We start from the raw sequence: 43,432 nt of genomic DNA on the forward strand, positions 1-43,432 counted from the left end.
ACTTTCATCCCTCAGGTTTGTCGGCCTCCCAATTGGGAACGAACCTAACGAATGTTGGTTGCCACGCATTGGCGCGACGAGGCGGCAATGTGCGAGAAATGCGTCGAGATAGATGAGAAGATCGAGCACTACCGCGCCCTTCTCTCCCGTGTCACTGATCAGTTGGCTAGCGAGGGAATAGCTCAACTCATCGCTGACCTACTTGCTGAAAAGGTCGCTCTTCATCCGGAGCAAGACGAGTAAGGCCGCCTCAGTTGGCGGCCCCTCCTGCTTATTCGGGCGCGGCCCTCGCCTATGCCGCCATGTCCGCAGCATCCCGCTTGGCATACTCGGCCATCAATTTGACGATAGCGCCGTCAACCAGCCTTATAGCCATGCGCTCGCCGCTCTTGGCACTGAGCCCCAGTTCCTCGCCGATCTCCTCCGCGGTGAGCGTTCCCAGTGCCAGCTCCAAGACGCGGCAAACCTCCCGGCCAAGTCGCCGCTTCATGGCAACATGGTCCATGCGCCGGGCTGCTTCGTCGTCGGCGTCGGGCAATTCATCGGGCATGCTGTAGCCGGAATCCATAGCAACGCTGGCCTTGTCCTCGGCTGGGCCGCGCGGCTCCGAGAACACCTCTTCGAGTGAGCGGTATCTACCGCGAACCTTCACGGCGATAATCTTGCCGTGGTCGCCATACAGAATGCGGTTCGCTTTCTCTGGCCTGCCGGCCTTCCGGTCTTCTTCATCGGCCTCCCATGCTGCCATGATATCGTCGCCGTCCGGTACCTCCTCGCCCAGCCGGCTGTCGACGCGGCTGATCTCGGTGCGGCCGGTATCGTCGACCGGGCTGTTGTCGTTGGCGGCATGCAGGCTGCCCTCGGGCAGTGACACGCCCTCGTCCTCTGCGTAGCGCTCCAATGCCTGAATCTCTCGCCAGGCATCAGCTCGCTTGAGCCGACCGAACGTCGGCCAGTCCCGGTTGCGAAAGCGTACCTCGCGGCTGTCGTCTTGCTTGGCGCGCTGCTGGGCTAGGATGCGGCGATGTTCTTCCGGGTTGCGCGGTTGGTTGTCGTTTGCTGGTTTATTCACGTGATGTGCACCCATGAAGGGTTTCGTTTTTGCCGCTTAGCGGTCTTGGTGTGGCCGGTTGCCGGCTGCACACAAACTGGAAAAATAATCTGAAAACCTGCGGGATGACGCGTTCGAGGGCGCCACTGGTGTGAGGATTGAGAGGTGCTAGAGTGTTGGGGCGGCCCCCGTGTAGTCGCACACGACCGTCACGCTGCGTCGTCCTCCTCATATTCGGCGCCCATCCATGCCGGCCAGTCGCCGGGCCGCGGTGGTAGGGGTGCCGGCAGCGTTACCGCTGGTGCGCGATGCTCTGGTTCCGATCCCGGTGCTGGCTCGGGCTCGTCAGGCGGCTCGTTTTCGTCGGGCAAATGCCAAAGCACCGACTCGCCTGCCTCTTCGCTGATGCCGATTATGCGGCCAATCCATTCCCCGATAGGATTCACAATGCCATGTTCTTCGCCAAACGCGTCCCGACAAAGCTCGCGATACTCGGCCGCGTCTGCACCTTCAGCGTACTCCGCGTCAGCCTGCACGACATGAAGTCGCCGCGTGAATTCATGCTCGCCATCCAAGGCCCGGAAGGTGAACGTCTCAAAGTAGCTTTTGAATGGGCTGCCTTCATCGACACGCTCAACGATTGTGTATCTTCGGATGTCGCTGCCGCGCTTGGCGACCTTCAGCTTGGCCTTGCCGCGCTCGACCTTCCGGAATCCGCGAGGCGCGTCCTCGTCAAACCTTTCGTCGCGCAACCACACGGCCAGGGTATACCGCGGTGCATTCGGCTTGCCTTGAGCGGCCCATGACGCCTGCCAAGCCGTAGCGGCTCGGATCACGGCGACAAGGTTGGTGCCGGCCGGGAGAGCGGCCCATGCCGCAAGCGCCTCCTTCTTCCCCTTGGCATAGGCATAGGCGCGCCACAGGGCTTCAAATGTTGGATCGGCTTGAGAGTGCTGTAACTCTTCTTGCGCCGCCCCCGCCGTGGCGGCCGACAGGCCAGCCAAAGGCGGCGCCGTAGGCGCGGCGCAATCACCATCTACCTTTCCTGAAGCCGGCTTGTAAGCCGGTTCAGGTAGGTAGGATTCAGTGGTCATTTCGCCACCACTAGCGCCCTTTAGTGGTGTCGTTTCGACCACCAGGGCGGTGGTCATTTCGCCACCACTAAGAGCATCATCCTTTGTGGTGGCCGTTTGCACACCGCTAGCGGTTGTCACCCACCTAGGCACGTACTCGGAGGGGCGCGTTCCGGCATACTTCACGCGCGTGACATGTCCCCAATTGGTCAGTTCGCGGCACGCTTTGACGACGGCTTTTCGGTCGAGGCCCGTGGCTTTTTGGATGTACGAGAGACTGGCGCGACAGTTGCCGTGCTTTTGCCAGTATGAATTGATGATTACCCAGCCAGCCTTCATGTGTCGTCCGGTGGTGCGCCGGTCGGCGGCAATCGCGCCAAGCGTCCACCACTGCGAAAGCAAATCGCCGGGTTTGGCGGTGCGCTGCTTAGCGTCGCTCATGCTGACACTCTCCGACCGCAACCGCGGCGCGCGCCAGGCTATCGGCAACACTGCGGTCGAAGGTCAGCGAGTGACCAAAAACACGCAGCGAGCCGTCAGTCTTGCGAATGACGGAAACATCCATTGCCCGAACTCCGGGCGCAATCTCAACGTCGATAGAGGCAAAGCGCCTTCCGCCCGAACATGGGCGCAGATTAAGTATCTTCACGATCAATCCTGTTTTAGGAAATCCCCGAAAGAGCCCCATCCACGGCTGCCTTCACTTCGGACAGCCACTCGCTCGGCATCTCGGAAAGATGCGCCGTGCGCCATTCGGCGTCGTCACGACCGATCAAGACCTTGACGGTCACTGAATCCCCGCCTGCATAGTAGAGGTCGTCGACGTAGCTTCCGTCCCGCATAACCATCCCGCTCTGCTCCTCGCTTAGGACTAATACCGATTAGTGCGCCTTTGCAGGCGAAGGCGCTAAAAGCTGACCTCAACAGATATGGTGGGCGGCGCGGGAAAACTGCGAGAAAAATTACGGGTTGCGGCTGTGCCGCGGTGCACTCGGCTAAGGGGCCGATCGTGCTTGGGATGGAGAGATAGGTCGCGTCAGCGAGAACGGTAAAGCGCCGACTGAGATATTTGGTGGTCAAGGGCGGTGAACAGTGCCCCCCCCGAACGCGCCGTGAACGCGCCAAACGATTCCGGGACTTTTTCCGGGACTCTGCGCTGCCAATCCGGGATTTTTTGCCCGGTTTTGAGCGGTTTTTGTTCACGGCGCCCATGATGGCCGCGCCAAAAACCTTCAACAATTCAACGGGTTTATGGGTCGAAACGCGGTCCACGCGACTGGCGCATTCCAGTTCTGGAAGCTTGGATGCACCAGCGCCTCCGGCGCGATCGCGAGCACGATCATGGCCGCGACCGCGAGCGTCCGGAACGTCACCGCGCGGCGGTCGACCATGACGGCGATCAGCACCACTGCGGTCATGAGGAACGAGCGCTGCGTCGCGACCTCCGCACCCGACAGCAGAAGATAGAAGGCGGCCGCCACGAGCGCCGCCGCGGCAGACCATTTCTTGATCGGAAAGCCCACGGTGAGCACCGGAAACAGCGCAAGCAGCGCGCGAACCGCGAAGAAGACCACGCCCGCGACCACGGCCATGTGGTAGCCCGAGATCGACAGCACGTGCCCGAGCCCCGAGATGAACATCGCATCATTCACCGGCTCGGAGATCGCATCGCGCCGGCCGGTCAGGAGTGCGGTCGCGATCGCGCGATTGTCGCCTTCGAGCACGTTGCGGATCCGCGCATCGATCGCATCGCGCATGCCCTGCATGAAGGCCGCATAGCGCAGCGTAAATCCGCGGCCTTCCGGCGGCGCGGTCGTCTTGATGGCGCCGAGTACGAAACCGGACGCGCCGATGCCCTGGAAATAGAGATCGCGGCCAAAATCGTAGCTCCCGGGCCGCAGAGGAGCGAGCGGCGGCTGCAGCCGCGCCTTCAATTCGACGAAGCTGCCGACTTCGGGGGCAGTGCCCTTCTTCACCGACAGCCGAACGCGCTCAAGTTTCGGCGTGCCGCGCTGGCTTTCGATGCTTGCGACGCGCAGCACGAAACGGTCGGTGCGCTCGCGGATGTCACGCGTCTCGACAAATCCGGTGAGTGACACCGAGAACATCGGCCGCGCCAGCACGCCATGCGCGACCCGCGCGGTTCGCCAGGTGGCAACCGCAAAACCCGCCGCAACGGCGGCAATCATGACGGCGACAGCGAACGCCTGCCGTCGCCTGAGCAGGAACGCGACAGCGCACAGCGCGATCGCGACGATGACCGCGACCGACAGCACCGGCTCATGGTCGGCGGCGAAGTAGAGCGCGATGCCGCTGCCGAACGCGACCGGCACCCAGGGCAGAAGCCGTCCGGCGCCCGCTTCGGCGCCGGCCCACTGGCGCAACGTCTCGACGATTGGCGGCCAGGCGCCGACGCCGATCGGGGCATACCCACCCGCCGGCGCCATCGCCTCGCGCGGCGGCCAGGTGCCGGCATAGCCGCGCCTGCCGCCCGGCGTCCTGCCCTCGTCCGACATCCTGCGCCCTGGACTGCCCCTGGTTTCCGCAAAGCTACCGGAAGCAGGTATCCACGGGATAGCGGAACAGATGCGAACGTCGTGCCGGTGGCGCTCCCAATCCTAGCGCTGGCTCTTTAGCCAGCTTCAAACCCGACTGCGCCGAAAGTCTCATAAGGCCGCAGTCTCATTGAGGATTAGACTGTGGCTGCGCCTCCGCCCGGACAGACGGGATGAGGCAGTGGTGGCTCGCGGTTCGAAGACCGCTGGAGCCCTTCTCAGGTGGTTCAAGGCTTCCCTGAGACCGGCGTTGCGGACGCAACTCGCAAATCAAGCCTGTAGCGTCGCGCATCACGCGTACTCCGCGAGCGAATAGAGCGCTGAAAAACGCGAGGAGAAGTCATTGAACTAATGGGAGCAGCACATGGCAATTCAGGTACCGAGCGATTTTCGCCGCGTGATTGTTGCCGCGTCGGTCGGAAACATCATCGAATGGTATGACTTCTATATCTTTGGCAGCCTGGCCGCCGTTCTGTCGGTCAAGTTCTTCGAACAATCCCACCCCGTCGCAGCCCTGCTGAGCACGATCGCCCTGTTCACTGCAGGATTCCTGATCCGTCCGCTCGGAGCATTCCTCTTTGGATGGATGGGCGACCGGGTCGGCCGCAAATATACGTTTCTCATCACGCTCACCGGAATGGGACTGGGAACGGGCGCGATCGGCCTGATCCCGACTTATCAGTCGATCGGTCTCACCGCCGCGTTCGTGCTGTTCGGGCTACGCATGATCCAGGGCCTGTGCCTGGGTGGCGAATATGGCGGCGCCATCACCTATGTTGCCGAGCATGTGCCCGACGATAGACGCGGCTACTACACCGGCTGGCTCCAGACCTCGCCGACGCTCGGGATCGTGGTGTCGCTGGCCGTGATCATTCTGACCCGGATCTATTTCGGCGATCAGGCCTTCAACGAATGGGGATGGCGCGTTCCGTTCCTGCTCTCATTCCTGCTGGTGGCCATCGCCATCTACATCCGCCTCCAGCTCCAGGAGACGCCGATCTTCCAGGAGATCAAGGCCCGTGGGCAGATGACCAGGAACCCCTGGAAGGAAGCGTTCCTTAGCTCGAACATCAAATACATCGGAATCGCCATCATCGTCCTGATCGGACAGGGCGTAGTCTGGTACAGCGGACAGTTCTGGGCGCTGTACTTCCTGCAGCAGGTCTCCAAGGTGGACGCTCTGACCTCGGCCTACATCGTCGGGGCCGCGCTGCTACTTGCGACGCCGAGCCTGATCTTCTTTGGCTGGCTGTCGGACCTGATCGGCCGCAAGCCGGTGATCCTGGGAGGCATGCTGCTTGCCGCGATCACCTACTATCCGCTGTATCTGTGGCTCGGAACGGTCACGCAGCCCGGAAACATCAACTATCCGATCGCAGTCTTCATCATCTTCATCCTCGTCTGTTACGTCGGGATGGTGTACGGGCCGGTCGGCGCGTTCCTGGCCGAATTCTTCCCCAGCAGGATCCGCTACACATCGGTATCGGTGCCGTATCACATCGGCAACGGCTGGGGCGGCGGCCTGGTGCCGTTCATTACCTCGGCGGCTTTCGCCGCCACCGGCAGCGTCGGCTACGCGCTGATCTATCCGATCGTAGTTCCCGCGGTCTGCTTCGTGCTCGCCGTTTTCCTGATGCCCGAGACACGCAAGATCAGCATCTGGCAACCGATAGAGCCTAAGACAGCGTCGTGATCGAATAGCCTTGGTGCGGGGCCGTGAAGCCCTACGCTCCGCACAATTCCCGCCCCCCGGCCGCCACCAGATGGCGGTCGGTGCAAGGCCCGTTCGACTCCGTTCTCAGCCGGCGCGGTGATGCCAGCGATCGTGCCACCAGGTGGTGAAATCACGATCGGTCACCAGCTCCCAGCCAGCGAACAAGATCACCAATATGCCCGATAGCATGCTGCTTACCGTCGCCGAGACGTGCTCGTAGCCGACCGTCCAAGGTGCCAGCAACAGAGCCAGTCCGAGGAGCATCTCGCCCCATTCCTCCAGATAGGATGGAATGACAAATGCCTCGATGGCAAACAGGATGACAGCCAACCCAAGCGCGATGGTTATCCAGACGGCCGCCCCGCCGAAGCCCAGGGCAAAGGGCGACACGACAAGCCATACACCCACCAACAAGCTGGCAACGTCCTGCCAGTGTTGAATGCGCATGACGCTCACCTCCCCTCTCCCATAGATATGGTGAAGCGCCGCCGGAAAGACATCCGCCCGACCTGCGTTGTGTTGCCGCTGCCCGTGTTCCGGAGCCGCTTCCCGGCCCCCCATCACGCGGAAAGCACTCTTGCAAGTGCGCCGCAGCAGGATGCACACTGCTGCGCTTAACCAGGTGTCAACGTCTACGGCTCTCGGCCCGACTGGAATTTCACGGTTGCGCCCGGAAGGAGAGGAGCATGACGCCATGCGAGAAATCGAAATCCACGATTATGCGCGGCAGCTCTTGGAAGCACATGGCGCCAAGGCCATTGCGGAGGCTGCCCAGAACGCCATCGAGCTCGAAGCAAAGGGCGACGTCGAACTCGCCAAGACCTGGCGGCATATCGAAGACGCCATGAAGCTGATGCGCGGGCCGCACCAAAGCTGAGGGTGCCGGTGCGGCGACCGAGAAGGTGGAGCAGAATTCGTCGCAAACCGTTCTTGGTCGCGGCGGAGCGACAGCGTGATCTCTAATGACCGGCTCTCCATGACAGGAGCGAAGCCATGTTTCCCAAATGTACGACAGCCGAAGATCTCGTAAAGGCGATCGCGGATGAGAAGGTGCAGATGATCGACCTGCGCTTCACTGACCTGCCGGGGGTGTGGCAGCATTTTTCCGTCCCGCCGAGCGCGGCAAGTATCGATGCTCTCAGCGAGGGCATCGGATTCGACGGCTCATCGATCCGCGGCTTTCAGGAGATCCAGGAAAGCGACATGCTGGTCGTCGCGGACCCGACCACGGCCTTCCTCGACCCGTATTCGCTGGCATCGACCCTGGTCCTGGTCTGCAACATCCGCGATCCCGTGACCGGTCAATCCTATAGCCGGGATGCCCGCTACATCGCGCAGAAGGCTGAGACCCATCTGAAGGGCACCGGGCGCGCCGAGACGAGCTACTTCGGTCCGGAGGCGGAGTTCTTCGTGTTCGACGACGTCCGCTACGGACAGGGCATCAATTACGCCTTCCACGAAATCGATTCTGGGGAAGGCAGTTGGAACACAGGCAAGGAAGAAGTGCCGAATCTGGGCCACAAGCCGCGCCCGAAAGAGGGATACTTTCCCGTTCCCCCAACCGACAGCATGCAGGATCTCCGCACCGAAATGGTGCTGACAATGGAAGAACTCGGCATCCAGATCGAAGCCCATCACCATGAAGTCGCGACCGGCGGCCAGAACGAGATCGACATGCGCTTCACCACGCTCACGCACATGGCGGACAATCTGATGATCTACAAATACGTGGTGAAGAACACCGCAAAGCAGCATGGCATGACCGCGACGTTCATGCCCAAACCGCTGTTCGAGGACAATGCTTCAGGGATGCACGTTCACCAGTCGCTGTGGAAGGGCGAGACCAATCTGTTCTACGACAGGGGCGACTATGCGGAGCTGAGCCAGCTTGCCCGCTATTATATCGGCGGTCTCCTGACCCACGCCTGGGCGCTGTGCGGGCTGTGCGCCCCGACCACGAATTCCTATCGGCGCCTGGTGCCGGGCTATGAGGCTCCGATCAATCTGGTCTACTCCCAGCGCAACCGCTCGGCCTGCTGCCGCATTCCGATGTATTCGCCGAACCCGAAGGCCAAGCGCGTCGAGTTCCGCTCGCCGGATCCTTCCTGCAATCCCTATTTGGCCTTCTCCGCGATGCTGATGGCCGGCCTTGACGGCATCAACAACCGGATCGACCCGGGCAGCCCGATCGACAAGAACCTCTATGACCTGCCGCCCGCCGAGGCCAAGGATGTGAAGTCCACACCCGGGTCGCTGGATCAGGCACTCGATGCGCTCGAGCGCGATCATGCCTTCCTGCTCCGTGGCGACGTCTTCACCGCCGACGTGATCGAAACCTGGCTCGACTACAAGCGGAAGAAAGAGATCGATCCGATCCGGCTACGCCCTCATCCTTACGAGTTCCACCTCTATTACGACATCTAGCGACGACCACCGCTGACGGAATGAGCGGCCTAGCGGTCAATCAGCGGCGCTTTCGACGAGACGTGATGGCTGACGATTTTCCAGTCGCCGTCTTCGCGGACGATCACCCAGGTAATCTTCACCGAGAGCGGCGGTTCGCCGTCGCCCAGGAAGAATGACGCCGTGCCGGCCATGTTGATCACGTTCGGGGTAACCTGCGCCGCGCGCACGTCGGAAAACTGAACGGTCGGAGAGCGCCATCGCGGCAGGCCGTTGAAGTAGGCCGAAACCCCTTCCCTGCCACGATAGAGTGTCGGATTGGAGCCGAAGAAGAACGCGCCCTCCGAATAGAGCGAAGCGAGTGCTGCGGCATCCAGCCTGCTGAAGCCGGTGGACCATTTTGCCATGATGGTGGAAACGATGTCGTCGGCTTCGCCGTGCATCTCGCCCACCTCTAGCTCTTGCCGCCGACTTCCTTGGCGAAGGTGTCGCGCAGGCCGATGGTGCGGTTGAACACCGGCTTGTCCGCCGTCGAGTCGGGGTCGCGAACGAAATAGCCCTGGCGCTCGAACTGCATCACCTCGTTCGAATTGCTCTCGGCGATCGCCGGCTCGATGCGCGCGTCCGTCAGCACTTCCAGGGACTGCGGATTGAGATCGGCGGCGAAATTGCCGGCGTCCGGACTGGGCGTCGCGAAGAGCTGGTTGTAGATGCGGATCTCGGCCGGCTTCGACTGCGCCGCCGGCAGCCAGTGCATGGTCGCCTTCACCTTGCGGCCGTCGGGCGCGTTCCCGCCCTTGGTCGCGGGATCATAGGTGCAGCGCAGCTCGACGATCTCGCCGGCGTCGTTCTTGATGACGCCGGTGCACTTGATGAAATAGGCGTAGCGCAGCCGCACTTCGGTGCCCGGCGAGAGGCGGAAGAATTTCTTCGGCGGGTTCTCCATGAAGTCGTCGCGCTCGATATAGAGCTCGCGGCCGAAGGCGATCTTGCGGGTGCCGGCTGCGGGATCGTCGGGGTGGTTGATCGCCTCGATCTCCTCGACCTGCCCTTCCGGATAGTTCTCGATCACGACCTTGAGCGGCCGCAGCACTGCCATGCGCCGGAGGGCGGTGCGGTTCAGCTCCTCGCGGATGCAGAACTCGAGCATGCCGACGTCGACGACGCTGTTGGACTTGGCCACGCCGATCCGCTTGATGAACTCGCGGATCGCCGCCGGCGGCACGCCGCGCCGCTTCAAGCCTGCAATGGTGGGCATGCGCGGATCATCCCAGGCGGCGACATGGCCCTCGCGCACGAGCTGGGTCAGCACGCGCTTGGAGAGCAGCGTGTAGGTCAGGTTCAGGCGCGCAAATTCGTACTGCCTGGGCTTGGACGGCACCGGCAGCTTGTCGAGCAGCCATTCATAGAGCGGCCGATGATCCTCGAACTCAAGGGTGCAGAGTGAGTGCGTGATGCCCTCGATCGCGTCCGACTGGCCGTGGGCATAGTCGTAGCTCGGATAGATCGACCATTTGTCGCCGGTGCGCGGATGGTGCGCGTGCAGGATCCGGTACAGCACCGGGTCGCGCATGTTGATGTTCCCCGAGGCCATGTCGATCTTGGCCCGCAGCACCCGCGCGCCGTTCGGGAACTCGCCGGCCTTCATGCGGCGGAACAGGTCGAGGTTCTCCTCCACCGGGCGGTCGCGATAGGGCGAGTTCTTGCCGGGCTCGGTCAGCGTGCCGCGCGAGAGGCGGATCTCCTCCTGGCTCTGGTCGTCGACATAGGCGTCACCCTGCTTGATGAGGCTTTCGGCCCATTCGTAGAGGCGCTCGAAATAGTCGGAGGCAAAATAGAGATTGTCGCCCCAGTCGTAGCCGAGCCAGCGCACGTCGGCCTGGATCGCGTCGATATATTCCTGCTCTTCCTTGGTCGGATTGGTGTCGTCGAAGCGCAGGTTGCAATGGCCGGGAAACTCCTGCGCGATGCCGAAGTTGAGTGCGATCGACTTGGCGTGGCCGATATGCAGGTAGCCGTTCGGCTCCGGCGGGAAGCGCGTCACGACGTGGCTGTGCTTCTGTGCAGCGAGGTCAGCCTGGACGATGTCGCGAATGAAATCGCGTCCGGTCTCCGCCGCCACCGTTTCTGCCGCCAATGGTTCTGTCGTCATCGAGGGTTCCTATGCATGGTCCGGAAAACCGGAAGCCGCCTTCCCGAAAGATCATGCTCAAAAAAGGGATCAGCCGCCCTTCTGCCAAATTCGCCCCGGCCCGCCAAGCCTGCTTTCGAGGCTGCTTTCACACAGCCCAAGCCTTTAGTAATGCCAAAGGCTTTAGTTATGCGTTGTTCCTGCTATACACCAGCGCCGTTCAAGCCCGAGCCCGCATCCGGTCATGTCTGATTCCGTCGTCACACGCTTCGCCCCCTCGCCGACCGGCTTCCTCCATATCGGGGGTGCCCGCACCGCGCTCTTCAACTGGCTCTATGCCAGGAAGCACGGCGGCAAGATGTTGCTCCGGATCGAGGACACCGACCGCGAGCGCTCCACCAAGGAGGCGATCGACGCCATCCTGGACGGCCTGACCTGGCTCGAGCTCAATTGGGACGGCGAGGTCATCTACCAGTTCAGCCGCGCCGCCCGCCACCGCGAGGTCGCCGAGCAGTTGCTCGCCGCCGGGCGGGCCTATCGCTGCTACGCGACTTCAGAGGAACTTGCCGCCATGCGCGAGAAAGCGCGCGCCGAGGGCCGCACCCGCCTCTACGACGGAATGTGGCGCGACCGTGATCCGGCCGGCGCGCCGCCCGGCATGAAACCCACGATCCGGCTCAAGGCGCCCCTGACCGGCGAGACCGTGATCGAGGATCAGGTCCAGGGCCGCGTGGTCTGGCAGAACGAGAACCTCGACGACCTCGTCCTGCTCCGCGGTGACGGCACGCCGACCTACATGCTCGCGGTGGTGGTCGACGATCACGACATGGGCGTCACCCATGTGATCCGCGGCGACGATCACCTGATCAACGCCGCGCGCCAGAAGCAGATCTACGATGCGCTGGAGTGGAACATCCCCAGCATGTCCCATATCCCGCTGATCCATGGCCCCGACGGCTCAAAGCTCTCCAAGCGCCACGGCGCGCTCGGCGTCGATGCCTACCGGGCGATGGGCTACCTGCCGGCGGCGCTGCGCAACTACCTGGTCCGGCTCGGCTGGAGCCACGGCGACCAGGAGATATTCTCCACGCAGGAGATGATCGAGGCGTTCGACCTGCCGGCGATCGGCCGTTCGGCGGCGCGGTTCGACTTCGCCAAGCTGGAGAATCTCAACGGCCACTATATCCGGCACAGCGACGATCAATCTCTCGTGACTCAGTTCGAGAGCGTGCTGGACTACGTTCCCGACGGCGCCGCCATCAAAGCCAAGCTCAACGACACGACGCGCGCGCAATTGCTGCGGGCGATGCCGAGTCTGAAGGAGCGCGCCAAGACGCTGATCGAATTGATCGCGGGCGCGTCTTTCATTTTCGCCGACCGGCCGATCGAGATCGAACCAAAAGCCGCCGCGCTGCTGACGCCAGAAACGCGCGCGCTGATCGGGAAGCTTCGCGCGGCACTGGAGACGGTCACTGACTGGCGGCTGGAGACCACGGAAGCCGCCATGCGGAATTTCGCGGAGCAGAACAATCTCAAGCTCGGCGCCATCGCCCAGCCGCTCCGGGTGGCATTGACGGGACGCACCACCTCACCGGGTATTTTCGATGTCCTGGCGGTATTGGGGCGGGAGGAAAGTCTTGCCCGCCTGCGCGATCAGTCGGCTGTGTAAGCCCTGCCATGCCCCTCCAAGGGTCCACCTTGCAGCGCACAGGGCAATAAGCTACGCATCTGGCGAGGCCTTCTAGACAATCCGGCTTGTCCCGACATCCGCCGTAAAATAGCAACTCGGGCAGGTTCGATTTTCGCAACAAATTCATCGGGGACAACACGATGGACGCACAATCCAGCAGCAAAACAGCTACCCTCACGATCGGCAACAAGACCTACGATTTCCCGATCCTGAGCGGCACCGTCGGCCCTGATGTCATCGACATCGGCAAGCTGTACAGCCAGGCCGGCGTGTTCACCTACGACCCGGGCTTCACCTCGACGGGAAGCTGCCAGTCCAAGATCACCTATATCGACGGCGACGCCGGTATCCTCGAATACCGCGGCTATCCGATCGAGCAGCTTGCCGAACACGGCGACTTCCTGGAGACCTGCTATCTCCTGCTCTACGGGGAGCTTCCGACGCCCGCGCAGAAGAAGGATTTCGACTATCGCGTCACCCATCATACGATGGTGCACGAACAGATGGCGCGCTTCTTCCAGGGTTTCCGCCGCGACGCCCATCCGATGGCGATCATGGTTGCAGCCGTCGGCGCACTCGCCGCGTTCTACCACGACTCCACCGACATCAATGATCCGCAGCAGCGCATGATCGCTTCCATGCGCATGATCGCGAAGATCCCGACGCTGGCGGCGATGGCCTACAAATACACCATCGGCCAGCCCTTCATGTATCCGAAGAACTCGCTGAAGTTCGCCGAGAACTTCCTCAATATGTGCTTCGGCGTGCCTTGCGAGGAATACAAGATCAACCCGGTGCTGGCGGACGCGCTGGAGAAGATCTTCATCCTGCATGCCGACCACGAACAGAATGCGTCGACCTCCACGGTGCGCATCGCCGGCTCCTCCGGCGCCAACCCGTTCGCCTGCATCGCGGCCGGCATCGCCTGCCTGTGGGGCCCAGCGCATGGCGGCGCCAACGAAGCCGCGCTGAACATGCTCTACAGCATCGGCAAGGTGGAGAACATTCCTGACTTCATCGCCAAGGTGAAGGACAAGAACAGCGAAGTCCGCCTGATGGGCTTTGGCCACCGCGTCTACAAGAACTACGATCCGCGCGCCAAGATCATGCAGAAGATGTGTCATGCCGTGCTGAAGGAGATCGGCCACGGCGACGATCCGATGCTGAAGGTGGCGATGGAGCTGGAGAAGATCGCGCTCAGCGACCAGTACTTCATCGAACGCAAGCTCTATCCGAACGTCGACTTCTATTCGGGCATCACGCTGAAGGCGATGGGCTTCCCGGTCTCGATGTTCACCGTGCTGTTCGCGGTCGCCCGCACGGTCGGCTGGATCAGCCAGTGGAGCGAGATGATCGAGGATCCGCAACAGAAGATCGGCCGCCCGCGCCAGCTCTACACTGGCGTCGCCAGCCGCGAATACGTCCCGATCGACAAGCGGAAGTAAGCTTCAAGATTCGCGAAGTTCGAGACGGCGCCATCATTTCTGGTGGCGCCGTTTTCGTTTGCCGCGGGCTGCGATCTCCGCCGACGACGGCTAGCTAATACGCGATCGTGCTGCGTACGCCGATCAGCGCCCCGCTCTTCACCGGCGAACTCGGCAAGATCGGGTCCGGAACGTGTCCACCGGGATGGACGACGTATTCAAAGACCGGCTGAAGCGTCCAGCCTGGCTTGATCTGGGCTTGGTAGGAGAGCTCGATCGTGAGCTCGAAATCCCTGAGCGGCTGATGGATTCCGGTCAGGTCGATCATGTCACGATCGAGCGCGCGCGCCCGATCGGATATGTGCGCGCAGATGAATGAAGCTCCGAACTCGTCCTCAGGCCTGCCGGGCAGCAGTCCTGAGAACACGATTCCGGCGTCGAGGAAGAAGTCGATCAGGTTGCGATCCGATGGAGTGCCCGAGATCCGGCCGAATACGGCGATGCCGCTTGTGGCGTCGCCGCCCTCGGGTCGATAGATCTGCTGATCGATGATACCGTAGATGCCGCTCGACCCGCGAAACAGACGCGCGTTCCCGCTGGCGAACGGGCTTGCCTGCGAAAGGCCGGCATCGTCGAACCTCATGTCTGCGAACATCCCGAAATGGTGCCATCCGCCGAACCGCAACGTGCCGGCCAGCCCGCGCGAATCCTTGTCCTGATTGTTGCGGTACTGCAGTTCTCCCATCAGCAAGGGCGGATCGTTCACGCGGAAATTGGTGCCGGTGCGATTGATGGTCGCTTGCCCGCCCGGGTCGCCGTTGAACAATCCGACCAGGGCTGTCCAGCTTGGGCTGGGATCGAACTTCAGCCGGATGCCCGGCGTCGCGAGAGGATAAGCGGGACCGCCACTTGGCAAATTGCCACCGGCGATTGTCGGCCAATCGCTGCTGATGAGCGTCTTGCTGTAGTCGCTGACGAAGAACTCGGTGTCCGCCGCAAGCTGGCCGAAGCGGATGCTGAAGCGGTCGTCGAACAGCTTCTGCTCCAGCCATAATTCAGACAGCCGTGTCGACGGCACGGCTTCGATGTTGCTGATCGTGATCAGGCTCTCGAAATGCTGGTCGCGCAGCCCCGCCGTATGATGGATCTGGAAGGCATTGGCGAAGAAACCCAGCCCCGGCCAACCCGCAAGCTTCTCCAGGTCGGCCGCGACGAAACCCTCGAGCTTGCCCTCATAGAGCCCTCCGCGCCGTACGCCTCCTGACAGGTTGCGCAACGCTTCGCCGGTATAGATCAGCCCAAAAGTGATCCCGCGTTCCGCGAGCCATCTTCGGAAGCCAGTGGGATCGCCGTCGGCCGAAAGGCTGGTCGCGATGGACGACGGGGGAATGCCGTTCAGCGAGGCGGCGTCGTCAGCGAGGGCGGGAGCGGAAACAAGAAACGCAGCCACCAAGCCCACCACCATTGAGGTCTGGGGTCGGCGACGGAACGCTCCAAGATGCAATTGCGATGCATTCGCAAATCTACTGTAGACCTCTCCGAAATCGTCGATCTGCCGCCTCACCCGCACAGCCGCCCACCCCAGTTGCGAATTACTCGCAAGATTGACACAGGCGGTTCCGCTAGACAAGCCTCCTGCAACTAAGTCGCAACAGCAACAAGCTGCAAGTGGCCTCCTTGGAGGCGAAGCGCGGCTCGAGGTACACCCATATTGCCAGCGCCAAGCTCAACGATCTCGATCCACAGGCTTGGCTCGCCGACTGGCTGGTGCGCATCAACGATCATGCTATCCGGAGGCAGGCTGAGCTGCTGCCCTGGAACTGGCGAAAGCTAACGCCGAGCCATGTCGAAGCGGCGTGAGCCAGGAGGACACATGAGAGCGAGCGGTCTGTCCGCGGCAGATAAATCGGCGGTGACGGCTGCCTGCCAGCAACTGATCGACGACTTCCTGAAGCGTCGCTTCCTGTCCACTATCCGGCCGACGCAATTCAACTATCCCGTCGATATCCTGGGAAAGTGGCACGGCACCAAATATCGCTTCATTCAACGCTACCGCTCCGGCTTCCCGGAGAATCCCGGCGAAGAGTTCGACGCGCCGTTCGCCCGCCTCGACTGGATCAGCCGCAATCGCTTCGACATCCAGTGGCACCGTCACACCGGAGAATGGTTCTGCCTCCATCGCGGCCTCACCCTCGTCGAAGCGATTGACACGCTAAGATCCGACGGATTGCTCCATCCACCTTGAACGCCGGAACTCTGCACGCTCACGTACCTCGCGGTCCTCGCCGAACGGATACGCTCGAAGGGCCGATAGAGATCCGATCGGCCAGTCGGGGGCTCAATGGATGAATGAATCCGGGCCCGATGCGCGCCGGCGCGCTGAAAGAGGGCCGTGAACGACGGCTAGCTAGCTCGTCCGCCGGCCGTTCCGCATCGTCGCCAGCACGATGTCGGCGGCGCGAACGCTCGGCGGCTGGTTGCCGGTCGACATGATCGCGTCCATCGTGGCGAAGGCCTCGACCTGGCTCCGGCGCAGCGCAGAATCCGCGAGCACCTCGCCAAGCGCCTGCGACAGCTTCTCGGGCGTTGCGTTCTCCTGCAGGAACTCGGGGATGACTTCCTTGCCGATCACGAGATTGGCCAGGATCACCGATGGCACGCGGATCGCACGGCGCAGGATGAAGGCCTCAATGGCGCCGACGCGATAGGCCGTCACCATGGGAACGCCTGACAGCGCAAGCTCCAGCGTCACGGTGCCGGATTTGGCGAACGCGGCATGTGCGATCCTGAACGCTGCGCGCTTCTCGCTCTCGCCGACCACGATTTGCGGCTTGACCTGCCAGCCCTGCACGCCCTCGCGGATCACAGCTTCCAGATGCGGCATGGTCGGCAGCACCGGCTCGAACGCAACGCCGCTTGCGCGCAATTGCGCCAGCGTTTCGCCGAACAGCGCGAGGTGATGCCCGATCTCGCTGCGCCGGCTCCCGGGCAGCACCAGCAGGACCGGCGGCTGCGCATCGCGCCGCTTCGCTTCCTCGGCATTCGGCCGCAGCGAGGCAAACTGCTCGGTCAGGGGATGGCCGACATAGCTGCAGGGCGGCCCGCGCAGCTTGCGATATTCTTCCGGCTCGAACGGCAACAGCGCCAGCACATGGTCGACATAGCCGAGCATCGCGCGCGCCCTGCCCGGCCGCCAGGCCCAGACCGATGGCGACACATAGTCGACGATCGGAATGCCGGGATTGCGCGCGCGCACGCGGCGGGCGACGCGATGGGTGAAATCGGGGCTGTCGATGATGACGAGCACGTCCGGTGCCGCATCGATCGCGGCATCCGTGGCGTGCCGGATCAATCGCAGGATTTTCGGCAACTGCTGCACCACCGCGGCAAGGCCGACGATCGAGAGTTCTTCGATCGGAAACAGCGACGTGAGGCCCTCGCCCGCCATCATGCGGCCGCCGACGCCGGTAAACTGCACGGCATCGCCGAGCCGCTGGCGCAGCACTTTCATCAGCGCAGCCCCGAGGCGATCGCCGGATTCCTCCGTCGCGATCAGGAAGATCTTGCGCGTGATGTCTGGGGCGCGGCCGTGCATCAGCTTGGCACACCGATGACGAACAGCCGTCTTGCGTCCGCAGCCTCGATTATGGCCTGCGGTTCGGCGGCAAGCGTGTTGCCGGCAATGACGGCAATACCGGCAAGTCCGGCTTTCGCGGCGCCCTCGACCGTGCGCGGCCCGACTGTCGGCAGATCGTAGCGCAGGTCCTGGCCGCTCTTGGGTGCCTTCACCAGCACGCCGCGGCCGCTCTGGGCACGGATGCGGCCGTCGGCACGCAGCCGCGCCACGCGCGCCAGAAGCCCGTCAGTTCCCTCGATGTCCTCAACCGCGACCACATGCCCGTCGATCACGACCGCGGCCTGGCCGATGTCGAACGGGCCGAGCGCGGCAAGCACCTCGCGCCCCCGCGCAATGTCGGCGCTGGCGTTGCCGGCCGGTGTCGTGCGCGTGATGCAGCCTTCGGGCATCAAGAGGTCCGGGGCGACATCCTTGATCCCGACCATGCGAAATCCATCCTGCTCGAGAATGCGGCCGACGCCGGATAGCAGATGATCGTCACCGCCTCGAAACGCGCGGATGACGTTTGCGAGAACACGGAGCGTCTTCAGATCCAGCCGGATTTCGGACAGCGCTGGCCGCATCAAGGTGCCGATGAAAATCAGGTCGCGGCAACCCTCCTCGCGAAACAGCCTTGTCGCCCGCCCGAGCTGGCCGACCGAAATCCAGCGGTGGCGGAAGCCCTCGACGCGGACCGGATCGCACGCGCCGCGCAGCGCGAACAGCACCGGCGCCATGCCGCGTTTGGCAAGCGACTCCGCGACCGCAAACGGCATGGCGCCGCCACCTGCGATGACGCCAACCGGAGAGGAAATCGCTGGAGCCGCTGACGTCATGGCTCGGGCGCCCCTCGCATCAGTGCTTGCCGTCGACAGCCGGAAGACAGAGCGGCCGCTTGCCCTTGCCGATGAAGGCGAGGATTTCGGCGATCGCCGGATCCTCGGCCGCCAGCGGCTGCACCGCGGCCAATCGCTCGGCGAAGACACCTTCGCCATGGAACAGCTTCTGGTAGAAGGCGCGGACGGTCACCAGCCGCTCCCTCGTGAACTTGCGGCGCTTCATGCCGATGATGTTGAGACCTTCGAGCACGGCATATTGGCCGTTGGCGAGGCCGAACGGGATGATGTCGTCGCGCACGCCGCAGACGCCGCCGACCATCACCTGCCGCCCGATCCGGGTGAACTGGTGCACGGCCGAGAGCCCGCCGATATAGACGAAATCCCCGATCTCGCAGTGACCGCCAAGCGTGGCTGATGTGGCGAAGATCACGTCATTGCCGACCATGCAGTCATGACCGACATGGCTGTTGTTCATGAAATAGCCGCGGTCGCCGACGCGCGTCAGCCCGCCGCCTTTCACCGTGCCGATGTTCATCGTCACGCCTTCGCGGATGGTGCAGCCCGTGCCGATCTCAAGCCGCGTAGGCTCTCCGCGGTAGCTCAGATCCTGCGGCGGCCCGCCCAGCACCGCATACGGCGAGATCACGCACTCCGCGCCGATCGACGTATGGCCGGAGACGGTCACATGCGCAACGAGCTTGCAGTTCGCGCCGATCGCGACATTGGGGCCGATGATGCAATAGGGACCGATCGAGGTGCCCTCGCCGATCACGGCGCCATCCGCAATCCGCGCGGTGGGATCGATCATGCTCATTACGACAGGCCCGCTACTGGTTGATGCGCAAGCGCGCTAAACAATCGAATTTTCGGGTGGTTAGCGCGACATTGCCCGGCATGTCCAGTGACGTATCATGACCGCATATTGCAGCGCGCGGTACACGGGACGAAGATTGAAGTCGCGCCGAGCCGATCAATCCGTCAGCATCGCGCCGACATCGGCTTCGGCGACGATCTGACCGTTGACCTTGGCGTCGCCGTGAAACCACCACATGGTCTTGCGGCGGCCGATCGAGCGCATGTGGTACTCGATGGTGTCGCCGGGCATCACGGGCTTACGGAATTTGCACTTGTCGATGGTGAGGAAGTAGACCGCGCGCGGCCTCTCGGTGCCCTCCACCGACTTGATGCCTATCACGCCGGCGGTCTGCGCCATGGCCTCGATCATCATCACGCCGGGATAGACGGGGCGTTCGGGAAAATGCCCGAGGAATGATGGCTCGTTGAACGTGACGTTCTTGACGCCGATGCCGCTATAGTCGGCGCGGATGTTGATGACCCGGTCGATCAACAGCATCGGATAGCGGTGCGGCAGCGTCTTGAGGATGTCGTTGATGTCCACAAGCTCGAACCTGACCGGTGACTCCTCCATCACTCCCTTTCCTCGCCTTTCGAAACCGGCGCACCGTCACGCACCAGGCGCTCCACCGCAAGGATCTCCCTAAACCACTGTTTGGTCGGTTTGGCAAAGTGACCGCCCCAGCGGCCGTTGGCTGGAATGTCGTCCTTCACGGCGCTCATCGCCGTGACCTGGGCGCCGTCGCCGATCTTCAGATGGTTGTTGATGCCCACCTTGGCGCCCAGCGCGACATTGTCGCCGATGGTCAGGCTGCCCGCGAGCCCGATCTGGGCCGCGAGCAGGCAGTGCCTGCCGATGGTCACATTGTGGCCGATCTGGACCTGGTTGTCGATTTTGGTGCCCTCGCCGATCACGGTGTCACGCAGGCTGCCGCGGTCGATGGTGGAAGCGGCGCCGATCTCGACATTGTTCTGGATCAGGACCCGCCCGGTCTGCGGCACCTTGAGGTGGCCGTCGGGCCCGAAGAAGATGAAGCCGTAGCCATCCTGGCCGATATTACAGCCGGGATGGATCAGTACGTTGTTGCCGATCAGGGCGTTCTGAATCGTCGTCTTGGCGCCGACATTGCAGTCGCGCCCGATCTTCACGTCGGCCCCGATCACGGCGCTCGCCCCCACGACGGTACCGGAACCGATCTCGACCCTGGCCCCGATCACAGCCAGCGGATCGACAATCACGCCGTCCTCCAGATGCGCCGTGGGGTCGATGATCGCCGACGGCGCGATGCCCTCGACACCGAACCACGAGCCGGGCCTGAGCGCGTCGCTGTGCCATTGCCGGGCCAGATGCACGAAGGCGTGGAACGGCTTTGCGGCCCGCAACACCGCCACATGGGCAGGCACGTCGGCCTCGAAGCGCGGGCTGACCAGACAGGCGCCAGCCTTGGTCGAGGTGAGCTGGTCGACATATTTGAGATTGTCGAAAAACGCCAGATGCATCGGGCCGGCCTCGTCGAGCGAGGCAAGCCCTCTGATCACGTGGCCACCCCTGGAGGGGTCGACCAAATGCGCCTTCGTCAACGCGGCGATGTCAGCCAGCGTCGACGAAGGGGGACTCTTGAAGAAGATCGGCTGCGCCATTCCATCCGTCGCAGTGCGGCCGACGATCGCGGTTAGAACGATGTTCCGCCGCCAAACTTGAATTGCTGCACGCGATCGAACTGACCCTTGGTAAGCGGGACAGCATAGTCGAAGCGCAGCGGACCGAACGGCGAGGCCCAGATCAGGCCGACACCGACCGAGGTGCGGACAACGTTACCATTATCATACTGCAGTCCGAGGCAGGTTCCGGGATTGGACGGGACCACCCCGTTGCCGACGGTTGGCGGAATGCAGCCCGGCACGTTGACTTCGCCGGTCTGCGCCCACGACGTCGGTCCCTTGTAGTCATATAGACCACCGGCGTCGGCATAGATCGAACCCTTGAGCCCAACTTCCTTCGGCAGGAACCAGAACGGCATCTGCAGTTCCGCCGACACGCCCCAGTACTTGGTGCCGCCGAGCGCGTCCATCGTACCGAACGGGTTGATGTCGCGCGGACCAATGCCGTTCGGAGCAAAACCGCGGACCAGGTTCGGACCCATCTGGAAGTGGTCGAGCATCCGGATCTGATCGTTGCCGACCTGGTTGAGAATACCGCCCTGGGCATGGATCAGGCCGACGATATCGGCGACCAGCGGAGTGTAGTACTTCACGTCGATCGCGGACTTGATGTAGCTGACGTCGCCACCGACGCCGGCGAAGTCCTGCTTGAAGTCGACCAGCAGGCCGTCGGTCGGGTTCTTGTTGTTGTCGAGCGTGTTGTAGTTGAGCGAGTAACCGAGCGCCGACGTGAGCGTCTTGCCGCCCTGCAACTCCTTGCGGACCGGCAGCGAGGCTTCGCCGTCGCTGTAGCACCACAGGCCGAGTCCGGAGCTGTCAGTGGCGCTCTGGCCCCCGGCCGTCGCAGTGCCTCCTGCAGGAATTCCGTTCAGTTGCGCGAAGGCCGGCGACGGGTTGAAGGCAAGCAGGCCGTTGTTGGGATTGTTGTTACAATTCGCCAACTGGAACGGCAGGCTGATCTTCTGCTGATAGATCGAGTAGCGGAGCTGCAACGCGAGGTCTTCACGCAGGCTGAAGCCTAGCCGCGGGCTGAAGCCGAGCGTTTCGGTACCGTACGAAATATAGCTGTTTGCGAGTTGCTGGCGCTGGTACATGTCGAGGCCGAGCGCCACGCGATAGTCGAGCAGGTACGGCTCGACGAACGACAGCGAGTAGCCGCGCGCATATTGTCCATAGGTCACGGACGCCTTCGCAAACAGGCCTCGTCCCAGGAAGTTGCGTTCCGAGATACTGACTTCGGCGAGCGCACCGTCCGTGGTCGAATAGCCGCCGGAGACCGAGAAGTCGCCGGTCGACTTTTCCTCGAGATCGACCACCAGAATCACGCGGTCGCTGGAGGAGCCCGGCTCGGTGGTGATCTTCACGCTCTTGAAGAAGTCGAGGTTCTTCAGCCGCCGCTCGGCGCGGTCGACCAGGGCGCGGTTGTAGGCGTCACCCTCGGAGATATCGAATTCGCGGCGGATCACGTAGTCGCGGGTGCGGGTATTGCCGCGAATATTGATACGCTCGATATAGGTTCGCGGGCCCTCGTCCACGGCGAACACGATCGAGACCGTGTGATTCTCGAAATTGCGATCACCGCGCGGCCGCACGATGGCGAAGGCGTAGCCGCGCCGCGAGGCTTCGATCTGCATTTCCTCGACCGATTTCTCCAGCGCCTCGGCGTTGTAGAGCGAGCCGACGGAAACACGCGAGAACGAGCTCAGCGAGTTCGGATCCAGCGTCGCGATCGAAGACTGGTAGCTGACGGACGCCACCCGATACTGCTGTCCCTCCTCGATCTTGAAGGTGACGAGGAAGCCCTTCTTTTCGGGATCGTATTCGGTCAGCGCGGCCACCACCTGCACGTCGGCGAAGCCGTGCTTGAGGTAGAAGCGGCGAATCAGGTCGCGGTCGGCCTCGACCCGATCGGGATCGTAGGTGTCTGCGCCGCCGAGGAAGCTCAGCAGGTTTGATTCGCGGGTCTTGATGACGTCGCGCAGACGATAAGAGGAATAGTAATTGTTGCCGATGAACTCGATCGACCGGACACCGGTCTTCTGGCCTTCGGTGATGGTGAAGATCAGGTCGACGCGGTTGTTCGGCTGCTCGATGATCTCCGGGTTGACGCGCACGTCATAGCGGCCCGAACGGCGGTAGATTTCGACGATACGCTGGGCATCGGACTGCACCATCGGACGCGAGAAGGTACCGCGCGGCTTCGACTGGATTTCAGCCGAAAGCTGGTCGTCCTTGACCTTCTTGTTGCCCTCGAAGGCGATTCGGCCGATCACGGGGTTTTCGACCACGGTCACGACGATCCGGCCGCCGGCGGGGGTGATTCGGACGTCCTGGAACAGGCCGGTCTCGATCAGCGCCTTCAGGCCATCGTCGATGTCAGCCTGGCTCAGGCGGCCGCCCGGACCCGGCTTGAAATAGGAGCGGATGGTCTCGACCTCGACACGGCGGTTCCCCTCCACCGTGATCGCATCCACCGTCTGCGCGACGGCAGGCTCAGACACAAGCATAGCCGCCAGCGAGGCGGCCACCGGCACAGCGAACATGATCAGGGCGGCAAGCAAGCCCCCCCGCACTCGCATTCCAACAATCATGCGCACCGCGCCCTTATCATTCCACGGCCGGCCCGTTCCCCAACGGACCGGCAGATTCCCAACCTTGCTGCACAGCTTGTAGCCAATTTTGTTACGTCGGCAACCGACTGACGGCTGTACAATTCCATTTTCATTCCAAGACGTTGCCGTTAGGCAACGCCACAAAAAAGCCGTTTCACGATGCCGCGAGATGGAGAATGTCGTTGTAGGTCGCGAACACCATCAGCATTAGCACCAGAGCGAGGCCGATTCGGAACCCCATTTCCTGTGCGCGTTCAGATAGCGGCCGGCCGCGGATCGCCTCGACCGCATAGAACAAAAGGTGACCGCCATCGAGCAGCGGTACTGGGAACAGGTTGAGGAGCCCGATCGAGATCGAGAGCACGGCGGCCAAGTGAATCAGCGCGGCAAGGCCGATGCTGGCGACCTGGCCCGAGATTCGCGCGATCCCGAGCGGCCCGCCGACCTGGTTTGCCGCCTCGCGCCCGGTGAAGACACCGCCGATATAGGACAGTGTCCGGTCGACCACGAACCAGGTCTCCTTCACCCCGAGCCAGAGCGCGGTGGCGGGATCGACCCGCTCGGTCACGGCCTCGCCCGGCGCGGTGGCGCGGGTGATTCCCAGAATGCCCTGCCGGTGGGCGTTCCCGAAGGGATCCTTGATGTCGCGAAGCTCGGGCGTCGCCTGCAACTGGATCGTGGAAGCGCTGCGCTTGATGGTGAAAGTGAGCTGATCGCCGCCGTGGATGCTGACGACGCGCTGCATGTCCGAGAAGCTGCCGATCGTGGTACCGTCGATCGCGGTGATGACGTCGCCGACTTGGAAACCGGCGACCGCGGCGGCACTTCCCGGCTCGACCTTGTCGACCTGCGCCGTGGTGCTCGGCTTGCCGAAGAAGGTGAACAGGCAGGTGAAGATCACGATCGCCAGGATGAAATTGGCGATCGGGCCGGCGGCGACGATGGCCGCGCGCGGCGCGACCTTTTTGTGATGGAAGCTGCCCTTGCGCTCCTCCGCGGTCATCGCCGAGAGGGTCTCGGTCGACGGCGTAGAAGCTTCACTATCGTCGCCGAAGAATTTGACATAGCCGCCGAGCGGAATCGCGGAGACCTTCCAGCGCGTGCCATGCCGGTCGTTGAAGCCGAACAGCTCCGGGCCGAAGCCGAGCGAGAAGGTCAGAACCCTGACACCGACCCAGCGAGCGACCAGGAAATGGCCGAGCTCGTGAAAAAAAACGACGATGGTCAGGACAAACAGGAAGGGAACCACATAACCGACGAGCCCGTGGCTCAACGTATTGAAACCATGTACGAAAAACTCGGTCATTCAGTTCCCCTCGACCAGGGCTACAAGCCTGGTTCCAACCCTCTATGATGCCTTTAAGGCAATTTGAGGCAATAGGGAGGCAGCCCTATTTCTCGCGTTATGGTCAACGGAAATCGCATCATCTGCCGATGTCAGAGGCGCCAGATTGTCGGACCTGATCCAATCGTTCAGGGTCGCCTCCACCAGCCGCGCGATCGCGCCGAACTTGATCTTGCCGGCGATGAAGGCGGCAACCGCCACCTCATTGGCAGCATTGTATACTGTGGTCGCGCCCCGACCGGTCCTTAACGATTCGTAAGCCAGCCGGAGCCCCGGGAACCGCTCGAAATCCGGCGCCTCGAAGGTCAACTGGCCGACCTTGGCCAAGTCGAGCTTGGCCGACGGCCCGACGATGCGATCGGGCCAGCCGAGGCAATGCGCGATCGGAATGCGCATGTCGGGCGTGCCGAGCTGCGCGACCACCGAACGGTCCGAGAATTCCACCATGCCATGGATGATCGACTGCGGATGCACGAGCACGTCGATCTGATCCGGCGTCAGCGCGAACAGATAGGAGGCCTCGATCACCTCGAGCCCCTTGTTCATCATCGAGGCTGAGTCGATCGTGATCTTCTGACCCATGCTCCAGTTCGGATGCTTTAACGCCTGCTCCAGAGTAGCCCGCTCGATGTCAGCGGGCGCCCAGGTGCAGAACGGCCCACCGGAAGCGGTGATGATCACCCGCACCAGTTCCTCGCGATTGCCGGAGCTCAGCGCCTGAAACAGCGCGTTATGCTCGGAATCGGCCGGCAGGATGCAGGCGCCAGCCTTCAGCGCGCGCTGCATGAAAAAGTCGCCGGCGCAGACCAGACACTCTTTGTTGGCGAGCGCGACCGTCGCGCCGCGATCGACCGCCGCGAGCGCCGGCTTCAGGCCCGCTGCGCCACTGACCGCCGCCATCACCCAATCCGCCGGCCGTGCGGCGGCCTCGATGATCGCGCTTTCGCCGGCGCCGCATTCGATCCGGGTGCCCGCCAGCGCATCCTTCAATTCGGACAGCTTGCTCGGATCGGCCACGGCCGCAAAGCGCACGTTGAATTCCCGAGCGAGCTTGGCCAGGGCCTGCGCATTGCCATTGGCGGTCAGCGCCTCGACGCGGAAGCGGTCGCGCGCACCGCGCAGCAAGTCCATGGTGCTGTCGCCGATCGAGCCGGTGGCGCCCAGCACGGTCACGGTGCGGACCGCGGATGCCGCGGCCTTGTTGTTTCGCAATGGGACAGCGCTCATTTCCTCACCAAACCATAAGACCGCGGCCGACGCCATCCGCGCCGCCCCGCAAGAAGCCGAAAATTGCGGCAACGGCAACCGCGGCGACGAAGCCGTCCAGCCGGTCCATCAGCCCGCCATGGCCGGGAATGAGATGGCTGGAATCCTTCACGCCGAACCGCCGCTTCACCGCAGACTCGAAGAGATCGCCGAACTGGGAGACCACCGACAGCACCGCGCCCAAGACCAGCACCGGCACAACCGCGCCGAGGCCGAACACCGCAAAGCCCGCCGCGACGACGAGGCTACCAACGAAGCTGCCGACCGCGCCCGCCCAGGTCTTCTTCGGGCTGACCCGTGGCCAGAGTTTTGGGCCACCAATGCTGCGTCCGGCGAAATAGCCGCCGATGTCGGTCGCCCAGACGACCAACAACACGAACATCAGCGCCACAAAGCCTTCTTCCGGATCCTGTCGCAGCACGACCGAGGCGACTTCCGCGACGGCGGCGTAGCAAAATCCTGCTATCGTCCACCGACGTTGCTCGGATGAAATCACGGCGACCACGATCAGCCCGACCGCCAGCACCGATAGCGAGGCGTCAAGCCGCCCTGCCCCGAGACAGAGCCCCGCTGCCGCCAGCGCAAGTGCACCGGCCACGGTCACGCGCAGCGTGTGTCCGACGCCGATGACCATCAGCCATTCGACATAGAGGCCAATCGCGGCGAGCGTGACCAGAAGCGTCCAGAGAACACCGCCGGCATAGGCGATCGCAATCGCAACCGGCGCCAAGACCAGCGCCGCGATGACGCGCATCAAGAGATTGCGCGAGGACGGCTCGCTCGTTGCCGCGGGTGCGGCTTTATCTTGGGTCACGATGCGGTTTTCGCAGCCAGACCGCCGAAGCGGCGCTCGCGTCTAGCGTATTCGGCGATCGCACTTTCCAGCGCCGCCTTGTCGAAGTCCGGCCAATGGATCGGCACAAACACGAGCTCGCTATAGGCCGCCTGCCACATCAGGAAATTCGACAGCCGCTGTTCGCCGCTGGTGCGGATGATCAGATCGGGATCGGGAATGTCGGGCGCGTTGAGATATTGCCCGAGCGCGTCGGCATCGATCGATGCGGGATCGCGCTTTCCTTCTGCGACCTCCTGCGCCAGCCGCCGCGCGGCGCCGGCGATCTCCTGGCGCGAGCCATAGTTGAAGGCGACGACGAGATTGAGCTTGGTGTTTGCCCTGGTCAACTCTTCGGCTTCGTTGAGCAGCGCGCAGATATCCGGCTCGAGTCCCTCACGCTCGCCGATGACGCGCACCCTCACCCCGTCCCGGTGCAACGTCGCCAGATCATTGCGGATAAAGCGGCGCAAGAGGCCGAAGAGATCCCCGATCTCGGTCGCCGGACGCGACCAGTTCTCTGACGAGAACGAGAAGATGGTGAGATAGAGTATGCCGAGTTCGTGGGAGGCGCGCACCACCCGGCGCAGCGCCTCCACGCCACGCCGATGTCCCTCCGCGCGCGGCAGGCCGCGTGCCGCCGCCCAGCGCCCGTTGCCGTCCATGATGATCGCCACATGCAACGGACTGCCGGTTCGATCCGGTCCGGCAGTTGCAGGTGCGGGGGCGTTCGACATCGGCGCTGTCCAAATCAAACGGTCAGGATTTCCTTTTCCTTGGCCGCCAGCAACTGATCGATCTCGGCGATCACGCCGTCGGTCGCCTTCTGCACCTCGGCGGCGAGTCGCTCCTGATCGTCCTCGGAGATCTCGTGATTCTTCTCGAGCTTCTTGACGACATCGAGCCCATCGCGGCGGACATGACGGACCGCCACCTTGGCCGCTTCCGCATATTTATGCGCGACCTTGACGAGTTCCTTGCGACGCTCGGCATTGAGTTCGGGAATGCGCAGCCGCAGCACTTGCCCTTCGGTCGCAGGGCTGAGGCCGAGATTGGAATCGACGATCGCCTTCTCCACCGCCTTGACCATCGTCTTGTCCCAGACCTGCACCGAGAGCAGCCGCGGCTCGGGCACGCTGACGGTGGCGAGCTGGTTGAGCGGCATGTGCGAGCCATAGGCCTCGACCTGGACCGGCTCCAGCATCGACGCCGCGGCACGGCCAGTACGCAGACCGCCCAATTCGTGCTTGAGGGACTGGGTCGCACCTTGCATACGGCGCTTCACTTCGTTGATGTCAAAACCAGGCGTGGGCATGACGCTCTCCCCTTCCTCTGGATGGTCCGATCAGGTGGGATCGGATCGTGATCTCATCTCTTCGCTTGGGCATGATCTCGTCGAAAAACCGGTTCCCGCTTTTCCGGATCATGCCCTATTCTTTGTTTGAGCATGATCTTTTCGGAAAACCGGTTTCCACTTTTCCGGATCATGCTCGAGAAACCAACCGCCATGCCGCAACGCCCAAGCGTCAGCCGGCGACGACCGTACCGTGGCCCGTGCCGCGCAGGATGGCGCCGATCGAGCCAGGCTCGGCGATCGAAAACACAATGATAGGCAGCGACGTCTCGCGGGCAAGTGCGAATGCGGTCGCGTCCATCACCTTGTAACCGCCCTCAATCGCCTGCGAATGCGTCAGGCGATCAAAACGTTTGGCCGACGGGTCCTTCTTGGGATCGGCGCTGTAGACGCCGTCGACATTGGTGGCCTTCAAGACCGCGTCCGCGCCGATCTCGGCCGCGCGCAGAACCGCGGTGGTATCGGTGGTGAAGAACGGATTGCCGGTTCCACCGCCGAGCAGAATGATCTTGCCCTTGGCGAGGTATTTGTGCGCCGCACTGCGGGTGAACAACTCGGAGATTTCCGGCATCACGAAGGCTGACAGGGTGCGCGCCGGCGTGCCCTTGCGCTCGATCGCCGATTCCAGCGCGAGGCAGTTCATTACGGTCGCCAGCATGCCCATGGTGTCGCCGGTGGTGCGGGACAGGCCATGGGACGACACCTGCACTCCGCGTACCATATTGCCGCCGCCGACCACGACGGCAATCTCAGTGCCGAGATGGCGCGCCGCGATCAGGTCGTCGGCGATGCGGTCGATGGTGGGCTGGTCGATGCCGAAGGATTGGCTGCCGGCGAGGTATTCGCCTGAAAGCTTGATCACCACGCGACGATAGACCGGCTCAGCCATGATGCTCCCTCATCCCGCGCAAGCAGGTTCCGGCGCGATGGCGCCGGAACCGTTCGATCCACGCGGTTACTTCTTGCCGCTGGCCGCCGCGACTTCGGCTGCGAAATCGGATTCCTGCTTCTCGATTCCCTCACCAAGAGCATAGCGCACAAAACCGGCAATCTTCACCGGCGCGCCGACCTTGCCCTCAGCTTCCTTAACCGCTTGCACCACGGACTTTCCGCTATCGTGGATGAAAGCCTGCTCCAGCAGGCAGACTTCCCTGTAGAAGGTCTTCAGGCCGGACTCGACAATCTTCTCGATCACGTTCTCCGGCTTGCCCTGCTGACGGTACTTGTCGGCGAGCACGTCCTTCTCGCGCCGGACGACGTCAGGATCGAGCCCGGCGGGATCGATCGCCTGCGGGTTGGCCGCGGCGACATGCATGGCGAGCTGGCGGCCGAGCACGGCAAGCTCATCGGTCTTTCCGGCCGATTCCAGCGCCACGATCACGCCCATCTTGCCGGCGCCCTCGATGACGGCGTTGTGGACGTAGCTCGACACCACGCCCTTGCCGACCTCTAGCGAAGCCGCGCGGCGCAGCGTCATGTTCTCGCCGATGGTCGCAATCGCATCGTTGATCGCAGCTTCGACCGTGACGGCGCCGACCTTGGCCGCCTTGATCTTCTCGACGTCGGCGCCGACCTCGAGCGCGACCTGGGCGATCATCTTGACCAGACCCTGGAATTGATCGTTGCGCGCGACGAAGTCGGTCTCGGAATTGACCTCGACGACGACGCCCTTGGTGTCCTTGGTCAGGGCGCCGATCAGGCCCTCGGCGGCAACGCGACCGGCCTTCTTGGCGGCCTTCGACAGGCCCTTCTTGCGCAGCCAGTCCTGTGCGGCCTGCATGTCGCCGGCGGCCTCGGTCAGCGCCGCCTTGCAATCCATCATTCCCGCGCCGGTCGACTCGCGCAGGTCCTTGACCATCGCTGCTGTGATCGTTGCCATCATTGAATTCCTTCTTGCCTGTGAAGCGCGGCGGCGCCCTTAGGGCGCCGCCGCGAGCGACAGGGAATGCCTTGATCTGGGAATTGAAGCGCTGGCCGGAAAGGTCCGGCCGCGCCGCCGTTCAGGTTATTCCGCTTCCGCGGTGAGCGCCTTGGCCTGGGCGACCCAGGCGTCGGCACGGCTCGGCAGACCGACCTGTTCGCCGATCTTGTGGGCGGTGTCGTGATCGAGCTCGGCGAGCTGCCAATAGTGGAAGATGCCGAGATCGTTGAGCTTCTTCTCGATCGTGCCCGACACACCGGTGAGCTTCTTGAGGTTGTCGGCAGTGCCGCGCGGTCCCGGCAGCCCCTGGAAGCCGGTCGTCGCCGACGGCGCCGGGAGTTCTTCCTGCTGCGGCTGGAGGGAGGCGCCGATATCGATGCCGGCATCGCCCTGCGCGCGCGAGATGCCGTCGATCGCGGCCCGCGCGACCAAGTCGCAATAGAGCGAAATCGCCCGGCCAGCGTCGTCGTTGCCCGGCACCACAAAGGTGATGCCCTTCGGGTCCGAATTGGTGTCGACGATCGCGGCGACGGGGATGTTGAGCCGCTGCGCTTCCTGGATCGCGATGTCTTCCTTATTGGTGTCGATCACGAAGATCATGTCGGGCAGGCCGCCCATGTCCTTGATGCCGCCGAGCGAACGGTCAAGCTTGTCGCGCTCGCGCTGCAGCGTCAGCCGTTCCTTCTTGGTGTAGGAATTGGCTTCGCCGGACGAGAGCACCTCGTCCAGATGACGCAGCCGCTTGATCGAGGCCGAGATCGTCTTCCAGTTGGTCAGCGTACCGCCGAGCCAGCGCGAATTGACGAAATACTGCGCCGAGCGCTTGGCCGCATCCGCGACCCCGTCCTGCGCCTGACGCTTGGTACCGACGAACAGGATGCGGCCGCCCTTGGCGACGGTATCGCTGACCGCCTGCAACGCACGGTGCAGCATCGGCACGGTCTGGGCGAGATCGATGATATGGATGTTGTTGCGGGCGCCGAAAATGTACTCCGCCATTTTCGGGTTCCAGCGGTGGGCCTGGTGGCCAAAATGCACGCCAGCTTCCAAAAGCTGACGCATGGTGAAATCGGGTACCGACATCGTTTTGATTCTCCGGTTGGTTCCTCCGGAAACGTGTGAGCAAGCGAGCCTTCTCGGCCCGGCTGCCACCGGACGGCCTTCTAGAGCCATGTTTCCGTGTGAGATGGCGCGCTGTATAGCGCGATTTCCGCCAGAAGCAAGGAAAATGGGCGGATTTGGGGGCGTCCCCCCTTTAAAGGGTCTCGGGCCACCGCCAGGCGCCGTGAAATACCCGCAAAACCTGCACGGTCTGGCCCGCCACACGATAGGGCACAATATACGGCGTCATCGGAATCACCAGTTCTCGCGTTCCTGGAACCCGGCCCGGCCTTTCCATTTCGGGATTATCGGATAGCAGCATCTCCACATCGTGCATGATGTAGAGCACAATACGCTTCGCCGCCGCGGGGGCTGCTCTGCTCAATATAGGCTCGTATCGCGATCAGGTCCTCGACAGCTTCAGGGGACCAGACGCGCTCATGTCCGCTTGGGAAACGGCTTTTCTTTGCCGCTACCCCACGATGTCACCCAGTCTTTGACCTCGTCGTGCGAAATTCCCTCGCCGCGATCGAGTGACGCGATCGCTCGCTTGACGCCCGCAATCTGCCATTCGTTGACGTCGAGATACTCGTTGATCGCCTCGGCGGCGAGAAAGGAACAGCTGCGCCCGGTGCTCTTGGCCAGCTTTTCCAGCCGCTTCTTTGCCGCGAAATCTACGCGCACTGTGAAGGTGGTAGAGGCCATATCTCACCCGATGTACCAGCTCGTGTACAAATAGACACAGACCGCCCGATCCGCGATCCGGCGCTCATAGCGTCTCGACCATCTCGACGCCGCTGACCGCCTTGATGGCGCCCGCGATCTGCGGGGACACCTGGAAGCGGCCTTCGAGCTTGAATTCGACTTCGGTCTCCAGATCGAGCCGCAGCACCAGCGCGACATCGCCGGCGGTGCCATTGCCGGGCTGCAGGCGCTTGGCGATCGAGTCCAGCGGCTTGGTGTCGCGCAGGAAGATGCGCAGGCCCTTTTGGGTCTTGGCGGCTGCGGCATCGAGCGGCTCGGCATGCAGCACGCGGGCGCGGACGTCCTCGCCCTGCAGTTCGGCGCCGAGTTGCAGGAGCACGGCGGCGCCCGGCTCCAGCACGTCGCGGTATTGCGCCAATCCTTCGGAAAACAGCACCGCTTCGAAATGGCCGGTGGGATCCGACAGGCCCATGATGCCCATCTTGTTACCAGTCTTGGTGCGCCGCTCCATGCGCGACACCACCGTTGCCGCGACCTTGCCCGCGGTCGCACCTGTCTTCACCGCGCGCGAAAACTCGGCCCAGGACTGCACGCGCAATCGCTTCAAGGCTGTGGCGTAGTCGTCGAGCGGGTGACCCGAGAGGAAGAATCCGATGGCGTCATATTCGCGTCGCAGCCGATCCGCCGGCAGCCACTGCTCGACCTGCGGCAGCACGATGCTCGGCGCGTCCGAAAGCCCGCCGAACATATCGTTCTGGCCCGATGTCGCGGCTTCATGGCTCCGCTGGCAGGCGGCGAGGATCGCATCGGCGCCGGCGAAGACGCGGGTCCGGTTCGGGTCGAGCGAATCGAAGGCGCCGGCGGCGGCGAGGCTTTCGATGATGCGCTTGTTGATCGCGCGCGGGCTCACGCGCGCCGCGAAATCGGCCAGCGACGTGAAGGCGCCCTTCTTCCGCTCCTCCACGATCTGCTCGACCGCCTGCAGGCCGACGCCTTTCAGCGCGGCCAATGCGTAGTAGATGGTGTTGCCGCCGACGTCGAAGGTTGCGCCGGAACGATTGACGTCGGGCGGCTCGACCTTGATGCCGAGCCGCTGCGCCTCGGAACGGAATTCGGAGAGCTTATCCGTGTTGTTGAGTTCGAGCGTCATCGACGCTGCCAGGAACTCCACCGGATAATGCGCCTTCATGTAGGCGGTCTGATAGGACACCAGCGCATAGGCCGCGGCGTGGCTCTTGTTGAAGCCGTAGTCTGCGAACTTGGCGAGCAATTCGAAGATCGTGTCCGCCTGCCCTTTCGGCACGCCATTCTTGACCGCGCCAGCGACGAAGATCTCGCGCTGTTTCTCCATCTCGGCGCGGATCTTCTTACCCATGGCGCGGCGCAGCAGGTCGGCCTGGCCGAGCGTGTAGCCCGCCATCTGCTGCGCGATCTGCATCACCTGCTCCTGGTAGATGATGACGCCGAACGTCTCTTTCAGGATCGGCTCGAGGATCGGATGCAGATATTCCGGCTCTTCATCGCCGTGCTTGCGCGCGCAATAGGTCGGGATGTTGGCCATCGGGCCGGGGCGATAGAGCGCCACCAGCGCGATGATGTCCTCGAAACGGTCCGGCCGCATGTCGATCAGCGCGCGCCGCATGCCCTGGCTTTCAACCTGGAACACGCCGACCACATCGCCCCGCGCCAGCATTTGGTAGCTGTCGGCATCGTCGATCGGCAGCGTCGCCAGATCGACGTGCACATCGCGCTGCTTGAGCAGCCTCACGGCGACATCAAGCACCGTCAGCGTCTTCAGGCCGAGGAAGTCGAACTTCACCAGCCCCGCCGGCTCAACCCATTTCATATTGAACTGGGTCACCGGCATGTCGGATTTGGGATCGCGGTAGAGCGGCACGAGCTCGCTCAAGGGGCGGTCACCGATCACGATGCCGGCGGCGTGGGTCGACGCGTGTCGGGTCAGGCCTTCCAGGCGCTGCGCGATGTCGAAGGCGCGCGCGACCACCGGATCCTCGTCGCGGAAAGCCTGCAGCTTGGGTTCGCCCTCGATCGCCTGCGCCAGCGTCACGGGCGCGGCGGGATTCTGCGGCACCAGCTTGGTCAGCTTGTCGACCTGGCCATAGGGCATCTGCAGCACGCGGCCGACGTCGCGCAGCACGCCGCGCGCCTGCAGCGTACCGAAGGTGATGATCTGCGCCACCTGGTCGCGGCCGTAGCGCTCCTGCACATAGGAGATCACCTCGCCGCGGCGATCCTGGCAGAAGTCGATGTCGAAGTCCGGCATCGACACGCGCTCCGGATTGAGGAAGCGCTCGAACAGCAGGCCGAACCGGATCGGATCGAGATCGGTGATAGTCAGCGCCCAGGCAACCAGCGAACCTGCGCCGGAGCCACGGCCCGGCCCGACCGGAATGTCGTGCGCCTTGGCCCATTTGATGAAGTCGGAGACGATCAGGAAGTAGCCCGCATAGTTCATGCGGTTAATGACATCGATCTCGAAAGCGAGACGCTTCTGATAGTCCTCTTCCGTGATGCCCGGCGACAAACCGTGGATCCGCAGACGCCTCGCGAGCCCCTCCTCGGCCTGGCGCATCAGCTCCGCAGCCTCCTCGCTTGCCGCATCGGACCCCGATCCCGCGCCTACAGTGAAGCGCGGCAAGATCGGCTTGCGCGTCTTCGGCCGGAACGAGCAGCGCTCGGCGATCTCAACCGTCGACGCCAGGGCTTCCGGAATATCCGCAAACAGCACCGCCATCTCGGCGCGCGTCTTGAAGCGGTGGTCGGGCGTGAGCTGCTCGCGATCGGTCTCTGCGATCAGCCGCCCGCCGGCAATGCACAGCAGCGCATCGTGGGCCTCGTAGTCGTCGGTGCTCGCGAAATAGGGCTCGTTGGTCGCAACCAGCGGCAGGCCCTTCGTATAGGCAAGATCGATCAGGCCGGCCTCGGTGCGGCGCTCCTTGTCGATGCTGTGGCGCTGCAGCTCGATATAGAGGCGGTCTCCGAACAGGCTTGCCAGGCGGTCGCAACGCGTGGCGGCAAGGCTGGCGTGATCGGCCGCGAACGCAAGCGTGATCGGTCCGTCCGGACCGCCGGTCAGCGCGATCAGGTCCTCGGCATCGTCCGTCAGCCAGTCGAACTTGATATGCGGCAACTGGTGGACGGGCGTCTCCAGGAACGCCCGCGAGTTCAGCCGCATCAGGCTGCGATAGCCGCGTTCGCGCGCGGCGAGCAGCACGATTCGGGCCGGAGCGCCGGCCAGCACACTGCGCGAATTCGGATCGACGTCGCCGAAATCGATCACGAGCTCACAGCCGACGATAGGCTGGATGCCATAGCCGGCCATCTTGTCGGAGAATTCCAGCGCGCCGAACATGTTGTCGGTGTCGGTCAGCGCCAGCGCCGGCTGGCGGTCCGCCTTGGCAAGCTCGCCGAGCTTGGCGATCTTGATCGAACCCTTCAGCAGAGAATAGGCCGAATGAACGTGAAGATGGACGAATCCGGCACTGGGCATGGGTGCTTCGAAGGGCCTTGGTTTGGTGGAGGAACGCAACCGCCGGGCCTGGGCACAAGGCCGCCGATCCCGACTCGCCATTCAATGGTGATGCGTCCGATCCCCGGAGTCCACGCCGAACGCGCCATCGTGATGCGGCGTCCCGCTTTTCCCCAACGGATGGCAACCGATGGCGGCCGACGAAATCGGCGCGCCCCCTCCTCCCCGCTCAGAACTGCGGAATCAACTGCGCCCAGACCGCGATCATCCCAATGAACAGCGTGATCGATGCCAGCGCCGCCGCCTCTTCGACGAAAATCTTCAACATCGGCCGTCTCCTTGATGAGAACATACGAAGAACATTGTTCCTCATTTGTTCCTGGAGTCAAGGCCGAGCATCGGGTTGGCGCGGAGAATCGAACGCGAATGAAGCGGGTGGTTAATGCGCGGCCGCAACCGGCAAAGTCATCCGAACACTTTTTCTGGTTGGACCGTCAGCCTGTGAGCGACGTAGGGCTTCTCGCTGTAGCGCTCGAGGAGTTCGTCGCAGACCAGGCAACGGAATTCCCCCGGCTGGCCGGGAAGCGAATCGACCTCGATGCGGCGGTAACCGGCTTCGCATCTCGGACATTGCACGTCGGATTTCAGCATGGCGCTGACGATGCGCCGCGATCGCGGCATTTTCGCGCCGCGCGCCGAGAATGATCAGGGGCCGACCGACGGCAAACCAAGAAAAAAGCCCCGGGCAAATTGCCCGGGGCTGATTGTGCCGCGTTGGTTTCGCGAGGATCAGTACTTCGCGATAAGCGGAGCGCCGCCGAAGCCGAACTTGTAGTTCAAGCGGACGGTGACGAGGTCGGCGTCCTGCTTGATGTCGTCGATACGCGTCACGCCGAGAATCGGGCTGACGAAGGTGTGGCTCTCGGTGTCGAGGAACAGATGGTTGTATTCGACGCCAGCCGACCAGCCGGGAGCGAAGGCGAATTCGACGCCGGCGCCGACGGTGCCACCCCAACGGGTCTTTTCGACGCTATCAAGGGTCACGCCAAGGACCGAGCCCTCGTGCTTGCTGTTGGTGACCGCAGCACCGCCCTTCGCGTAGAGCAGCACGTTGTTCCAGGCGTAACCGACCTGGCCGGTGATCAGGCCGAAGGCATCGATCTTGGAGCGATTGGTGACAGCAGGTGCAATGAGGCTGACGTTCGAGCCGCTGAAGTCGGCCCAGTTGCCCTGGCCTTCGACACCGAACACCCAGTTGCCGGCCTGCCAGCGATAGCCGAGCTGGCCACCGACCGTACCGCCGGTCGCATCATGGGAACCTTCACCGACGCCGAAACCGAAGACCGACGTGTTGGTCCAGGTGTTGTGGCTCGAGCCCCAGCCGCCGTTGACGCCGATGTAGAAGCCGCTCCAGTCGTAAATGGCGGCGACCATCGGCGGAGCCTTGGTGTAAGGACGCGCGGCGAGATCCGCGGCGACCGCGGGCGCAGCGGCGCCAAGGGCGACCAAGCTCGCCGTTACAAGCAAAACCTTTTTCATTTTTATTTCCCGTTCCAGATGTGATGACCCCACGGTCTTCACGCGCCTCAATAAACAGGGTTCCTCAAAATTGCTGTAACTTGGCTGCAACAGATGCGGTGAAACGATTCTGACGAAAACGTGAGTTAATGTTGTATTACTTACACTTAGCCCCGAAGATCGTACCGTTCCCCTGCCACAAAAAATTCACACTTCGGCCTTCGCCACACTCCTTGTGTTGCATATTTGTTTGACGTCCTCTCGGTTGTACGGCTTGGATCGGCTGACGAGCGACGAGCTGCGATCAAGGAGAAGAGATGCGCAACGTAATCTTGGTTTTGTCCGCGGCCGCGGGGATCGGCACCCTTGGAACCGCGCCGGCCGCAGCGGTCGGCACGCGCTATCCATTCTGTATCCAGGGGAACGAACATCCCGGGCTCAGCAACTGCACCTTCACCAGCTACGAGCAATGCCAGGCAACGGCGTCTGGGCGCTTCCTGTGGTGCGTTCCCAACCCCTTCTATGCCGGCGACAGCAACGGCCGGCGGGCTTCGCGCCGTCCTCTGCCGCCGCCCCAGCCCGTAGTCCCCTTCTTCGAGCCTTTCAACGATTGAGTCGGAGCGCACCTCCGCTCCGCGAAGGGCAAATGATCGGCGCGGGAACGTGACTTGACGGTCCCGCCCGCGAATACTCTGTTCCGAGTGGGGTTAGCGATGGGAGGACGGAATAGTCGTCCTGACGCGGGAGGAACCGATGCGCATTCCGATGTTGGCGATCCTGACGCTTGGCGCGGTCGCGGCGGCATCATCCGCCCGCGCGCAGATCTATGACCCGAATTATCCGGTCTGCCTGCACGTCTACGGCCCCGTCACCTACTACGAATGCAGCTACACCTCGCTGCCCCAATGCGCGATGTCCGCGTCGGGCCGGGCGGCCCAATGCGTGGTCAATCCTTACGCGGCCAACGCCTACCCTTATCCTTACGCGGCTAACGCGTATGTCGATTCGTCACCGCGGCGTCACAAACGCTATCGCCGGGCCTACTGAACCCCTGTCCTTAATCAAGCTCGACCACCTGCCCGTTCGCCAGCGACACGCGGCGGTCCATTCGGGCGGCAAGGTCCATGTTGTGGGTCGCGATCAGCATCGCCACCCGCGTCGCCTTCACCAGTTGCATCAGCGCGTTGAAGACGTGGTCAGCAGTCTGCGGATCAAGGTTCCCGGTCGGCTCGTCGGCCAACAGCGCCCGTGGCGCGTTCGCGACCGCGCGCGCAATCGCGACCCGCTGCTGCTCACCGCCGGAAAGCTCGCCGGCCGATGCTTGATGCGGTCGCCGAGGCCGAGATAGGACAAGATCTCGGTCGAGCGTTTCACGGTCTCGGAGCGTTTGAGGCCGCGGATCATCTGCGGCAGCATCACGTTCTCCAGCGCGGAGAATTCCGGCAACAGCCGGTGCGACTGATAGACGAAACCAATATCGGTGCGGCGGATCTGGGTGCGATCGATATCCGACATTTGCGAGGTCGGCGTGCCCCCGACATAGACTTCGCCGTCGTCGGGGGTCTCGAGCAGGCCCGCGATGTGCAGGAGCGTCGATTTGCCCGAGCCGGACGGCGCCACCAGCGCCACGGACTGTCCCGGCCACAGCGCGAGCTTGGCGCCGTCCAGAATCGTCAGCGTCGCCTCACCCTGCCGGTACTGGCGCTTGATGTCGTGGAGATAGATGACCGGCACATCTTGCGCCCCCTCCGCCATCTCAGCCCTCACTCGTAGCGCAGTGCTTCGACGGGATCGAGCCGCGCGGCCCGCCACGACGGATAAAGCGTCGCCAAGAACGACAGCGTCAGCGCCATGATGACGACGGCCGTGGTTTCGCCGAAATCGATCTCGGCCGGCAGCTTCGACAGGAAGTAGAGCGTCGGGTCGAACAATTCGGTGCTGGTGAGCCAGGACAGGAATTGCCGGATCGATTCGATGTTCACGCAGATCAGCATGCCCACGAGGAAACCGACGATGGTGCCCACGACACCGATCGAGGCGCCCGTGATCAGGAAGATGCGCATGATCGATCCTTGCGAGGCGCCCATCGTGCGCAGGATCGCGATATCCTGTCCCTTGTCCTTTACCAGCATGATCAGGCCGGAGACGATGTTGAGCGCCGCGACCAATACGATCATGGTCAGGATCAGGAACATCACGTTGCGCTCGACCTGCAGCGCGTTGAAGAAGGTCGAGTTGCGCTGCCGCCAATCGACCAGGAACACCGGCCGTCCCGCGGCTTCCGTCACGGTCTTGCGAAACGTGTCGATGCGATCGGGATTGGTGGTGAATATCTCGATCGCGGTGACGTCATTGTTGCGGTTGAAATAGGCCTGCGATTCCGCAAGCGGCATGAACACGAAACCCGAGTCATATTCGGACATGCCGATCTCGAACACCGCCGCGATCTTGTAAGGCTTTATGCGCGGCGTCGTCCCCATCGGCGTCACCGCACCGCGCGGGGCCACCAGGGTGATGCTGTCGCCGGCATGCAGCGACAATTGATCGGCCAGGCGGCGGCCGATCGCGACCCCCTGCCCTTCGTCGAAATTCTCGAGGCTGCCCTGCTTGATGTTCTTCGCGATCGAGAACAGGTTGTTGAGATCTTCCGCCCGCATGCCACGCACGAGCACGCCGGAGGCATTGAAGGCGGAGGACGCCAGCGCCTGGCCGTCCACCACCGGCGCCGCAAGCCGGACACCCTGCACCTGGCTGATGCGCTCGGCGACATCCTTCCAGTCGGTGAGTGGCGATTCCAGCGGCTGGACCAGGAGATGGCCATTGAGGCCGAGGATCTTGTCGAGCAATTCCTTGCGGAAGCCGTTCATCACGGCCATCACCACGATCAGCGTGGCGACGCCGAGCATGATGCCGAGAAAGGAAAAGCCGGCAATCACGGAAATGAAACCTTCCCTGCGACGCGCCCGCAGGTAACGTCCGGACAGCAGCCATTCGAAGGGCGCAAAAGGCGGGGTGCGGACTTTTTCGGTCATGGCCTCATCCATGTGTCGATAATCCCATGATTCGGGGCCAAATGTGGCCGGACTGGCCAACCGCACGCGGGTGCGGTGGATAAACGCTATCCCGCGATCTTCACAAGCGCGTCGTCGAGCGTGAGGTTCTCGCGCGTGCCGTCGCTGCGCCGCTTGATCTCGACTTTGCCTTCGGCAAGGCCTTTCGGGCCGACCAGGACCTGCCAGGGGATGCCGATCAGGTCGGCGGCGGCGAATTTCGCGCCGGCGCGCTGATCAGTATCGTCATAGAGCACGTCGACGCCCTTGGCCTTCAAATCCGCGTAGAGCTTTTCGCAGGCCGCATCAACGGCGGCATCGCCCTGCTTCAGGTTCAGGATCGCCGCCTTGAACGGCGCAACCGCTTCCGGCCATTTGATGCCGGCATCATCGTGGCAGGCCTCGATGATGGCGCCGACCAGCCGCGAGACGCCGACGCCATAGGAACCGCCATGGATCGGCACTTCCGCGCCGTCGGGGCCCGCGACCAGCGCCTTCATGCTGTCGGAATATTTGGTGCCGAAATAGAAGATCTGGCCGACCTCGATGCCACGCGTATGCACCCGCTTCTCCGCCGGCACCTCACTCTCGAAGCGCGCGGCGTCATGGACGTCCTCGGTCGCGGCATAGACCGAGGTCCACTGCTTGATGATGTCAGTGAGATCGCCGTCGTAGTCCACATCATCGGGCGGAATCGGCAAATCGAGCACGTCGCTGTTGCAGAACACGCCGGACTCGCCGGTCTCCGCCAGCACGATGAATTCATGGCTCAAGTCGCCGCCGATCGGCCCGGTTTCGGCGCGCATCGGGATCGCCTTCAGCCCCATCCGCGCAAACGTGCGCAGGTAAGCGACGAACATCCTGTTGTAGGTGCGCCGCGCGCCGGCCTCGTCGAGATCGAAGGAATAGGCGTCCTTCATCAGGAACTCGCGGCCGCGCATCACGCCGAACCGCGGGCGCTGCTCGTCGCGGAACTTCCACTGGATGTGATAGAGATTGAGCGGCAGGCTCTTATACGACTTCACATAGGCACGGAAGATTTCCGTGATCATTTCTTCGTTGGTCGGCCCGTAAAGCAGCTCGCGCTTGTGGCGGTCGGTGATGCGCAGCATTTCCGGGCCGTAGGCGTCGTAGCGGCCGCTCTCGCGCCAGAGGTCGGCGAGTTGCAGGGTCGGCATCATCAGTTCCAGCGCGCCGGCGCGGTCCTGCTCCTCGCGCACGATCTGCTCGATCTTCTGCAGGACCTTGAAGCCGAGCGGCAGCCAGGCATAGATGCCCGCGGCCTCCTGCCGGATCATGCCGGCGCGCAGCATCAGGCGATGCGAGACGATCTCCGCCTCTTTCGGGTTTTCTTTCAGGATAGGCAGGAAAAACCGCGACAATCGCATGGGCGCACTCAGGAATCAGTTGAGGAGGCAAGAGAAACGCAGTGAAACCGGATCGGATACGAAAACACAAGGCCGGTACTTGCGAAAAAGCCGCCAAATAAGCCGATTTGCGGGCATTGCGCCGATTTGTAATGAGATCGCCGGGGGTGGGTAAAGCAAACCTTACCGGACGTTCACCCTAAATCTGGCCGACCTGTAGGGTGGGCAAAGCGCAGCGTGCCCACCATCAAACATTCCACTCGTAGCGGTGGGCACGCTGCGCTTTGCCCACCCTACAACCTCAAGCGCCTCTTGCCCGGCCTCACATCTTGCTGCCGGAATGATCGTGCGACTTCTTCATCTCCATGTGACTGCCATGGTCGCCGCCCGGCGCCGTCGCTCCGACAGCCTGCACGTCGAGCGACAATGTCACCTTGCCCGCCTTCTCGAATTCGAGCGTGACCGGCACTGTGTCGCCCTGCTTCAGTGGATTCTTCAGGTCGAACATCATCAGATGATAGCCGCCGGGCGCGAGCTTGACGGTCTTGCCGGGCTCGATCACGAGACCCTTCTCCAACGGGCGCATCTTCATCACGCCGTTCTCCGTCGCCATCTCATGCACCTCGAGCTTGCCGGCGATATCGCCGGAGGCCCCCACCAGCCGGTCCGGTGACGAGCCCTTGTTCTCGATCGTGAGATAGCCGCCAGCGACCTTCGCGCCGCTCGGCGTCGCCCGGCTCCAAGCCTGGCTGATGACGAGATCGCCGGCCTTGATGTCTTCGGCCTGCGCCGGGACACCGAGCAAGATGGCCAGGAGAGGAGCGAGCGTAATGATGGAAGAGCGTTTTTTCATGTTGTTCTATCCCGTATTTCAGATTGACTTGTTATCTTGATCCCGTCGTCGCGGCCTGTCCTTGTGCCCATTTGTCGAGCTCCGGCATCTCGGCCGCTCCCTCGATCGTCGTGACTGCGCCGCCGCGCGCGATCAGCATCGTGCGCGGAATATCGCCCTGCCAGGCCGGATCGATTTCAAATCGCAGCCGATCGGCAAAGCCATCGCTGAACATCCAGTTCTCGGCCGCGGAGAGCCCCGCTTTCTGCAGCATCGATTGCGTCGCCTCCGGGAGATTGGGCACCAGGTCCGCACTGATCGTGACCACATCGATTCCAGGATGGTCCTTCATGAACTTGCCGAGTTGGGGTAACTCGACCTTGCACGGACCACAGGTCACGCCCCAGAAATGAACCAGGGTAGGACGACCGGCGTGTGAACGCAGAATCTGCTGCCAGCTTCCGCGTTCGAATAACTTGAGCTCGGCGTCCTCCGCGGTTGCTGCGGCGGAAAGCGTCCCCAACAGAAATGCTGCGGCAAGCAGTTCGCGTTTCATGGCTCTCTCTCGATTGGTTGGAAACGGTATCCATCGGCCTTCGTCATCCAGGAGAGATAGATTCGCCGGCTGTCCGAGACGAGCAGCGGATGGTCGGAATTGTCGGTCGTGCTGGCGATCACCCTGGATGTCGACCAGGTCGCTCCATCATCCTGTGACGTCATCAGCTTCACCTCGGTCTTCTCGCCGTCGAACTCCTTCCAGACCATCACAAGCCCATCCGGTCCGGCGATGACCTGAGGCCGCGACGGGCTTCGGCCAGGCTCGCCGATCGGCAGTGGACCCGAGAAGGTTTTCCCGCCGTCGGTCGAGCGCGCATAGAACAGCCCCTTACGCGCCTTGCCGTTCGTGTACCAGGCGACATGATAGGTTCCGTTCGGCGAGATTGACAGGCTCGGTCCGTGATGCGGGCAGGCCGCGATTTGCCAGTCATCCCGGCTGACGCGGTGAACCTCCCCCGGCGAGGCCGG

Annotated in this window: 42 protein-coding genes and 2 pseudogenes; 10 read left to right on the forward strand and 34 right to left on the reverse strand. The window is 63.0% G+C overall.

The genetic code is table 11. The features are described from left to right. Window positions 1-51 precede the first annotated feature (51 nt). A complete protein-coding gene (locus CWO89_RS07190; RefSeq protein ID WP_130577937.1) occupies window positions 52-243 on the forward strand; it encodes a hypothetical protein in 192 nt (63 codons plus the stop codon). Window positions 244-292: 49 nt separating this feature from the next. Here CWO89_RS07190 and CWO89_RS07195 read toward each other — a convergent pair whose 3' ends face one another. The 5 genes and pseudogenes from CWO89_RS07195 to CWO89_RS07215 all read right to left on the reverse strand — a co-directional run. Then, window positions 293-1,087 (reverse strand): hypothetical protein, encoded by a 795-nt coding sequence (locus tag CWO89_RS07195; protein WP_130577938.1) that lies wholly within the window; start codon window positions 1,085-1,087, stop codon window positions 293-295. Between the two features lie 173 nt (window positions 1,088-1,260). Next, on the reverse strand, window positions 1,261-2,565 hold the full coding sequence (locus CWO89_RS07200; RefSeq protein WP_130577939.1) for a helix-turn-helix domain-containing protein: 1,305 nt from the start codon (window positions 2,563-2,565) through the stop codon (window positions 1,261-1,263). Continuing rightward, window positions 2,552-2,689: a hypothetical protein gene (locus tag CWO89_RS47660; RefSeq protein ID WP_245475795.1), complete on the reverse strand. Its 138-nt coding sequence runs from the start codon at window positions 2,687-2,689 to the stop codon at window positions 2,552-2,554. The genes CWO89_RS07200 and CWO89_RS47660 overlap by 14 nt, the downstream gene beginning before the upstream one ends. Window positions 2,690-2,786: 97 nt before the next feature. After that, entirely contained in the window at window positions 2,787-2,972 is a 186-nt protein-coding gene (locus CWO89_RS07210; protein WP_130577940.1) for a hypothetical protein, read from the reverse strand. Between the two features lie 444 nt (window positions 2,973-3,416). Then, window positions 3,417-4,640 (reverse strand): annotated as a pseudogene (locus CWO89_RS07215) (ComEC/Rec2 family competence protein); the annotation flags it as partial. Window positions 4,641-5,043: 403 nt separating this feature from the next. On the opposite strand from CWO89_RS07215, the gene CWO89_RS07220 reads away from it, so the two are divergent. Then, entirely contained in the window at window positions 5,044-6,372 is a 1,329-nt protein-coding gene (locus CWO89_RS07220; RefSeq protein WP_130577942.1) for an MFS transporter, read from the forward strand. A gap of 105 nt (window positions 6,373-6,477) precedes the next feature. On the opposite strand, the gene CWO89_RS07225 is transcribed toward CWO89_RS07220, so the two are convergent. After that, a complete protein-coding gene (locus CWO89_RS07225) occupies window positions 6,478-6,840 on the reverse strand; it encodes an SPW repeat domain-containing protein (RefSeq protein WP_165421042.1) in 363 nt (120 codons plus the stop codon). Window positions 6,841-7,087: 247 nt separating this feature from the next. On the opposite strand from CWO89_RS07225, the gene CWO89_RS07230 reads away from it, so the two are divergent. Both CWO89_RS07230 and glnA read left to right on the forward strand, forming a co-directional pair. After that, a complete protein-coding gene (locus CWO89_RS07230) occupies window positions 7,088-7,270 on the forward strand; it encodes a hypothetical protein (protein ID WP_165421039.1) in 183 nt (60 codons plus the stop codon). A gap of 116 nt (window positions 7,271-7,386) precedes the next feature. Continuing rightward, window positions 7,387-8,817 carry a type I glutamate--ammonia ligase gene (gene glnA, locus CWO89_RS07235; protein WP_130577944.1) on the forward strand — a complete coding sequence of 477 codons (1,431 nt, stop codon included), beginning with the start codon at window positions 7,387-7,389 and terminating at the stop codon, window positions 8,815-8,817. 29 nt (window positions 8,818-8,846) lie between these two features. Here the strand turns inward: glnA and CWO89_RS07240 are convergent, their stop codons facing one another. Next, window positions 8,847-9,239 carry a YybH family protein gene (locus tag CWO89_RS07240; RefSeq protein ID WP_130577975.1) on the reverse strand — a complete coding sequence of 131 codons (393 nt, stop codon included), beginning with the start codon at window positions 9,237-9,239 and terminating at the stop codon, window positions 8,847-8,849. An 11-nt stretch (window positions 9,240-9,250) separates the two neighbouring features. Beyond that, window positions 9,251-10,948 (reverse strand): glutamine--tRNA ligase/YqeY domain fusion protein, encoded by a 1,698-nt coding sequence (locus CWO89_RS07245; RefSeq protein WP_130577945.1) that lies wholly within the window; start codon window positions 10,946-10,948, stop codon window positions 9,251-9,253. Window positions 10,949-11,171: 223 nt separating this feature from the next. Here CWO89_RS07245 and gltX point away from each other — a divergent pair, with 223 nt between their 5' ends. After that, window positions 11,172-12,596 carry a glutamate--tRNA ligase gene (gene gltX / locus CWO89_RS07250; protein WP_130577946.1) on the forward strand — a complete coding sequence of 475 codons (1,425 nt, stop codon included), beginning with the start codon at window positions 11,172-11,174 and terminating at the stop codon, window positions 12,594-12,596. A gap of 161 nt (window positions 12,597-12,757) precedes the next feature. Further along, window positions 12,758-14,062 (forward strand): citrate synthase, encoded by a 1,305-nt coding sequence (gene gltA / locus CWO89_RS07255; protein ID WP_130577947.1) that lies wholly within the window; start codon window positions 12,758-12,760, stop codon window positions 14,060-14,062. A 94-nt stretch (window positions 14,063-14,156) separates the two neighbouring features. On the opposite strand, the gene CWO89_RS07260 is transcribed toward gltA, so the two are convergent. Beyond that, window positions 14,157-15,491, reverse strand: a complete 1,335-nt coding sequence (locus CWO89_RS07260; RefSeq protein WP_245475796.1) for a carbohydrate porin — start codon at window positions 15,489-15,491, stop codon at window positions 14,157-14,159. Window positions 15,492-15,742: 251 nt separating this feature from the next. On the opposite strand from CWO89_RS07260, the pseudogene CWO89_RS07265 reads away from it, so the two are divergent. After that, window positions 15,743-15,901 (forward strand): annotated as a pseudogene (locus CWO89_RS07265) (transposase domain-containing protein); the annotation flags it as partial. Window positions 15,902-15,914: 13 nt separating this feature from the next. After that, window positions 15,915-16,286, forward strand: a complete 372-nt coding sequence (locus CWO89_RS07270) for a DUF3024 domain-containing protein (protein WP_245475797.1) — start codon at window positions 15,915-15,917, stop codon at window positions 16,284-16,286. 162 nt (window positions 16,287-16,448) lie between these two features. On the opposite strand, the gene lpxB is transcribed toward CWO89_RS07270, so the two are convergent. From lpxB to CWO89_RS07365, 19 genes are all read right to left on the reverse strand, one after another. Next, window positions 16,449-17,636, reverse strand: coding sequence for a lipid-A-disaccharide synthase (gene lpxB, locus CWO89_RS07275; RefSeq protein WP_165421041.1), 1,188 nt, complete (start codon window positions 17,634-17,636; stop codon window positions 16,449-16,451). Further along, the gene (locus CWO89_RS07280; protein ID WP_130577952.1) at window positions 17,636-18,493 is read right to left on the reverse strand and encodes an LpxI family protein; all 858 of its coding nucleotides are present in this window, start codon (window positions 18,491-18,493) and stop codon (window positions 17,636-17,638) included. Before CWO89_RS07280 ends, lpxB begins: the two co-directional genes overlap by 1 nt. A gap of 19 nt (window positions 18,494-18,512) precedes the next feature. Beyond that, window positions 18,513-19,310 carry an acyl-ACP--UDP-N-acetylglucosamine O-acyltransferase gene (gene lpxA, locus CWO89_RS07285; protein WP_130577953.1) on the reverse strand — a complete coding sequence of 266 codons (798 nt, stop codon included), beginning with the start codon at window positions 19,308-19,310 and terminating at the stop codon, window positions 18,513-18,515. Window positions 19,311-19,466: 156 nt separating this feature from the next. Continuing rightward, window positions 19,467-19,925: a 3-hydroxyacyl-ACP dehydratase FabZ gene (gene fabZ, locus CWO89_RS07290; RefSeq protein ID WP_130577954.1), complete on the reverse strand. Its 459-nt coding sequence runs from the start codon at window positions 19,923-19,925 to the stop codon at window positions 19,467-19,469. Continuing rightward, on the reverse strand, window positions 19,925-20,992 hold the full coding sequence (gene lpxD / locus CWO89_RS07295) for a UDP-3-O-(3-hydroxymyristoyl)glucosamine N-acyltransferase (RefSeq protein WP_130577955.1): 1,068 nt from the start codon (window positions 20,990-20,992) through the stop codon (window positions 19,925-19,927). The genes fabZ and lpxD overlap by 1 nt, the downstream gene beginning before the upstream one ends. 32 nt (window positions 20,993-21,024) lie before the next feature. Next, the gene (gene bamA, locus CWO89_RS07300) at window positions 21,025-23,604 is read right to left on the reverse strand and encodes an outer membrane protein assembly factor BamA (RefSeq protein WP_130577956.1); all 2,580 of its coding nucleotides are present in this window, start codon (window positions 23,602-23,604) and stop codon (window positions 21,025-21,027) included. Window positions 23,605-23,779: 175 nt separating this feature from the next. After that, entirely contained in the window at window positions 23,780-24,931 is a 1,152-nt protein-coding gene (gene rseP, locus CWO89_RS07305; RefSeq protein ID WP_130577957.1) for an RIP metalloprotease RseP, read from the reverse strand. A gap of 42 nt (window positions 24,932-24,973) precedes the next feature. Beyond that, a complete protein-coding gene (dxr, locus tag CWO89_RS07310; protein WP_130577958.1) occupies window positions 24,974-26,197 on the reverse strand; it encodes a 1-deoxy-D-xylulose-5-phosphate reductoisomerase in 1,224 nt (407 codons plus the stop codon). A 4-nt stretch (window positions 26,198-26,201) separates the two neighbouring features. After that, window positions 26,202-27,050 (reverse strand): phosphatidate cytidylyltransferase, encoded by an 849-nt coding sequence (locus CWO89_RS07315; protein ID WP_130577959.1) that lies wholly within the window; start codon window positions 27,048-27,050, stop codon window positions 26,202-26,204. Continuing rightward, on the reverse strand, window positions 27,047-27,805 hold the full coding sequence (locus CWO89_RS07320) for an isoprenyl transferase (RefSeq protein WP_130577960.1): 759 nt from the start codon (window positions 27,803-27,805) through the stop codon (window positions 27,047-27,049). Before CWO89_RS07320 ends, CWO89_RS07315 begins: the two co-directional genes overlap by 4 nt. Window positions 27,806-27,819: 14 nt before the next feature. Continuing rightward, window positions 27,820-28,383, reverse strand: coding sequence for a ribosome recycling factor (gene frr / locus CWO89_RS07325; RefSeq protein ID WP_130229726.1), 564 nt, complete (start codon window positions 28,381-28,383; stop codon window positions 27,820-27,822). A gap of 211 nt (window positions 28,384-28,594) precedes the next feature. Then, on the reverse strand, window positions 28,595-29,311 hold the full coding sequence (gene pyrH, locus CWO89_RS07330; RefSeq protein WP_130577961.1) for a UMP kinase: 717 nt from the start codon (window positions 29,309-29,311) through the stop codon (window positions 28,595-28,597). Window positions 29,312-29,377: 66 nt separating this feature from the next. After that, window positions 29,378-30,301 (reverse strand): translation elongation factor Ts, encoded by a 924-nt coding sequence (gene tsf / locus CWO89_RS07335; protein ID WP_130577962.1) that lies wholly within the window; start codon window positions 30,299-30,301, stop codon window positions 29,378-29,380. A 126-nt stretch (window positions 30,302-30,427) separates the two neighbouring features. Further along, window positions 30,428-31,426 carry a 30S ribosomal protein S2 gene (locus tag CWO89_RS07340; RefSeq protein ID WP_130577963.1) on the reverse strand — a complete coding sequence of 333 codons (999 nt, stop codon included), beginning with the start codon at window positions 31,424-31,426 and terminating at the stop codon, window positions 30,428-30,430. 172 nt (window positions 31,427-31,598) lie between these two features. Continuing rightward, window positions 31,599-31,829, reverse strand: coding sequence for a type II toxin-antitoxin system RelE/ParE family toxin (locus CWO89_RS07345; protein ID WP_245475798.1), 231 nt, complete (start codon window positions 31,827-31,829; stop codon window positions 31,599-31,601). A gap of 53 nt (window positions 31,830-31,882) precedes the next feature. After that, window positions 31,883-32,149 carry a CopG family ribbon-helix-helix protein gene (locus tag CWO89_RS07350; protein ID WP_130577964.1) on the reverse strand — a complete coding sequence of 89 codons (267 nt, stop codon included), beginning with the start codon at window positions 32,147-32,149 and terminating at the stop codon, window positions 31,883-31,885. A 64-nt stretch (window positions 32,150-32,213) separates the two neighbouring features. Continuing rightward, entirely contained in the window at window positions 32,214-35,660 is a 3,447-nt protein-coding gene (dnaE, locus tag CWO89_RS07355) for a DNA polymerase III subunit alpha (protein ID WP_130577965.1), read from the reverse strand. Window positions 35,661-36,104: 444 nt separating this feature from the next. Beyond that, on the reverse strand, window positions 36,105-36,320 hold the full coding sequence (locus tag CWO89_RS07360; protein ID WP_245475799.1) for a hypothetical protein: 216 nt from the start codon (window positions 36,318-36,320) through the stop codon (window positions 36,105-36,107). Between the two features lie 108 nt (window positions 36,321-36,428). Next, the gene (locus tag CWO89_RS07365) at window positions 36,429-37,178 is read right to left on the reverse strand and encodes an outer membrane protein (protein ID WP_130577966.1); all 750 of its coding nucleotides are present in this window, start codon (window positions 37,176-37,178) and stop codon (window positions 36,429-36,431) included. Between the two features lie 296 nt (window positions 37,179-37,474). Between CWO89_RS07365 and CWO89_RS07370 the strand changes: the two genes are divergently transcribed. Then, the gene (locus CWO89_RS07370; protein WP_130577967.1) at window positions 37,475-37,771 is read left to right on the forward strand and encodes a DUF3551 domain-containing protein; all 297 of its coding nucleotides are present in this window, start codon (window positions 37,475-37,477) and stop codon (window positions 37,769-37,771) included. A 139-nt stretch (window positions 37,772-37,910) separates the two neighbouring features. Beyond that, complete coding sequence (locus CWO89_RS07375) at window positions 37,911-38,204, forward strand: DUF3551 domain-containing protein (RefSeq protein WP_130577968.1); 294 nt, start codon at window positions 37,911-37,913, stop codon at window positions 38,202-38,204. A gap of 129 nt (window positions 38,205-38,333) precedes the next feature. Here CWO89_RS07375 and CWO89_RS07380 read toward each other — a convergent pair whose 3' ends face one another. The 6 genes from CWO89_RS07380 to CWO89_RS07405 all read right to left on the reverse strand — a co-directional run. Further along, complete coding sequence (locus CWO89_RS07380) at window positions 38,334-38,912, reverse strand: ABC transporter ATP-binding protein (protein ID WP_502702895.1); 579 nt, start codon at window positions 38,910-38,912, stop codon at window positions 38,334-38,336. Between the two features lie 8 nt (window positions 38,913-38,920). Continuing rightward, the gene (locus tag CWO89_RS07385; RefSeq protein WP_130577969.1) at window positions 38,921-40,201 is read right to left on the reverse strand and encodes a lipoprotein-releasing ABC transporter permease subunit; all 1,281 of its coding nucleotides are present in this window, start codon (window positions 40,199-40,201) and stop codon (window positions 38,921-38,923) included. A 74-nt stretch (window positions 40,202-40,275) separates the two neighbouring features. Next, window positions 40,276-41,595, reverse strand: a complete 1,320-nt coding sequence (proS, locus tag CWO89_RS07390) for a proline--tRNA ligase (RefSeq protein WP_130577970.1) — start codon at window positions 41,593-41,595, stop codon at window positions 40,276-40,278. Between the two features lie 301 nt (window positions 41,596-41,896). Continuing rightward, complete coding sequence (locus CWO89_RS07395) at window positions 41,897-42,427, reverse strand: copper chaperone PCu(A)C (protein ID WP_130577971.1); 531 nt, start codon at window positions 42,425-42,427, stop codon at window positions 41,897-41,899. 31 nt (window positions 42,428-42,458) lie between these two features. Beyond that, on the reverse strand, window positions 42,459-42,962 hold the full coding sequence (locus CWO89_RS07400; RefSeq protein ID WP_130577972.1) for a TlpA family protein disulfide reductase: 504 nt from the start codon (window positions 42,960-42,962) through the stop codon (window positions 42,459-42,461). After that, window positions 42,959-43,432 (reverse strand): sialidase family protein (locus CWO89_RS07405; RefSeq protein WP_130577973.1); only part of this gene is annotated, 474 nt, incomplete at its 5' end. The genes CWO89_RS07405 and CWO89_RS07400, both read right to left, overlap by 4 nt.

The organism is Bradyrhizobium sp. Leo170, assembly GCF_004296405.1.
Taxonomy (GTDB): Bacteria; Pseudomonadota; Alphaproteobacteria; order Rhizobiales; family Xanthobacteraceae; genus Bradyrhizobium.

Excerpts from the sequence above, each read along its gene's own strand:
- CWO89_RS07190 (WP_130577937.1), top strand. The coding sequence starts at position 52 with ATGTTGGTTGCCACGCATTGGCGCGACGAGGCGGCAATGTGCGAGAAA.
- CWO89_RS07195 (WP_130577938.1), bottom strand. The coding sequence starts at position 1,087 with ATGGGTGCACATCACGTGAATAAACCAGCAAACGACAACCAACCGCGC.
- CWO89_RS07200 (WP_130577939.1), bottom strand. The coding sequence starts at position 2,565 with ATGAGCGACGCTAAGCAGCGCACCGCCAAACCCGGCGATTTGCTTTCG.
- CWO89_RS47660 (WP_245475795.1), bottom strand. The coding sequence starts at position 2,689 with ATGGATGTTTCCGTCATTCGCAAGACTGACGGCTCGCTGCGTGTTTTT.
- CWO89_RS07210 (WP_130577940.1), bottom strand. The coding sequence starts at position 2,972 with ATGGTTATGCGGGACGGAAGCTACGTCGACGACCTCTACTATGCAGGC.
- CWO89_RS07220 (WP_130577942.1), top strand. The coding sequence starts at position 5,044 with ATGGCAATTCAGGTACCGAGCGATTTTCGCCGCGTGATTGTTGCCGCG.
- CWO89_RS07225 (WP_165421042.1), bottom strand. The coding sequence starts at position 6,840 with ATGCGCATTCAACACTGGCAGGACGTTGCCAGCTTGTTGGTGGGTGTA.
- CWO89_RS07230 (WP_165421039.1), top strand. The coding sequence starts at position 7,088 with ATGCGAGAAATCGAAATCCACGATTATGCGCGGCAGCTCTTGGAAGCA.
- glnA (WP_130577944.1), top strand. The coding sequence starts at position 7,387 with ATGTTTCCCAAATGTACGACAGCCGAAGATCTCGTAAAGGCGATCGCG.
- CWO89_RS07240 (WP_130577975.1), bottom strand. The coding sequence starts at position 9,239 with ATGCACGGCGAAGCCGACGACATCGTTTCCACCATCATGGCAAAATGG.
- CWO89_RS07245 (WP_130577945.1), bottom strand. The coding sequence starts at position 10,948 with ATGACGACAGAACCATTGGCGGCAGAAACGGTGGCGGCGGAGACCGGA.
- gltX (WP_130577946.1), top strand. The coding sequence starts at position 11,172 with ATGTCTGATTCCGTCGTCACACGCTTCGCCCCCTCGCCGACCGGCTTC.
- gltA (WP_130577947.1), top strand. The coding sequence starts at position 12,758 with ATGGACGCACAATCCAGCAGCAAAACAGCTACCCTCACGATCGGCAAC.
- CWO89_RS07270 (WP_245475797.1), top strand. The coding sequence starts at position 15,915 with ATGAGAGCGAGCGGTCTGTCCGCGGCAGATAAATCGGCGGTGACGGCT.
- lpxB (WP_165421041.1), bottom strand. The coding sequence starts at position 17,636 with ATGCACGGCCGCGCCCCAGACATCACGCGCAAGATCTTCCTGATCGCG.
- CWO89_RS07280 (WP_130577952.1), bottom strand. The coding sequence starts at position 18,493 with ATGACGTCAGCGGCTCCAGCGATTTCCTCTCCGGTTGGCGTCATCGCA.
- lpxA (WP_130577953.1), bottom strand. The coding sequence starts at position 19,310 with ATGAGCATGATCGATCCCACCGCGCGGATTGCGGATGGCGCCGTGATC.
- fabZ (WP_130577954.1), bottom strand. The coding sequence starts at position 19,925 with ATGGAGGAGTCACCGGTCAGGTTCGAGCTTGTGGACATCAACGACATC.
- lpxD (WP_130577955.1), bottom strand. The coding sequence starts at position 20,992 with ATGGCGCAGCCGATCTTCTTCAAGAGTCCCCCTTCGTCGACGCTGGCT.
- bamA (WP_130577956.1), bottom strand. The coding sequence starts at position 23,604 with ATGATTGTTGGAATGCGAGTGCGGGGGGGCTTGCTTGCCGCCCTGATC.
- rseP (WP_130577957.1), bottom strand. The coding sequence starts at position 24,931 with ATGACCGAGTTTTTCGTACATGGTTTCAATACGTTGAGCCACGGGCTC.
- dxr (WP_130577958.1), bottom strand. The coding sequence starts at position 26,197 with ATGAGCGCTGTCCCATTGCGAAACAACAAGGCCGCGGCATCCGCGGTC.
- CWO89_RS07320 (WP_130577960.1), bottom strand. The coding sequence starts at position 27,805 with ATGTCGAACGCCCCCGCACCTGCAACTGCCGGACCGGATCGAACCGGC.
- frr (WP_130229726.1), bottom strand. The coding sequence starts at position 28,383 with ATGCCCACGCCTGGTTTTGACATCAACGAAGTGAAGCGCCGTATGCAA.
- pyrH (WP_130577961.1), bottom strand. The coding sequence starts at position 29,311 with ATGGCTGAGCCGGTCTATCGTCGCGTGGTGATCAAGCTTTCAGGCGAA.
- tsf (WP_130577962.1), bottom strand. The coding sequence starts at position 30,301 with ATGGCAACGATCACAGCAGCGATGGTCAAGGACCTGCGCGAGTCGACC.
- CWO89_RS07340 (WP_130577963.1), bottom strand. The coding sequence starts at position 31,426 with ATGTCGGTACCCGATTTCACCATGCGTCAGCTTTTGGAAGCTGGCGTG.
- CWO89_RS07350 (WP_130577964.1), bottom strand. The coding sequence starts at position 32,149 with ATGGCCTCTACCACCTTCACAGTGCGCGTAGATTTCGCGGCAAAGAAG.
- dnaE (WP_130577965.1), bottom strand. The coding sequence starts at position 35,660 with ATGCCCAGTGCCGGATTCGTCCATCTTCACGTTCATTCGGCCTATTCT.
- CWO89_RS07360 (WP_245475799.1), bottom strand. The coding sequence starts at position 36,320 with ATGCCGCGATCGCGGCGCATCGTCAGCGCCATGCTGAAATCCGACGTG.
- CWO89_RS07365 (WP_130577966.1), bottom strand. The coding sequence starts at position 37,178 with ATGAAAAAGGTTTTGCTTGTAACGGCGAGCTTGGTCGCCCTTGGCGCC.
- CWO89_RS07370 (WP_130577967.1), top strand. The coding sequence starts at position 37,475 with ATGCGCAACGTAATCTTGGTTTTGTCCGCGGCCGCGGGGATCGGCACC.
- CWO89_RS07375 (WP_130577968.1), top strand. The coding sequence starts at position 37,911 with ATGCGCATTCCGATGTTGGCGATCCTGACGCTTGGCGCGGTCGCGGCG.
- CWO89_RS07380 (WP_502702895.1), bottom strand. The coding sequence starts at position 38,912 with ATGGCGGAGGGGGCGCAAGATGTGCCGGTCATCTATCTCCACGACATC.
- CWO89_RS07385 (WP_130577969.1), bottom strand. The coding sequence starts at position 40,201 with ATGGATGAGGCCATGACCGAAAAAGTCCGCACCCCGCCTTTTGCGCCC.
- proS (WP_130577970.1), bottom strand. The coding sequence starts at position 41,595 with ATGCGATTGTCGCGGTTTTTCCTGCCTATCCTGAAAGAAAACCCGAAA.
- CWO89_RS07395 (WP_130577971.1), bottom strand. The coding sequence starts at position 42,427 with ATGAAAAAACGCTCTTCCATCATTACGCTCGCTCCTCTCCTGGCCATC.
- CWO89_RS07400 (WP_130577972.1), bottom strand. The coding sequence starts at position 42,962 with ATGAAACGCGAACTGCTTGCCGCAGCATTTCTGTTGGGGACGCTTTCC.